We start from the raw sequence: 55,871 nt of genomic DNA, 5'->3' as shown, positions 1-55,871 counted from the left end.
AGTACATGAACATCGACGCGACATCGAGCGAGAAGCGGGTCGCGAACGGGAAGTAGCCGCCGAAGACGGAGATGTCGACCGGCGAGGCCATGGTGGCGTCGTCGGACTGCACCGCGTCGATGGTGCCGTTCTGCATGGCGCGGAACAGCTCGCCGGTGGGGACGAGCTGGTCGGCGTAGTAGAGCTCGATCTCCATCTCGCCATTGGCGGCTGCGTTGAACGCCTCGATCTGCGGCTTGATCACGTGCGCGCCGAGCGGGGCGCCGGAGTAGGTCTGCAAGCGCCACTTGATGGGGGCCTGCGCCTTGACGACGGCCGGCGCGGCGAGGGTGGACGCCCCCAGCGCGACACCGCCGAGGCCGGCCTTCTTCATGAAGGACCGGCGGCTGGCGAGGATCTTCTCGGACGGGCTCTGCGGTTGGTCAGTCATTCACCTTCTCCTCACTTGTGGTCGGCCCAGCGGCCGCTTCTGTCCGGCCCGTGGGGGGCCATGTGGGTCCGCGTCAGTAGCCGCGGACGGTTTGCGGGAGCCACAGCGCGATCTGCGGGAACGCCATGACGAGCGCGATGACGAGGCCGATCATGATGACGAAGGGCCAGATCGACCGGTAGATGTCCGGCAACGTGATCTCCTTGGGGGCGAGTGCCCGCATGAGGAAGAGATTGTAGCCGAACGGCGGCGTGATGTAGGCGATCTGGCAGGTCATCGTGTAGAGGACGCCGAACCAGATCAGGTCGAACTCCAGAATTCGCACCAACGGGATGTAGAGCGGCGCGACGATGACCAGCATCGCCGTGTCGTCGAGGAACATCCCCATGATGATGAACGAGATCTGCATCATGATGATCACCTGCCAGGGCGAGAGGTCCCAGTTGGTGATGAAGAGGTTCTCGATGGCGCGCACGGCGCCCAGCCCGTCGAACACGGCGCCGAAGGCGAGCGCGGCGAGGATCAGCCACAGGAAGAGCGCCGAGACCGACATGGTCTTGCGCGCCGTGGTGTGGATCATCCGGAAGGACAGGCGGCCCTTGAGGGCAGCGGCGAGCGTCGCCGCCGTGGCGCCGACGGCCGAGCTTTCGACGAGGCTGATGTAGCCCATCACGAAGAGCCCGGTCATCAGAAAGAAGATCGCGAACGGGATGATGCCGGCGCGCAGCAGCTTCAGCTTCTCGCCGAGCGGCATCGCCAGCTCTTCCTCAGTCAGCTTGGGCGCCAGGGCCGGGTTGGCCTTGGCCCGCAGCCAGACGTAGAGCCCGAACATCACCGCCATGATGAGGCCGGGGAAGACGCCCGCCAGCCACAGCTGCGAGACCGGCTGCCGCGCGATCATGCCGTAGAGCACCATCACGACCGACGGCGGCACGAGGATGCCGAGGGACGAGCCGCCCTGCACGACGCCGGTGATCAGCACCTTGTCGTAGCCGCGGCGCAGCATCTCGGGCAGCGCGATGGTGGCGCCGATCGCCATGCCGGCGACCGACAGGCCGTTGATGGCCGAGATGATGACGCACAGCAGGATGGTACCGATGGCGAGCCCGCCGGCCATCTTGCCGAACCACACGTGCATCATCCGGTAGAGGTCTTCGGCGATGCCCGACTCGGAGAGGACGTAGCCCATGTAGATGAACAGGGGCAGCGTCAGCATCGGGTACCAGTTGAAGAGCTTGAACGCCGCCGTGAACGGGATCTCGACCCCGCCCGTGCCGTAGAGCAGCAGCACCGCCGCCGAGGCGACGAAGCCGATCGCCGCGAACACCCGCTGCCCGGTCGCCACGAGCAGCAGCATCGAGGCGAACATCAAGATTGCGATGAGTTCGTTGGTCATTGCGCGGCCGGCTCACGCAGGATGGTCAGGTCCTTGATGATCAGCGCGACGGACTGCAGCAGCATCAAAACGATGCAGCAGCACATCAGCACCTTGATTGGAATCATCGACGGATTCCACATCGAGAACCGCGTCTCCCCGGTCTGAATCGCGTACTGGGTGGACGAGACCGCGCCGATCAGGAGCACCACCAGGTAGAAGATGAGACAGGCCGAGGTGACGAGGTCGAGCCAGGCTTTGCCGCGCACCGAGAGGCGCTCGTAGAAGAGGTCCATGCGGGCGTGGTCGTCGTCGCGCAGGGTCATCGCGCCGCCGGTGAAGTAGTAGGCCGCGAGGGTGAACTGCGCCGCCTCGATGCACCAGTGCAGCGGAATGTCGATCACGTTTCGCGTGATGGCATCGAGCAGAAGAATGCCGATCATCGCAAAGATCAGATACATGGCCACCACGCCGACCGCGCCCGAGAGGCGGCCCACTATGGTCACGTATCCGTTCAGCCACCGCTGCATCGTCGTCCTTTCGTCTCAGGCCGGCTGCGCGATCCGCGGCGCCGGCGGGGTTTCGTCGCGGCCCGCAGCAGGCGCGGGTGCGACCAGAACCGATCCGCCCGCGGCATGCATGTCCATGGCCAAGTCGGACTCGGGCCGGCGATCGGTGATGAGGAGGTCGATCTCGGCCGTGCGGCACACCTGGAAGGCGGCGCGGCGGGCGAATTTCGCGGCCGTTGCCAGCACCACGGTCTGGCGTGCATGGGCGATCATCGCACGGGCGACCTGCGCCTCGTCGAAGTCGGCATCGGCGGCACCGGCCTCGCGGCCGATGGCGGCGACGGTGAGGACGGCGCGGTCGGCCTGGAAGCGGGCGAGGTCCTCGATGGCGATCGGACCGACGGTCTGCCGGTTGTCGGCCCGGTAGCGGCCGCCGACGCAGTAGACGTGGGCGCGCGCGTCGAACGCGGCGGCGACGGCATGGGCGTTGGTGACGATGGTGAGCCCCGGGATCGCCGCCAGTGCGCGCGCGGCGGCGAGCGTGGTGGACCCGGTATCGACGAACAGCGTCTCGCCGGGGTGGACGATCTGTGCCAGGCGCTGGGCGATGGCGGCCTTGGCGGGCGCGTCTTCGGCGACACGCTCGTCGAAGCTGCCCTCGGCGTGGAGGGGGGCCTGCTGGACGCCGCCGTGAACCTTTCGGACGCGGCCCTCTTCGGACAGGCGGGCGAGGTCGCGCCGGATGGTCTCGGCCGAGACGCCGAACGTGTCGGCCAGATGATCGACCGACTGGCGGCCGCGCGCCATCACCAGCTCAGCGATGCTGGCGCGTCGTTCGTCGGGGGTCACATCGCCGTCCTCATAAGCTGCGGAGGCTAGTCATCGAAGCATGCCCGCGTCAACGTATCATCGCCTAACAATGTGGCACTTATCGCCCATTTGGTCATACACATTGACGAAACGGGCACCGAAGGCCACAAAAACCCTATGACCACGCCTGAAGCCACCGCCGAGCACTACGATGTCGCCGTCATCGGCGCCGGGGTGGTCGGCTGCGCCATCGCGCGGCGGTTCACGCTCGACGGGGCGCGGGTGGTGGTCCTGGAGAAGGCCGCCGAGGTGCTGGACGGCGCCTCCAAGGCCAACAGCGCCATCCTGCACACCGGGTTCGATGCGCCCGTCGGCACTCTCGAGGCGGACTGTATCCGCGCCGGCCACGCCGAATATCGCGAGATTCGCGACCGTCTGGGCCTGCCGCTGATCGAGTGCGGGGCGCTGGTCGTCGCCTGGACCGCGCAAGAGGCGGCGCGGCTGCCGGCCCTGATCGAGACGGCCCACGCCAACGGCGTCACCGACGTCGCCCCCTTGTCCGCGGCGCAGGCGCGCGCCCTGGAGCCAGCGCTGGGCCCCGGCGTGGCGGCGGCCTTCCGGGTGCCGGGCGAATCGCTGATCGACCCGTGGTCCGCCCCGCACGGCTACCTCGCCCAGGCCCTCCTCAACGGCGCCACGCTGCGTTGCGAGGCGGAGGTGCACGGCGGCGTGCGCAACGGCGAGAGCTGGCGGCTGGAGACAGCGGCCGGGCCGGTCTCGGCGCGTCTCGTCGTCAACGCGGCGGGGCTCTTCGGGGATATGGTCGAGACACGGCTCCTCGGCGCGGCGACGTTTCGGATCCGTCCGCGCAAGGGCCAGTTCGTCGTCTTCGACAAGACGGCCGCGGCGCTCGCCGGCCACATCCTCCTGCCGGTGCCGACGGCGACCACCAAGGGCATCGTCGTGTGTCGCACGGCCTGGGGCAACCTCCTCGTCGGCCCCACCGCCGAAGAACAGGAGGACCGCACCACCGCCACGCTCGACGGGCCTACTCTCGCCCGCCTGCGCGCGCGGGCCGAGGAGATCCTCCCCGCGCTCGCCGGGCACGAGATCACCGCCGTCTACGCCGGCCTGCGTCCGGCCACAGAGGAGAAGGGGTTCCGCGTGCGGGCCGAGCCGGCGGCGGGTTACATCGCGGTCGGCGGGATCCGCTCCACCGGCCTCAGCGCCGCACTGGGCCTCGCCGCGCACGTCCGCGCCCTCTGGGATGCGCCGCTCCGCCCCATAGCCGACCCCGTGTGGCCGGCGATGCCCAATCTCGCCGAGACGGCGGAGCGCGACTGGCAGCGCCCCGGCAACGGCGGCATCGTGTGCCACTGCGAGCGCGTCACCCGGCGCGAGGTGGAGGCGGCGCTGACCGGCCCTCTTGCGGCGCGAACCTTCGCCGGGCTGAAGCGGCGGACACGCGTGACGATGGGTCGGTGCCAGGGCTTCGGATGTGGCGCCGAGATCGCCGGGATCACGGCCGGCCGCCTCGCCGTCCCGATGCTGCCGCGAGACGGCGATGAGTGAGCCGCCGCCCCGCCCGGCGCCCCCCACTCCGCACGCGCCGCCCCTCGCCGAGACCGCCGCGCCTCCCGCGCAGGCCGCCGTCGGGGCGGGAGCGGTGCGTGGGTGTGCGACGCCGACGCACGACCTCGCCATCATCGGCGGCGGTCCGGCCGGGCTCGGAGCGGCGCTGGAAGCGCGCCGGCTGGGGCTTCGCGTCGTGGTGCTGGAGCGCGAGGCCGAGGCCGGCGGGATCCCGCGTCACTGCGGCCACCCACCGTTCGGCCTGCGCGAGTTCGGCCTTCCGCTCACCGGCCCGGCCTATGCCCGCCGGCTCGTCGCGGCGACGCGCGCTGCCGGCGCCGAGATCCGCACGCACACCGCCGTCGTTGCGATCGAACCCGGCCCGCGCCTCGTCCTGGCGACGCCGCACGGGGTCGACGCGGTCGACGCCCGGCGCGTCCTCATCGCGACCGGCGTGCGTGAGACCACCCGCGCCGGGCGGCTCATCGGCGGCACCAAGCCCGGCGGGGTGATGAACACCGCCACCTTGCAGGGGCTCGTCTACCTCAATCGCCAGCGGCCGTTCGTGCGGCCGATCATCGTCGGCACCGAGCTGGTCGCCTTCTCGGCGATCCTCACGCTGCGCCATGCCGGCATCCGCCCGCTGGCGATGGTCGAGCCGACGGCCCACGTCACCGCCCGCTGGCCGTCGGCGCTGTTGCCGCGCCTCCTCGGCATCCCCCTGTGGAGAGGCACCGAGCTCGTCGCCATCGAGGGCACGGAGCGCGTCACGGGCGTCACGCTACGCAGTGCGTCGGGGACGCGCCATGTGGCGACCGATGGCGTCGTCCTGACCGGCGGCTTCCGGCCCGAGGCAACGCTGGTGCGTCAAAGCCACCTGACGCTCGACCCCGCCACCGGCGGCCCCGAGATCGACCAGTTCGGCCGCACCTGCGACCCGGCGATCTTCGCCGCCGGCAACATGCTGCACCCGGTGGAGACCGCCGGCTGGTGCCACCGCGAGGGCCGCGCCATCGCCGCCCGCATCGCCGAAAGCCTCGCCGGCGCCCTCCCCCCGCCCGAGCCGGCGCTGCGCCTGCGCCCGGCGGACGGCGTGCTCTACGCGGTACCGCAGCGCATCGTGCCGGACGCGCGAACCACGGGCGCCATCCAGCTGCGCGCCGCCGCGCCGGTGCGTGGCCGGGTCGTCGTGCGCACCTCGGCGTCGGTGCGCGGCCCCGCGGTCGACACCGTGCCCGAGCGGCGCATCCTGATGCCCCTCGCCACGATCCCGCCGGACGCGGCCGGCGAGGCCGAGATCGCCATCGAGCCGGACGGGAGACACCGATGACCGCCGTTTCGTGCCCTGCCCCGCCACCCCCCGGCAAACCCGCACGGGGCTGCGCCGGCCTTGCACGCACCCGACGCATGGCGGGCGCCGGGCGTGACCCCTCCGCGAGGGGCCTGTGACCGGCCCCGTCCTCGCGATCGACCAGGGGACCACCAGCACCCGCGCCGTGCTCGCCTATGCCGATGGTCGGACGGTGCCGCTATTGTCGCGCGAGCATCGCCAGTCCTACCCGCGGCCCGGCTGGGTGGAGCACGACGCGGACGAGCTTCTCGCCGATATCGCCGCCTGCCTCGACGCGGCGGCCGCGTACGACGTCGCCGCCGTCGGCCTCGACAATCAGGGAGAGAGCTGCCTCGCCTGGGACGCCGAGACCGGACGCCCGGTCGGCCCCGTCATCGTCTGGCAGGACGACCGCACCAGCGCCGTCACGGAACGACTGCGCGGCGAGGGGGCCGAGCCGCTCGTCACCGGCCGGACCGGGTTGCCGCTCGATCCCTATTTCTCCGCCTCCAAACTCGGCTGGATCGTGCGTGAGGTGCCCGAGGCGCGGCGGCTGGCCCGCGCCGGGCGCCTGCGACTGGGCACCACCGACGCCTACTTCCGCGACCGCCTGACCGGACGCTTCGAGACCGACGTCGCCACCGCCTCGCGAACCTCGCTCATGGCGCTCGACACGCTCGCCTGGGACGCGGACCTCGCGGCCCTCTTCGGCGTGCCGCTGGCGGCACTGCCGGCGATCGGCCCCACCTCGGGCGAGCTGGGCCATGTGCGCTGCGGCGCACGCACGGTGCCCTTCACGGCGAGCATCGTCGACCAGCAGGCCGCTCTCTACGGCCACGGCTGCACGCGGCCGGGCGAGGCGAAGATCACCTGCGGCACGGGCGCCTTCGTCCTCGCCGTCACCGGGGCACGGCCGCCCGCCGGCTCCGGCGCCCTCCCCACCGTCTTGTGGCAGCGGGCCGGCGAGGCGGCGGTCTTCGGTCTCGACGGCGGGGTGTACGCGGCGGCGGCGGCGGTCAACTGGGCACGGCGCATCGGCCTCTTCGCCGAGTTCGCCGAGATCGACCGCTTCGACACACCGCGCGCCATCACACGCGGCCTCGCCTTCGTGCCGGCGCTCTCCGGCCTCGCCGCTCCGCACTGGGAGCGCGGCGCGCGCGGCAGCTTCGTCGGCCTGTCGCTGGAGACCTCCCGGAGCGACATGATGCAGGCACTGCTGGAGGGCGTGGCGCTGCGCATCGCCGAGGTGACCCGCGCGATCGCCGCCGTCACTGCGCTGTCCGGCCCGCTCCCGGTCGACGGCGGGCTCTCCGCCAATCCCTACTTCACCCAGATGCTGGCCGACGCGGTCGGACTGGACCTCAACATCGCGGCGATGCCCGACGTCACCGCGCGCGGCACCGCCCGCCTCGCCGCCGAAGCGATCGGCATGGCCGTCGCGCCGCCCGCACCGGGTGGGCGCGTCACCGCCGCACCGCTGCCGGCCGGCGCCGCGACGCGCTTCGCCGCCGCCGTCTCCGCGACGCGCCGGCTCGCCGACAGCTGGCACGACACCGACCGCTGAACCGCACCGCTCTCCCAAGTCCCTACAACACGCAACGGCACAGTGATCATCGGACTGTTATCTTCGTCACATACTTCGGCTCCACTCCCGAATGGAGACCGATGAACACCATCATCTGACAGAAGCCGCGAGCAATCGCGCTTATTTTTTGCAATGAATTCTTGGGGCCGTCCTGATCGACGACAGCGGCTTCAACCGTTTCGCGGCGCGTGCGCCCCTCGTCGCCACCACCGAGCGGTTCGGGATCGCGGGGGACGACGCGCGGCAAAATGCTGCCGGTGGGGTGACCGGCGTTTTCCGATTGTTCTATACTCGCGCGCATGCGAATCGGATCGATGTCATGAGTGAGACCGTCCGCCGGAGCGCGCCTGCCGCCACGTTCCCGGCGCGCGGGACCCCGTCCGAGAGTGGTGCGGCGCCTGAGCGCGTGTCCATATCGGAGCGTGCCGCACGGGCTTCGCGCCCGGCCCCCGCGTATCTGGAGGCTCTCAACCCCGAGCAGCGCCGCGCCGTGGAAGCGGTCGACGGGCCGGTCCTGGTGCTCGCCGGCGCCGGCACCGGCAAGACGCGGGTGCTGACGACGCGGATCGCCCACATCCTGGCCCTCGGCCGCGCCCGCCCGTCCGAAATCCTCGCCGTGACCTTCACCAACAAGGCCGCGCGGGAGATGAAGGAGCGCATCGCCAAGGTGGTGGGACCGCAGGCGGAGGGGATGCCCTGGCTCGGCACCTTCCACTCCATCGGAACGCGGATCCTGCGCCGCCATGCCGAGCTGGTCGACCTCCACCCCGACTTCACGATCCTCGACATCGACGACCAGATCCGCCTCGCCAAGCAGATCCTGTCGGCGGAGAACATCGACGAGAAGCGCTGGCCGCCCCGGCAGATGCTGGGCATGATCGACGGGTGGAAGAACCGAGGCCTCATCCCGGAGGAGGTCCCCAAGGGCGAGGGCCAGTGGTTCGCGAACGGCAAGGGCCTCACCCTCTACAAGCTCTATCGCGATCGGCTGAAGGCCTTGAACGCGGCCGACTTCGGCGACCTCCTGCTCGAACCGATCCGCCTCTTCCGCGCCAATCCCGACATTCTGGACGGCTACCAGCGGCGCTGGCGCTACATGCTGGTCGACGAGTATCAGGACACCAACGTCGCCCAGTATCTGTGGCTGCGGCTCCTGGCGCAGAACAACAAGAACCTCTGCGTGGTGGGCGACGACGACCAGTCGATCTACGGCTGGCGCGGCGCCGAGGTCGACAACATCCTGCGCTTCGAGACCGACTTTCCGGGCGCCACCGTGGTCCGGCTCGAACGCAACTACCGCTCCACCAGCCACATCCTCGCCGCCGCCTCACACCTGATCGCCCATAACGAAGGGCGCCTCGGCAAGACTCTCTTCACCGACTTCGTCGATCCCGACGCCGTGCCCGTCACCGTCGCATCGTCGTGGGATTCGGAGGAGGAGGCGCGGGCGATCAACGGCGAGATCGAAAGCCTGCACAAGAGCGGGACCACGCTCGACGAGATGGCGATCCTGGTTCGCACCACCGCACAGATGCGTGCGTTCGAGGACCGCTTCGTCACCGCCGGCACGCCCTACCGGGTGATCGGCGGGCCAAAGTTCTACGAGCGCAAGGAGATCCGCGACGCGCTCGCCTACTTCCGCTGCACCGTGCAGCCGAGCTTCGACCTGGCGTTCGAGCGGATCGTCAACGTGCCCACCCGCGGCGTCGGCCAGCAGACCGTCTCGCGCATCATGCAGACAGCGCGCGACCGCGAAGTGCCGCTGATGGTCGCCGTCGCCGACATGCTGACGACGGACGAACTGAAGGGCAAGGCGCGCACCGGCCTCGTCCAGCTGATCGCCTCGTTCGCCCGCTGGCGCGAGCAGCTCGCCCGCCTCCCCCACACCGAGCTCGCCGAGATCATCCTCGAAGAATCCGGCTACACCGACATGCTGAAGGCCGACCGCTCGGCCGACGCGCCGGGGCGGCTGGAAAACCTCAAGGAGCTGATCCGCTCCATGGAGGACTTCGACGACCTGCCCGCCTTCCTGGAGCACGTCTCCCTGGTGACGGACGCGCAAGGCGAGACACAGGGCGAGGCCGTCACGCTGATGACCCTCCACGCCGCCAAGGGGCTGGAGTTCGACGTCGTCTTTCTCCCCGGCTGGGAGGAGGGCCTCTTCCCCTCGATGCGCGCGATGGACGAGAACGGCCAGGCCGGGCTCGAGGAGGAGCGGCGGCTCGCCTACGTCGGCATCACGCGGGCACGCAAGCAGTGCTTCGTATGGTTCGCGCTCAACCGGCGGATCCACGGCATGTGGCAGGCCGGCGCCGCCTCCCGCTTCATCGACGAGTTGCCGGCCGAGAACGTCGCGGTGCGCGAGGAGGCCGGCTACGGCGGCATCGGCGGCTACGGCGCCTCCCGGTTCGACAAGGTCGAGACCTTCTCCTCCACCTACCACACCCCCGGCTGGGAACGCGCCCAGCGCCGGCGCGAGGACGTCTCCCGCCGCGAACGCCACCTGCCGCTGACGATCGAGGGCGAACTCGTCGCCAAGTCGGTGTCGGACGGCCCGTCGGCCTATTCGGTGGGCGACCGCGTGTTCCACCAGAAGTTCGGCAACGGCGACGTCGCCCAGGTCGAGGGCAACAAGCTGACGGTCGACTTCGACAAGGCGGGCCAGAAACGGGTGATCGATTCGTTCGTCACCCGCGCCTAGGACGATGCCGGGCGACACGATTGCCGACGAGTGTGGCCGGGCGGACGTTGCGGGAGCGCCCGCCGGTGATGCAAATGTCATCCTGGATGCGCTCAAGCGAGACGGGGCGCCGCCGCAGGATCCCCACGGGGCGAGAAATCGCGCAGCGAGGGTGGGCCTCGGCGCCCGTCGGCGATACGAACGAAGAATGACACGAGGATCCACCGTCCGCTGCCCCCTTCGCGCCGGCCCCGCTGCGAGCCGGGCGCCCGGCGCCGTCACGCCCGCCCCTTCGACACCCGGCTCCGGCCGGCGGCTCGCATGAAGGCGGACGACGTCGCCCGGACGGCGAGCGGCCAGGATGACCCGCAGATCTTCCAGCGCATCCTCGAATCGATGCGCGACGGGGTCATCTCGATCGACCTCGAGGGCCAGATCATCACCTTCAACGACGCCGCGGGCCGCATCTTCGGCAAGCTCCCCTCGGAGGTGCTGGGCCAGTCCTTCGCCGAGGTCTTCCTGCTGGACGAAGAGTTCGACGCCTTCAACGAGGTGGTGTTCAAGGCCGTCTACGAGTCCGAGCTGACCCATTCGGTCGAAGTCACGCTGGAGCGGGACGGGGCGACGCTCGACCTGATGGTCTCGTCGAGCCGGCTCACCAAGGAGGAGGCGGACGGCGAGGCGAAGCGTCTCGGCGTGGTGGTGGTGGTCAGCGACATCACCGAGGAGCGCAAGCGGCGCAAGATCAAGCGCCTGTTCGGCGCCTACGTCGACCCGCGGATCGTCGACCGCATCCTCTCCAGCACCGAGACCGAGCGCTCGCGGCGCGGCGCCATGACGATCTCGTTCGTCGACATGCGCGACTTCACCGGCTGGTCGGAACGCCTCGCGCCGCGCCAGCTGGTCGACATGCTGAACCGCTTCCTCGGCGCTGTGACGCAGCCCGTCGCCGACGCCGGCGGCATCACCGACAAGTATATCGGCGATTCGGCGATGGCCGTCTGGGGCCCGCCCTTCACCGATCCGGCGACGCAGGCGCACGACGCGTGCGTCGCCGCCCTCGGCCAGATCGCCGCCCTCGGCCCCCTGCGCAACGCACTCGAGGTCGACGGCATCGCCGAAGCGCAGCGGCTCGACGCGGTGGTCGGCATCGCGACGGGGGACGTCCTGTCGGGCGACATCGGGCCGCTGGCGAGCCGCAACTACACGGTCATCGGCAACACGGTGAACCTCGCCGCGCGCCTCCAGGAGGCGGCGAAGGTCTACGGCCAGGCGATCCTCCTGACGGCCGAGACCGCCGCCCTCGCAGGCTCCGGGATGGTGACGCGCGAGATCGACCTCATCACCGTGCGCGGCAGCGAGCTGCCGGTGGTGGTGCACGCGCTGCTCGGCCGGGCGGGAGACGTGCCGCCGGCCACGGCCGATTTCGCCGAGCGCTACCGCCACGCCCTCGTCGCGATGCGCCAGCGCGACTGGGACACGGCCGAACGGACGTTCTCCGCCCTCACGGCCGAGGCACCGGCGGACGTCCCCACCCGGATGATGCTGGAACGCCTCGCCCGCTACCGCGCCGACCCGCCGGCGGCCGACTGGGACGGCGTCTGGCGCGGAACTGCCCGCGCCACCTTCACCGCCCCCCCCAAGCGCTGACCCCGCCCCTCTCCGCCGCGCGATCAGGGCACGGCGCCGGGCTGTTTTCCGGTGGGGTCCGAGCGGCGCCGGCGCCTCGTCCCAGTGGCGACGCCGTCGTCAGGACGGGTCGTTGCGCAGCGACGGGTGGATGTGGAGCGTGACGCAGGTGAGGTCGTCGGCCCGTTCGGCGCCGCCTTCGAAGGCGATCACGGCGTTGTGGACGACCTGGTTGAGGTCCGCCTCGTCCTCGTCGGCGGCGCGCACGACGGCCTGGAGGCGGGCGTCGCCGAAGGCCTCTTCGCCGGCGTTGAACGCCTCGGTCACGCCGTCGGTGAACATGAAGAGGCGGATGCCCGGCTCCAGCTGGACCACCATCTCCTCGAACTCGAGCCCCTCGACCACCGCCAGTGCGGGGTCGCGAGCGGACGGAAGCTCGGTCACCACACCGTTGGCGAGGTCCGTCAGCAGCGGCGGATTGTGGCCGGCATTGGCGTAGCGCATCGTGCGGGTCGGCAGGTCGATGACGCCGTGGAAGAGGGTCACGAACATCATCTGATCGTTGTCCTCGGCAAGGAAGTCGTTGACGTCCTTCAGCGTCTCGGCGGGCGAGGAGCCCGTCATCGCCGTCGCCTTGATCAACGTCCGAGTGATCGCCATGAACAGCGCGGCGGCGACGCCCTTGCCGGACACGTCCGCGACGACGACGCCCAACCGCCGCTCGTCGATCATGAAATAGTCGAAGAAGTCGCCGCCGACCTCCTTGGCGGTTTCCATGAAGCCGTCGACGGTGAAGGCCGGGTGCGGCGGCAGCGGCTTGGGCAGGAAGGAGAGCTGCAGCTCGCGCGCGATCTCCAGCTCCTGCTCCAGTCCGGCGAGGCGGGCGCGGGTGATGATCGCGGCCTGCAACTCGGCGATCAGCTCGGTCAGGCGGCGATGCTGGGCGGAGATGCGCTGCGACATGCGCTGCAACACCTCGGTCAGCATCGCCAGCTCCTCGTTGGGGCGGGCGGCCTGGCCGGCGGCGGGGACGGGCTCGGCGGAGCCGGTGCCGTCCGGGTCCGAGAGGATGGCCCGCAGGTCCGCCTGGATCGCCTCCTGCCCTTCCGGATCGAGCGTGCCGGCGAGACGCTCCAGCTGGCGCTTGATGACGCGCTCCTGGCGCCGGCGCTGGCGCGCGATCCGCTCTTCCTGCTCGACGAGGCGCAGCGCGTTGCGGCGGAAGACCAGCAGCGCCTCGCCGATGCGGCGGATCTCGCCCGATCCGCCGATCGTTGGCAGCTCGTTGAGGTCGCCCTTGGACAGCGCGCTGAGGGTGCCGATGGACGCCTCCAGCGGCGCGAAGGCCCGGCGCAGGAAGACGTAGAGCGCGACGATCAGCACGAGGCTGGCGACGGAGATGCCGATGACCCCGGTGCGCTCCAGCTGGCGGCTCGCCGAGAGGCTGTCGGTCGCATCGCGCAAGGTGACGAGCTGCCCGGCGGGCGGGCCCATCAGGTCCGGGACGGGCACTCCCGCCGCGAAGAAGAGCCGATCGTCGACGGAGATGATCTGCGCGTCGGCGGTCCGATGCGGCAGCTGCGGCGCGACGAGCGAAAAGAGCGCCGGGTCGGTCCCCGCCACCATGCGGCCGCGCAGCGAGACGAGGTAGCTCGGCTCGCCCAGCCGTTCCGAAAGCTCGGTGAGGATGCTCAGTGCGTCGACCATCAGCACCACGACGATCGGCGGCCCGTTGCGCCGCACCGCGACGCTGGCACCGGCGACGACATAGCGCGACGGCGTCTCCTGGCGCAGCCCGCCCGGCGCCTGGTGGCCGTCGAGCAGCCGCGCCAGCGCCGGAGGGCCGAGGATCGGGCGGGTGCGGAAGGTCGGCGCGTTGGAGGCGAGGATCTCGCCGCCGGTGCTGAGGAGCTGGACGGTCAGCCCATCGGCCAGGAGGTCGGCCGAGTTGTCGATCAGCGCCTCGAGGGTGTTCTCGTCGGATGCGGGGGCGTTGGTGACGCGGAAGGAGAAGCGGTCGGCCATGTCGATCAGGTCTTCCGCCTGGTCGGACACGAGGCTCTCCCAGAGCGATTGCTGGCCGGCGATGGCGATGTCGGCCAGCTGCGCCTCGGAGAGGCGGGCGCGCACGAAGCCGAGGCCGATGAGCGCGAAGATCATGAAGATCAGCGCCAGCGAGAGGAGCAGCGTGATGCGGGTGCGCAGCAGCATCAGCGGTACCACCCCAAGGCGCGGGTGATCGTGGCGAGGATCGCTAGCCCAGCCAGCGCCGCGGCCGCGATCGCCGACAGCGCGAAGCCGGCGCCCGGCACCACCAAGGCGGCCGCCTGGGGCGCACCGGCGACGATGCCGCCGATGCCGATCGCCACCGCCGCGGACGGCACGAAGGCGCGCGCCCCCAGCGCGTAGGTGACCATTCCGAAGCCGAGCCCGGCGAGCGTGCTGGTCGCGAGGAAGCGCATGTCCGGCCCCGGCAGATCGAGGTACGGCAACGCCACGACGCCGCCGCCGACCAGCACCGCGGCGGCGGCGAGCACCGCGCCCGCCGCCGCCGGCACACGCACCCGCGTCAGATAGGGCACGAACGCCGCCACGCCGCAGACCCCGAAGTTGAGCCCCAGCATCGCATAGCGCTCGCGCAGGACCCAGCCGGCGAGGTTGACGTCGATCCAGGCGAAGACCGCGAGGCTGACGGCGGCGAGGGCCATCGCCTCGGCGCCCGTCAGCGCGGGCGGGCGTGTCGCCTGGCGCAGGCGCGGCGCGCCGGTGGTGGAGAGGACCGCGAGCACCGCCGCCAGCGCACCCAGCGTCGCGAAGGCGGCACGGCGGCCTTCGGCTTCGGCGAGCAGCGCGCCCAGGATCGGCCCGATCGCCGCCGCGGCCAGCAGGATCAGCCCGCCCCGCCACGGCAGACGCCGGCCCGCGCCGGTCGCCTGCAACACAGTCCACACCGCCAGCCACCCGGTAAAGTTCGCGAAGGCGGCGAGCGCGATGAACGTCCTGTAGTCGCGCACGAAGTAGACGGCGGCGAACGCCACGGCGGAGGCCACCATCGCCGCGAAGGTCACCGGCTTGGACAGCCGGCCGCCGACCGCGAGCGCCACCAGGACGCCCAGGATTGCCCCCACCGCCCCCGCGGTCACGGCCAGCGCCACGGAGACGGCGGCATAGGGGTCGTCGCCGATGCGGTCGTAGGCGAAGTTGGCGACGAGGGGGCGCGTGCCCATCAGCACCGTCAGCGCGGCGGCCGGCCACCACACGAAGCCGATCGTGCGCATCCGCCCCCGCCGCCGTTCCAGCGACAGGTCCTGCATCGCCGCGGTCGCCTCGGCGGCGCGCTGGCGCACCGCGGCCGACCCGTCGACGGCGCGGATCTCGTCGGCCAGCGTCTGGATGCGGCGGTGGGTCAGCTGGATCGGCGTCACCGCCCGCGCCAGTGCGTCGACCAGCGGGGTCAGGAGGCCGGAGGGCGTGAGGCCGCGCTCGATGAAATGGCCGCGGCCGGCGCTGCGCAGAGTCGCGGCGGTCCGCACCGTGGGCAGGTCGAGCCGCTCCAGGCGCACGATGCGCAGCCAGACCGCCACGACGAGCCCGCTGAGCAGCGCGACCAGGACCGAAACCACCAGCACTCCGCGCGCCACCGCTCGCCCGGTCTCGGTCGAGGCGTGGACGATCACCGTGCCGATCACCGTCTCGCTCGCGGGGTCGAGCACGGGCGCGCGCACGTGCGGCCCGTCGAGCACCGAATCCGGCGCCGGGTCGGACGAGAAGAGGAGCCGCTCCTGCCGGTCGAGGATCGCGATCTCCTCCACCTCGGGCGCGAAGCCGAGCACCTCGGCGAGGTAGTCGTGCACGCCGCGCATCTCTTCGATCGGGATGCCGAGGGAGACGGCGGAGCGGATGTCCGCGCCCACCGACTGCGCCACCGTGTTCGCCACCGCCAGCGAGTTCTGCTCCACGTCGTCCAACGCCGGGGGCATGGCGAGGAGGATCGCGCCATAGGTGCCGAGGCCGACGACCAACGCCGCCAGCGCGCCGACGAAGGCGCACAGCCAGTCGGACGCGACCGAGCCGCTGACGTATCCCCTAGATCTCCGCATCGAGCCGCCGCAGGTCCCTTTGCACGCGTTCGACGCGCTCTTCGGCGTCCTTCAGGCCGTGGACGGCGGCGTTGGCCGCGTCCTCCAGCAGCGTCAGCGGGTGGACCACCGGCTCGCGGCCGCGCAGGTGCTTGGCGACCCGGTCGACCCGCCGCGCCGACCGCATCGCCACCAGCGTCCCGAAGAGGACCGCCAGCAGCATCGCCGCGCCGATCGCCGGCGCCGCGGCGACGAACAGCCCTTGCGTGCGCGACAGGGGCGGGGTCAGCCGGTCGGCGTCGACGATGATCGCGACCCAGCCTTCTAGTTGCCCGAAATCGTTCATGATCGGCTGGCCGAGGGTGACCGTCTCCCGTTCGCGCGCCTTCCAGGCGCCTCGCCCGTCGGCCATCGCGGCGGCCCAGGCGCGCGGCACCGGCTCACCCACCGCACCGCGGTCGGTGGAGAAGAGGGTGACGCCGTTCCGGCCGATGACGTCGGCCGCCAGCACGTCGGGCGTCGATGCGACGGCGTTCTCGAGGATGGTGTCGACCTGTTGCAGCTCGACCAGCGGCAGGCCGAGTTGCAGGTTCAGCTCCACCGTGCGCGCCGCGCCCGACAGCAGGAATTGCAGCCCCGCCGCGCCCAGCGCCGCGTCGCTCCGCTCGATCACACGCGCGGCCACGACCACGAACCCGGCCAGCGCCAGGATCGGCACGAGCGCACAGAGGAAGAAGCCGCTGGTCCGCCCCATCGGCGCTAGCGGGCGGTGCGCGGCGGGACGGGGGACGCCACCCTGGAAGACCTCCAGCCTGCCAAGTTCAGACTATTCATGCGTTCCTTAAACATTGACAGTTATCGGTCCTTCAACGATCCCCTTGGATCACTTCGACCATTCGATTGCGCAGGACGACATGCGAAAGCTAAGTCTGACGTTGCTGGCGGCCCTGATCCCTCTGGTGGCGGCGTCGCTCGCGCTCGGAAGCTACCTGAACTATGCTGGGGTCCGCCACAACTACCTTGAGCTGGTCTGGGCACGCATGTCCACTGTCGCACAGCGCATCGCCAACGACGGTGAGGTCGCCATGTCGATGGGCGTCCCGCTGGTGAGCCAGGACGTCATGAACCTGACCCTGGAGCGCGAAGCCGCGGCCGACCCGATGATGCTCTCCGCCGACGTCGTCTCCGACGGGGGCACGATCCTGTTCTCCAGCGACCCCGCCCGCCGCGGCGCCCAGGATGCCGGCGACACCGCCATCGCCTGGCGCCGCACCGCGCCGATCAGTACCGCCTTCGGAACATCTGAAGGCGAAGTCGTGGTGCGCGCGTCCCGCCAGGCCATCAACGACAATCTCGCCGACCTCGGCCGCAGTGTGCTGTGGACTTCGGTGGCGGCGATCCTGGCGTGCATCGCGGCGGTCTGCGGCGTGGTGCTCTTCAGCGTTCGGGGCTTGTGGCGGCGGCTGACGGAGCGCGCGCCGACCGCTTCCGGCGCGATGGTGCTGGTCGAGGTCGGCCCGTCCATCGCCGCCATCGACGACGAGCACCGCCGCGTGGCCGAGCGCCTGGGCCTCCCCGTCCCCATGACCGAGACGGGAGTCTGACGCGATGCGCCGCTTCGATGGCATCCTCCTCGCCTGCGTCACGGCGATCCTCGTCGCCGGCCTCGCCGTCATCTCGTGGCAGACCGTCACCGCGGCCGAGCGGCTGCTGCTGCCGGCGCTGGACCAGAAGGCCCGCACCGTCGCACGCTCGATCTCGGGCCTCGTCGGCCAGGCCGGCGAGTACGGCATCGGCCTCGACAAGCTGGTGCGGGCCGAAGACGTGCTGCAAGCCGCCGTCGAGGAGAACGGCGAGTTCGCCTTCGTGCGCATCGTCCGCCCCGACGGGAGCGTCGTCGCCCAGGCCGACAGCCACGACTTCGAACCCGAAGCGCTCGACGACAGCGAGGGCATGCAGACCGCCAGCGCGCCGATCGTGGTCGGCGGCGCCAGCGTCGGCGACGTCGTCGTCGGCACGCCCGACAGCGTCGCCCGCGTCCTGGTGCGCGAGTTGTGGCTCGACGTGGCCGTGCTGTTGATCGTCTCGGTTCTGGTGGCGCTGGAGCTGGTCTCGTTCGCCTTCACGCGCGCCTCGGCGGTGCTGCTGCGCGGTCTGGCGCAGCGCCTGTCCTCGCTGTGGCGGGGCGACTTCCGGCCCTATCTGCCGCTCGCCGGCACCGGCGACATCGCCGAGGAGGTCAAGGCGGTCGACGGCGAGGTCGCCCGCGTCCACCGCGAACATGCCGAGCTGCGCGCCGCGGCGGTGGAAAAAGGCGACGCCGGTGCGGTCGCCGCGCTCGACAAGATCGCCGCCAGCCACAAGCTCACCGCCAAGCGCTACGAGACTCCGGCGACGCTGGCCGCCGTGCGCGCCCCGGTCTTCCTCTTCTACTTCGCCGAGGAGCTGACGCGCGCCTTCCTGCCAAGCTACATCGAGAGCATGGCCGAGCCGATCGCCGGCCTCTCGGTCGAGTTCGTAATCGCGCTGCCGATCATCATCTTCATGGCGATCATGGCGCTCGGCCAGCCGGTCCTCAACGTGTGGACCGAGACGTTCGGTCGCTCCCGCTCGGTCCGCCTCGGCGCGATGGCGGCGGTGCTGGGCTTCCTCGGCACCGCGATGGCGGGCTCCATGGGGCCGCTGATCGCTGCCCGCGCCGTCACCGCGGTGGGTTTCGCCATCGTCTTCGTCGCCGCGCAAGGCTACATCGTCGACCGCACGGGGGCGGCCAACCGGGCGCGCGGGATGAGCCTCTTCGTCTCGGCGATCATGGCGGCGATGCTGTGCGGCCCGCCGATCGGCGGCATCATCGCCGACCGTCTCGGCCCCAATCCGACCTTCCTCATCTCCGCGGCGATGGCGCTGGTGGCCTACATCTGCGCCCTCGTCGCGCTGCCGAACGACGAGCGCGGCGGCGTCGCCAAACCGACGGCCAAACTCGCCGATTCCATCATCGTCCTGAAGAAGCCGGCTATCTTCCTGCTGATGCTCGCCTGCGCCTTCCCGGCGAAAATGATCCTGATCGGCATCGCCTTCTACTACATCCCCCTCGATCTCGCGGTGCGCTTCGACCAGTCGACCATCGGCCGCGTCCTCATGCTCTACGGCCTCGTCATGCTGGTCGTGGTGCCGGCGATCTCGACCTTCTCGGACCACAACGCCAAGCGTGTTCCTTATGTGGTGCTGGGCGGGGTGCTCTCGGGCCTCGCCGTCGCGCACCTCTTCCTGTGGCCGCAGCCCTGGGGGGCGGCGCTCTTCGTGGTTCAGGTGGGCATCGCGCAGGGTTTGTCGACGACCCCGCAGACCGCGCTCGTCGGCGAACTCGGACGGCGCTATTTCCCCTCCCTCTCCGAAGGGGGCGTCTACGGCGTCTTCCGGCTGATCGAGCGGTCAGGCAACGCGGCGGGGCCGGCGGTCTTCGCCGCGGTCTGGGCCGCCACCTCGGCCGAGGTCGCCATCCTCTTCATGGGCTTCGTCCTCATCGCCGGGGCGCTCCTCTTCGGCATCGCCATGATGCTGGCCGAGCGTGAGCCGGTCCCCGTTCCCAGCGAGTAGCAAGATATGCTGACACGTCGTAAGGCCCTCGCCCTCGGAGCCGGTCTCCTCGCCACTCCCTACGTCACCCGCGCGCGGGCGCAGTCGCCCTACCGCATCGCGCAGATCCTCTATCGCGGCCAGACCGAGGTGGAGGCCGGCTTCAGCGATTATCTCGCCCAGCGCGGCGTGCCGGTGGATCTGATCGAGTTCAACGCCAACCTCGACCCCAGCCGCGTTCCGGATATCGTCAAGGAGGTCAAGGCGCTGAAGCCGGATCTCGTCTACTCCTGGGGCACACCCAACACGATCGCCACCTTCGGCCGCTACGACGACGTCGACCCGGACAAGAACATCACCGAGCTGCCGGGCGTCTTCACCATGGTCTCGGCGCCGGTCGCCTCCGGTCTGGTGCCGACGCGCGAATCCTCCGGCCGCAACATCACCGGCACGTCGCACGTCGTCCCGGCCGAGCCGCAGCTGCGCGCGATGCAGACCTACAAGCCGTTCGAGCGGCTGGGCGTGCTCTACACCTCCAACGAGCCCAACTCGCTCGCCATCGTCGCCAACGTGAAGGAGCTGGGGGACGAGATGGGCTTCACCGTCGTGGAGCGCACCTTTCCCCTCGGCGCCGACGGCAAGCCCGACGGGACGGCCGCCAAGCGTCTGGTTGAGGAGCTGGCCGGCGAGGGCGCCCAGTGGCTCTACTACCTGCCCGACACCTTCCTCAGCCGCCAGATGGCCGACGTGACGCCGACCGCGACCGCGCTCGGCGTGCCCGGCTTCTCGGCGGCGGAGGCGATGCAGGGGGATGCCCTGGTCAGCCTCATCAGCCGCTATTATTCGGTGGGCCAGCTCACCGGCTACAAGGCCGAGCAGATCCTGGTGGACGGCATCGCCCCGGCCGCGATCCCGATCGAGACGCTGAAGCGTTTCGCGCTCGTCATCAACATGAAGATGGCGCGCGAGCTGGCCCTCTATCCGCCCCTCGCGATGCTCAACTACGCCAACATCCTGAGGGACGAATGAGGCTCGGCGTCAAACTCCCGTCGGCCGCCCCGCGCGACATCGCCGTCACCATGCTGGTGCGCGAGGACGTTCCCGCGGTCTACGAGGTGCACAGCCGCACGTTGGACGCGCTGCCGGCCAGCAACCTGGTGCGCCGCGACGAGCCGGACGACTTCTACGCCATGTTCGACCAGGGGGGCGCCATCATCGGCCTCACCGAGTCGGGGCGGCTCGTCGGCTACGGCATGGTGCGGCCGGAGGAACCCGGCAGCGACGACCGCAAGGGCGTCGAGGACTACGTGACGGCGCGGGAATCGGTCTTCGTGCTCGACGGGTCGGCGGTGCTGCCGACCTACTGGTCGCGCGGCCTTCAGCGCACGTTGATCGACGCGCGGCTCGACTTTGCGGTGGAGCGAGGGGCGGAGCACGCGGTGTGCACCGCGGCGCCCAACAACGTTCCCTCCATGCGCAACCTCACCAAGCAGGGGTTCCGGATCGTGCGTGCGGCGCAGAAGACCTACGGCATGCGCTACCTGCTCTGGCGCCCGGCCGCACAGGCGATGCCGCGCCCGGGCGAGGCCGAGAGCGACTGGCGTGCCGCCGAGGACATCGCCGGCGCCAACGCCCTGTTTGACCGCGGCTGCTTCGCCTACGACGCGATCCGCGGCGATTGCGGGCAGCCCTTCCTGCACTTCGTCCTGCCGACCGCCGTCGCGGGCGAAACGCGCGACGACGCCGCCCCCGCCGCCGAGGCACTGGCGACATTCACGGGCGCGCCGGTGCCGGAGGCTATTGCGCCGCGCTGACGGCCTCGTCGCGCGTATCGCTCACCTCGAACAGGCGCAGGAACCCCGTCACCTCGAACACCTCGCGCACGGAGGGCTGCATGCCGCACAGCACGAAATTCCCACTGGCGGCCTTGATCTGCTTGCCGGCCATCAGGATCACGCGCAGGCCGGCGCTCGAGATGTAGTTGGTGTGGGTGAGGTCCATCACGACCCGGTGCGCCCCGTCCTGGATCTTCCCGATGACGGTCGATTGCAGGGTCTTGGCGGTGTTCGAATCGACGCGGCCGTTGCAGATGAAGACGACCACCTCGCCCGTGGTTTCGAGTTCGACGACTAGCTCGCTCACACCGTCAGCCTTCTTGAACAGATAGTTGGAATTTGAGGACGTTCTCCGCCCCCTCGCGTTGATAGTCCAGGTTGTGCGCCATCTCGCGCACGATGTAGAGGCCGAGGCCGCCGATGGGGCGCTCCTCGATCGGCGCCTCGGTGTCCGGCATGCGGGCGGTGAGCGGGTTGAAGGCGATGCCGTTGTCACGCACGCAGCCGTAGACGCGCGCGTCGCGCAGCTCGGCCCAGACGTCGACCACCGCGCCGTTCGGCCCGGCGCCGTAGTGGATCGCGTTGGTGACGAGTTCCTCCAGCACGAGGTTCAACGTCATCACGGTCTTCACCGGCAGGTCCTGCGCCTCGCCGAACGCCTCGACGGCGTCGAGCAGGGCGGTCAGCTCGTCGGTAGTGGTCAGCCTGAATTCGATGGCGGCGCTCATCGCCGAACCCTTCGCTTGACGAACAGGTCGCTGGGAGTGCGCCCCACATCGCCAGTCAAAGCAAGACCTATTTCGCGCGGCACACCGGCGGGACGACCGGGTGAGGGTCGCCGGCACGGCGCGGAACGGAAGCGGGCGGGAGGCGCCACGCGGCGGGGGTGCGGCCGGCGGCGGGGACGGCGACGCCGCGCATGGCCACGCGCTGATCGATGGCCCAGGCGGCCGACACGGCAACCGGATCACTCGTCACGCGGGGTCTCGTCCTGGCCGCCGTCTTCCTCGATCACGGGGACGCGGTACTGGCCGCCGAGCCAGCGGTGAAGGTCGACGTCGGCGCACCGCTTGGAGCAGAACGGCCGCGTCTCGCGCTGGGATTCCTTGCCGCACACGGGGCACGGGCGCGCCGGGGGCGGGACAGCGGGATCGTGCGCGTTCACACCGGCACCTCGTCGGCGATCGTCTCGCCGGTGCGGGTGAAGCCCATGCCGCCGAGGAGTTGCGCGCTTTCGTAGAGCGGCAGGCCGACGACGGACGAATAGGAGCCGACGATGCGGGCCACGAAGGCGCCGGCACGGCCCTGGATGGCGTATCCGCCCGCCTTGCCGTCCCACTCGCCGCTCGACAGGTAGTCGACGACCTCGCGATCGGACAGCCGCTTCATCTTCACGCGCGTCTCGACCAGACGGTCGCGCGTGCGCCCGCGCGGGCCGATCACCACGACCGCGGTGTAGACGGTGTGGTTGCGCCCCGACAGCGCCTTCAAGCACGCCTGGGCGACATCGTAGGACTCGGCCTTGGGCATGATCCGCCGCCCCACGGCGACGACCGTGTCGGCCGCCAGCACGTAGGTGTCGCGCGCGTTGAGCATCGCCTTGGCGCGATCGGCCGCGACTTCGGCCTTCTCGCGCGCCAGGCGCATCGCATAGGCGCTGGGGCGTTCCTTGCGCTCGGGCGTCTCGTCGACGTCGGCCGGCGAGATGTGATCGGGGACGATGCCGATCTGCTCCAGGAGCGCCAACCGTCGGGGTGAGCCCGATGCCAGGATCAGGACGGAGTTGCGCACTCGCGCCATCAGATCACTTGTAGCGGTATGTAATGCGACCCTTGGTCAGGTCGTACGGAGTCATTTCGACCAACACGCGGTCGCCTGCGAGAACACGGATACGGTTCTTGCGCATCCGCCCGGCAGTATGCGCAATAATCTCATGCTCGTTCTCGAGCTTGACGCGGAACGTCGCGTTGGGGAGGAGCTCGGTCACCTGACCCGGAAACTCCAACACTTCCTCTTTCGCCATTGAGGCCCTTTTACGTTGTTTCAGCAGGGTGCGGCGCTATAGCGCCTCACCGTCACTAGGTGGTGATACAGGTATTTCGTTCCAATGTCCCCCGGCAACGGGGTCAAGATTGAGCAAACAGCTCTTCGACCTGCCGGCCGAGCGCGTCGCGCACCTGCCGGTAGCTCTCCAGGATCTGCTCGCGCGAGCCCTGCGCGCCGGAGGGGTCGAGCGTCGGCCAGTATACGACGTCGAAGCTCTGCGTGCGCGCCAGATCGAGCACGTGGTGGTGCGCCTCCGGCGCCAGCGTCACCACGAGGTCGAACGAGGTGTCGTTGAGCTCCTCCAGCGAGCGGGGCCTGCGCTTGGAGATATCGAGCCCCTTCTCGGCCATGACGCTGACGGCGAAGGGGTCCGGCTGGCCCGTTTCCAGGCCGGCCGACCGGATATATGTGGTCGGCGCGGCGTGGCGTGCAAGCGCGGCGGCCATGGGCGAGCGAATCGCGTTGTGTCGGCAGACGAAGAGGACGGAGGTCGGCGTGCGGCCCACGCTCATCCCTTGAAATGCAGGGCACAGATCAGCGTGAAGAGCCGCCGCGCCGTGGCGTGGTCGACCTCGATCTTGCCCTCCAGCCGCTCGGCCAGCAGCCGCGATCCCTCGTCGTGCACGCCGCGCCGGCCCATGTCGATCGCCTCGATCTGCGCCGGGGCCGCGCTGCGGATCGCCGAGAAGTAGCTCTCGCAGATGAGGAAGTAGTCCTTCACCACCTTCCGCAGCGGCGTCAGCGACAGCATGTGCGCCACGAGGTGCTCGCCGGCCTCGCTCCGAATGGTGAAGACCAGCCGGTTCTCCTGGATCGACAGGATCAGCCGGTACGGCCCCGGCCCCACCCCGACCGGACGGAAGACGTTCTCCTCCAGGAGGTCGTACACCGCCACCGCGCGCTCGTGCTCGACGTCGGGCGTACCGCGGTCGATCGACGCCTCGTCCAGCGTGACGGCGATGAGGCGGGCGCTGTCCTCGTCACTCATGACGCCCTCGTCACGAGGATGAGAGACGGCGCGCGATCGACAGGCGGTGCGCGTCGAGCCCTTCGGATGCGGCGAGGGTCATGGCCGGGCCCGCCAGTGCCTCCAGCGCGGCACGGTCGAGGCTGAGCATGGTGGTGCGCTTCAGGAAGTCGAACGAGGAGAGGCCGGAGGAGAAACGCGCCGAGCGGCTCGTCGGCAGCACGTGGTTGGGGCCGGCCACATAGTCGCCGATGGCCTCCGGCGTCATCATGCCGAGGAAGATCGCGCCGGCCTGGCTGACCTTTGCGGCGAGCGCCTCCGGGTCGGCGACGGCGAGCTCCAGGTGCTCGGGCGCCAGCCGGTCCACCAGCGCGGCCGCCTCGTCGAGGTCGGCGACGAGGATGATGGCGCCGTGGTCGCGCCAGCTCGCCTCCGCGACGGCGCGGCGCGGCAACACCTCCAGCTGCTCGGCGACGGCGGCGTCCACCTCCCCCGCCAGCTCCGGGCTCGTGGTGATCAGGATCGACTGCGCCACCTCGTCGTGCTCGGCCTGCGCCAGCAGGTCGGCGGCGACGATGTCGGCCCGCGCGGTCTCGTCGGCGACGACGACGACCTCGGACGGGCCGGCGACCATGTCGATTCCGACGGTGCCGAACACCTGCCGCTTGGCAGCCGCCACATAGGCGTTGCCGGGGCCGACGATCTTGTCCACCGGGGCGATCGTCGCGGTGCCGTAGGCGAGTGCGGCGATCGCCTGTGCGCCGCCGATCCGGTAGATCTCGGTCACGCCGGCGATCTCCGCGGCGGCCAGCACGACCGGCTCCAGATGCCCGCCGGGCGCCGGCACGGTCATCACGAGGCGCTTCACGCCGGCGACCTTGGCCGGGACGGCGTTCATCAGCAGCGAGCTGGGATAGGCCGCCTGCCCGCCCGGGACGTAGAGGCCGACCGAGGCGAGCGGCGTCCAGCGCCAGCCGAGCACCGCGCCGACCGGGTCGGTAAAGCGTGCGTCGGCGGGTATCTGCTTCTCGTGGAAGACGGCGATACGGTCGCGCGCGAAGATCAGCGCGTCGATCACCTCGTCCGGCACGGCGGCGCGGGCGGCGGCGATCTCCTCCGGCGTGACGGCCATCGGCGTCACCGCGAAGTCCACCCGGTCGAACCGCTGCGTATATTCGGCGACGGCGGCGTCGCCGCGGGCGCGCACGTCCTGCAACACGGTGTCGACGATGGAGGTCACGTCGGCCGAGAACTCGCGCTGGTCGGCGAGGAGGGCGGCGAACGCCTGCGCGAAGCCGGGGTCCCGGCTGTCCAGCCGGCGCATCAGCGGCCGACCACGTGCTTGGGGCGCATCGACGCGCTCCACGCCCCGCCCATGTCGGCCAGCTGCGCCTCGATGCACTCGACCTCGAGGCGAATCATCACGTCGCCGGAGCAGACCACGGTGACGACGCCGGCGGGCGCGTCCGTGGCTGTGAAGAGGACGGCGAGGACGGACAGCACCGCGTCCTGCGCGCCGGGGGCGATGCCGGTGACCTGCGCCCGCGTCACGCGCGCGAAGGAGAGCACGGCGCGGCGCCGCTGGTCGCCCTTGCGGCGCGTCTTGCGGTCGGCCGTCAGCTCCCAGGCGAAGCGGTTCATCGGAATGGCGAAGTGCCCGTCGGCCGGGGACCACCGGATGTCCGCCACCTTGGCCACCGCGTCCTGCACGTGGGCGGACACGACGGCGAGGTCGTCTTCGTCGAGCGCGAACATCTTCACGGGGAGAGGGGACGACGTCATCAAAAATGTCTTCGGGTTCGGGGCCTCGAAGCCCCCTAATAACCGCCTTCGCGCGCCTGCGCGACTCCCGCGGCGCGAGGCCGCGCTCACCGCCCCCGCCGTTGTCGCGAAATCGTGCCGGTTTTCGTGACGCGGGGCGAGACTAGCCGGAGACGCGCTCGATCTGGGCGCCGCAGCGCGACAGCTTCTGCTCCAGCCGCTCGAAGCCGCGGTCGAGGTGGTAGATGCGCGAGACCTCCGTTTCGCCCTCGGCCGCGAGGCCGGCGATCACCAGCGACACCGAGGCGCGCAGGTCCGTCGCCATCACCGGCGCGCCCTTCAGCCGATCGACGCCCTTGATGGTCGCGGTCTGGCCGTTGAGCGAAATGTCGGCGCCGAGCCGGGCCAGCTCCTGCACGTGCATGAAGCGGTTCTCGAAGATCGTCTCGGTGACATGGCTGGTGCCCTTGCCGGCGCACATCACCGCCATGAACTGGGCCTGCAGATCGGTCGGGAAGCCGGGATAGGGCTCGGTCTCGGCGTCGACCGCGACGATGCCGTGGCCGTTGCGGCGCACGCGCAGGCCGCGGTTGGTGACGTCGATCTCCGCCCCGGCGGCGCGCATCAGCTCGATCGGCCGCTCCAGATGGTCGGCCGAGGCGCCCTCCAGCGTCACGTCGCCGCCGGCCATCGCCGTCGCCAGCGCGTAGGTGCCGGTCTCGATCCGGTCGGGCAGGACCTTGTGGCGGGCACCGTAGAGGCGCGGCACGCCCTCGATGGTGATGGAGCTCGTCCCCTGCCCCTCGATCTTGGCGCCCATCTGGATCAGGCACTCGGCGAGGTCGACGATCTCCGGCTCGCGGGCGGCGTTCTCGATCACCGTCTCGCCGCGGGCGAGCGTCGCGGCCATCAGCAGCGTGTGCGTCGCGCCGACCGACGGCTTGGGCAGCCGCACGCGGTTGCCGATCAGACCGCCCTTGGTCTTGGCGACGACGTAGCCGCGCTCGATGTCGATGTCGGCGCCGAGGCCCTTCAGCCCCTCGATGAAGAAGTCCACCGGGCGGGTGCCGATGGCGCAGCCGCCGGGGAGCGACACGCGCGCCTCGCCCATGCGGGCCAGCAGCGGGCCGATCACCCAGAACGAGGCGCGCATGGTCGAGACCAGCTCGTAGGGGGCGGTGGTGTCGACGATGGCGCGGGCGGTGAGGTTCACCGTCTGCCCGGCCAGCTCGTCCTCACCGGAGCGCTTGCCCTGGAAGGCGGTGTCGACGCCGTGGTTGGCGAGGATGTGGAACAGCTTCTGCACGTCGGCGAGGCGCGGGACGTTTTGCAGCGTCAGCGTCTCGTCGGTCAGCAGGGAGGCGATCATCAGCGGCAGCGCGGCGTTCTTCGCGCCGGAGATCGGGATGGACCCCTCGAGCGGTGCGCCACCGGTAATGCGGATGCGGTCCATACGTCACTCCCCTACACCACGCCGATCGGATCACAAGGACACGCTGTCCAATCGATGATCCTCACGGCTACGGGAGGCTGGGGAGCCGATCAATCCGCGCATTAACGACACTTGCAAGTGCCTCGCCGATCGCGCTCCGCTTGCGACATTTGCGCCACAAGCCTCGGCCCGGCACCCGCACGGCACGGTGCGGTGCGGTGCGGTGCGGTGCGGTGCGGCGGTCAGTTGAGGAGGCTGGGCCGGACCATCGGGATGTCATCCGGGACGGTGCGCCGGGCGACGGTGGAGTTGCGGATATATTGCAGCACCGCCTCCAGCGACATCGGCCGGCCGCACAGGTAGCCTTGCAGCTCGTCATAGCCGGCCTGGCAGGCGAAGGTCCGCTGCACCTCGGTCTCGATCCCCTCGGCGACGACGCGCAGGTTCATCGCCCCGCTCATCGCGCTGATCGTACGCAGAACCTCGCCGACGCTCTCCGACTCGTCGAGCGACTTGAAGCAGGATCGGTCGACCTTCAGTTTGTCGAATGGGAACTTCCACAGGTAGCTGAGGCTCGAGTAGCCGGTGCCGAAGTCGTCCATCACCACTCGCACGCCCAACGCCTTGATCCGCCGCAGCTGCTCGACGACCTGGTCGGGTTCGGCGATGAACAGCGTCTCGGTGATTTCCAGCTCGAGCCGGCTCGCCTCCAGGCCCGAGAGCGCCAACGCACTCTCGACCACCGTGGCGAGGTCCTCGCGGAACTGCTGCACCGACAGGTTCACCGCGATCGACAGCTCCGCCGGCCAGCACGCCGCGGTCCGGCACGCCTCGTTCAGCACCCACTGACCGATGCGCGGGGTGAGGCCCATGTCCTCGGCGATGGGGATGAACTTGGCCGGCGAGATGTTGCCGCCGTCGCCGTCGTGCAGGCGCAGCAGCGCCTCGAAGCCGAGGAGCGAGTTGGTGTGCGCTTCGTGGATCGGCTGGTAGTGAAGCTCGAAGGAATCGGTCTCCAGCGCGCGGCGCAGCATCACGCGCAGGGTGTTGCGGGTCTTCAGCTCCCCGTCCATGCCGACCTCGAAGACGACGGCCTGATTACGCCCCTCGCGCTTGGCCCGGTAGACGGCCGCGTCGGCGCACTTCTGCAATTCGGAGGAGAGGGTCGCGTGCTCCGGCGCCAACGCGACGCCGATGCTGAGCGAGGCGCTCACCGGGACGCCGTCCAGATCACGGATCGCGCGGGCGGCCTCCAGCATCCGTTCGGCCAGCTCCAGCGCGCTCTGCCGCGTCGCATGGCGCTGCACCACGGCGAACTCGTCGCCGCCGAGGCGGGAGACGAGGTCGCCCTCGCCCGCACAGTCGAGCAGCCGGGCGGCGACGACCCGCAGCAACTGGTCGCCGATGTCGTGCCCCAGCGAGTCGTTGACGCCCTTGAACCCGTCGACGTCGATCACGTGGACGGCGACGCCACCCTCCCGCAGCTTGGCCGGCAGCATCGCGCGGTCGAGCGTGGCGAGGAAGCGGTTGCGATTGGCGACGCCGGTCAGCGCGTCGTGGTGGGCGAGGTGGTAGATCTCGTCCGAATGGCGGCGCTGCCGGGCGATCAGGACCGCGTTGGCGACCGTCGCGACGACGCCGACCAGCCCCAGCAGCGTGAAGCCGACGACGGCGAAGGCGATCGCGGTGACGTATTGCGCGTGCGCCTCGCTGACGTGGATGCGCATGCCGAGGGCGCCGACGGTCGCGCCGTCCCGGCGGATCGGCATCAGCAGGTCGGCATAGTGGCGGGTCTCCCCTTCGCCGTAGGGCGTGGGGTAGATGCGGAGCGACCATTCGTCGGCCCGCAGCGCCTCGATCACCTTGGGGGCCAGCGGGCGCGCCGTGTCCTCGTCGCCGGGCGCGGCCCACGCCGGCTTGCCGTCGAGGCCGTAGACGCGCACCCGGTCGATCCCATGGTCGTTGAACGACTTGAAGACCGTGGCGACGACGTCGGCCGGCGGTTCGTTCCCGCTGAGCGCGACGTCGAAGAAGGGGGCCTCGCTCATCGGGGCGACCCAGCGCCGTGCGCCCTTCTCCAGGATCGTGGCCAGTCCGTGATCGAGGAAGTCGAGCACCCGGAAGGCGCCGATCCCGAACGTCGTCGCGATGATGAGCCCCGCGACGATATTCAGGATGAAGATCTTGCGGAATCCCCGCTCGTTTCGCAGCGAAGTCGCGGAGACCGCCATGGACGCCTCGTGTTCAATCCTTCGATCTCCAGAGAACGGGATGAGGCTGGGGCCACGCTTGCGGCGCCGCTGCGGCCCTCGCGCCGGCCGGCCCGGCGCCAGCCCCGCCATACCGGGACGGACGAGTCCCGATCAGGCGGCGGCGCGGCCGGCGAGAATGTCGGCCAGGAGGGTGGGGTCGAGGTCGCCCAGCGGGGTGGCCGGCGGCGGCGCGGCGCCCAGCTCGCGCAGCGGACGCGCCCAGCGGCCGACGTCCCACCACCGGCCGAGCTTGAAGCCCGCGGCCGGGTCGGTCCCCGTGTGGCGGAAGCCGAGCCGCTCGTGCAGGGCGACGCTGCCGGCGTTGGGGAGGGTGATCCCGGCGAAGGCGGCGCGGTAGCCCTGCGCGATGAGCAGCGGCAGCAGGCGCCCATAGAGCGCGGTGCCGGCGCCACCGCCCCGGACCGCCGCGTCGACATAGACCGTCACCTCCACCGACCAGCGGTAGGCCGCGCGCGGGCGATAGGCCGAGGCGTAGGCGTAGCCGGCGACCGCGCCGTCCCGCTCGGCGACGAGGTAGGGCCACGGGCCGAGGGTGGCGGCGATGCGGCGGGCGATCTCCTCGGCGTCCGGCACGACCTCCTCGAACGAGATTGCCGTGGTCTCGACGACGGGCGCGTAGATCGCGGCGATGGCGGGCGCATCGGCGAGCGTGGCGAGACGGATGGTCCACGACGCGGCGGCGCGCACTAGTCGCGTTCTCCGAACCCGTCGTTGACGAGGTTGGTGAGGGCGGCGGCCGCTGCGGCCGCCTCCGGTCCGGTGATCGACAGCGCGATCGACTGGCCGCACGGGACACCCAGCATCAGGAGGCCCATGATGGAGCGGCCGTCCACCGTCTGCCCGTCGCGCGAGACGGCGACGTCGGCCCGGAAGAACTCCAGCTCGCGCACGAAGCGGGCGGCGGCGCGCGCGTGCAGGCCGCGCCGGTTCACCAGCGTCAACGTCAGCTCGGTCGCCTGGCTGCCCGGCTCGTCCGTTCCGCTCATTTTCCCGACAGGACGTGCGACGCGACGCTGATGTACTTGATCCCGGCGTCCTTCGCGGCGGCGACGGCCTGAGTCAGCGGCATCGTCGCCCGCGCGGAGGAGAGCTTGACCAGCATCGGCAGGTTCACCCCGGCGATGACCTCGATGTTGCCCTGGGGCATGACCGAGATGGCGAGGTTGGAGGGCGTGCCGCCGAACATGTCGGTCAGGATGACGACGCCCTGGCCGCGGTCGACCCGGCCGACGGCCTCGACGATGTCGGCACGGCGCTGCTCGATATCGTCGTCGGGCTCGATGGAGATGGGTTCGACCGCTTCCTGCGCGCCGACCACATGCTCCAGCGCCGAGCGCAGCTCCTGTGCCAACCGTCCGTGCGTGACGAGCACCAATCCGATCAAGACGCCCCCTCCTCCGCCACGACGTGCGGCAAGGCCTTCTACGTCGCCGGACGTTGTGTCTGCGGCGTGGCTGTCGTCAACCCGTCCGAGCCGAGAACCGCGGCTACGGCGAGCACGGATGCCGGCACGCTATGGTGGGAAAGGCACAGTGCGGCCACCGCCACCCCGGCCAGAAGCACCGTCGCGCCCTCTTCCTCCGGGTAGCGCGGCGCGTCCGGCACCAGCGACACGACGAGGCTGAGGCGCACGGCGGCGAGGTGGCGCACCGGCACGATCCCCACCCCGCGCACCTCGACGAGGCCGGCAAGGCGTGGCGGCACGCGGGCGATGAGGCGCTCGCCGCGCGGATCGAGCGCCACCCGGTCGTCGGCGACGAGGCGGGCGAAGCGGCCCCGGGCGGCGAAATCCGCCACCAGCGCCCGCGCCAGCGTGGATTTTCCGGCGCCCGAGGTCCCCCGGATGAGGACACCGGCCCCGTCGAGCGCGACGGCACTGGCGTGCACGGTGCCGCTCACGCCGCCCCTCCGCTCGCGGCTCGCCTCACGAGACGATCGGCAGGCGCACGGTGAAGCGCGCCCCCTCGGTGACGCGGCTGGGGCTGAGCGTCGTCTGGTAGCGGTTCTCGGCGAAGATCTCGCCGCCGTGCGCCTCGACGATCTGCCGGCAGATCGCCAGCCCGAGGCCGGAATTGTTGCCGAAGCCCTTGTCCGCCGGGCGGTCGGTATAGAAGCGCTCGAAGATCCGCTCGATGGCCGCCTCCTCGATACCGGGTCCCTCGTCCTCGACCATGATCTCGGCAAAATCGGAGAAGTTGCGCGCGGTGACGATGACGATCCCCCCCTCCGGCGAGAAGGAGCGCGCATTCTCGATGAGGTTGGTGAAGACCTGCCCCAGGCGGATGTCGTTGCCGTTGATGAAGACGTCCGCGGTCTTGCTCACCCAGTTGAGCTTCACCGTCATGTCCTGCGCCGCGGCGAGTTCGTTCTGGGTATCGACGATGGTGCGCAGGAGCTGGTGCAAATCGACCAGCTCGAAGCGGTAGCGGTTCAGCTCGGAGTCGAGCTTGGAGGCGGCGGAAATGTCGCTGATGAGGCGGTCCAGCCGGTTGACGTCGTGGGCGATCACCTCGAGCAGGCGCTCGCGCGAGGCCTCGGTCCTGGCCCGCGGCAGGACCTCGACGGCACCGCGCAGCGAGGTGAGCGGGTTCTTCAGCTCGTGCGCCACCTCGGCGGCGAAGGCGTCGATCGCATCGATGCGGGTGTAGAGAGCGACCGTCATCTCGTGCAGCACGCGCGACAGGTCGCCGATTTCGCCCGACGCGTTGAGGGCCGGGATCGGCGTGTTGACGCTGCCGCGCTTGATCCGCTCGGCCGCGCGCGCCAGCCGCACCAGCGGACGCGAGATCGTCGCCGCGAGGACCAGCGCCATGAGGACCGCCAGGAGCGCGGCGACGATGAAGCCCTGGATGATCGCCGCTTCCTGTTCGCGCACGGGGCCGACGATCTGCCCCGGCGCACTGACGAGGCGCAGGGCGCCGATGACGCGCCCGTCGTCGGCGAGGATGGGCGCCGCGACCGCGACCACCGCATCCCCGTCGCCGCGCTCGCCGTAGCGCACCGTCTTCACCCCTCCGAGCGCGGCGAGCACTTCGCGCAGCGGCGCCTGGCTGCTGGGCGAGGCGTTGCGCGTGGCGGTCCCGGCGAAGAAGTCGCGCCACTGCGTCGCGAAGTCCGACGGCGGCTCCTGGATGGCGGCGAGATTGGCGGCGCGCGGATCGTCGCTGGCCCGTTCCACACGGGCGCTGTCGGCCAGCAGCATGCCGTTGATGCCGAACAGCTGGGCCCGCGAGGGTGCGCCCTGCATCGTGCCGGCAAGGAAGCCGTCGAGGTCGGGCGTGGCGGCGGACGGCTGGGGCGTGCCGTCGGCGTCGCGGGGGGTGAAGCCGGTGAGCACCGGGGCGAGGCTGTCCAGCGAGCGCTCGATGGTGCCCATGACGCTGTCGGTCTCGACGAGCAGACCGTCGAGCACGGCGCCGGCGATCTTGCCGGAGATGTCCGCCTGATTCAGCGTGACGAACAGCAGGATCGTCAACCCGAGTACCTTGAGGACGGCGACCCGCAGCGCCAGCCGCGTCATGCCGAACGTCTGCCACGGGAAGGAACGCGGCCTCAGGGCAGAATAGCCGTCCTGCCCGGCGCTGTTGAACCTCTCGCTGACGTTCATCGGTCCCTCGGCTGCGGATGCGACCGACGCTTACCCCGAATCGCCGGCGTATCCTGCGCTACTCGTCCTTCAGCCGGTAGCCCGCGCCATAGAGCGTCTCGATCCGATCGAAGTGGTCGTCGACCTGCCGGAACTTCTTGCGCAGCCGCTTGATGTGGCTGTCGATCGTCCGATCGTCGACATAGACGTGGTCGCCGTAGGCCGCGTCCATCAACGCGTTGCGGCTCTTGACCACGCCGGGGCGCTGCGCCAGCGACAGGAGGATCATGAACTCCGTCACCGTCAGCACGATGGGCTGGCCGCGCCAGGTCGTCGTGTGGCGCTCGGTGTCCATCACCAGCGGACCACGCTCGAGCACCGTGTGAGCGGTGCGGTCGGCATCGCTGCGCATCGCGTTGGAGCGGCGCAGAACGGCGCGGATCCGCTCCACCAGGAGGCGCTGCGAGAACGGCTTGGTGATGAAGTCGTCGGCCCCCATGCGCAGGCCGAAAAGTTCGTCGATTTCGTCGTCTTTCGACGTCAGGATTATGACGGGAAGGTCGGATTCGCGGCGCAGGCACCGCAGAAGCTCCAATCCGTCGAGCCGCGGCATCTTCACGTCCAGGACCGCGAGGTCCGGCGGCGCCTTGGTCAGTCCGTCGAGCCCACTGGCCCCGTCGGTATAGGTCGTGACGTCAAATCCTTCGCTTTCCAAAGCGATGGACACGCTGGTGAGGATGTTGCGATCATCGTCGATCAGGGCGATCTGCGTCATACTAGGCCGTACTGGTTGCGTGCCACCATGCTGGCGGTTCGTGCTTAACGCAACTTGCGAGGGAATTGTGGCAACATTGGTGTGATTGACGAAAGTTTGAGGACGAAGTGCCCCCACGCAACCGAAGATAGTTCGACACCATGAACAATTCCGCCTCCGACGCACGCCTAGCGCGAAATCTGGTGCACTGCTGCCGGGACGCCGCGCTCGCGACGCTCGGCCCATCCGGGAATCCCCACGCCTCCCACGTCGCCGTGGCCACATTGATCGACGGTTCTCCCGTCATGCTGGTATCCAACCTCGCCGTCCATACCCGGAATATGGCACGAGATCGGCGCGCTTCGCTGCTGTTCGTCGCCTCCGACCGGGGTGGCGACACCAACACGCGGGCCCGCGTCACGGTGTCCGGCACGCTGGAACCGGTGAACGACGCCGAGGTCGCGAAGGGCCGCTTCCTGCGCCGCCATCCGGACGCCGGCCTGTACGCCGATTTCGCCGACTTCTCGTTCTGGCGCCTCGTACCGGAGAGCGCGCACCTCGTCGCCGGCTTCGGCCGCATCAGCGACCTCACCGCCGGCGACCTCCTGGCACCGGGTGCCGAGGCGCTCGTCGCCATGGACCCCGGCGCCTGCCGGCACATGAACGAGGACCACCTCGATGCACTGAAGCTGATCGCCGAGGTGCTCGGCGAGGCGCCCGAGGGCGACTGGCACGCCGTCGCCATCGACCCGCTCGGCATCGACATGGTCTGCGCCGCCGGTGCGGGCGAGATCGCCTCGCGGGTGGAGTACGACGCGCCCACCACGGACGGGACCGGCGTGCGCATGGCCCTCGTCGCCCTCACCAAGCGGGCCCGCGCCATGCGGGAGGCGGCCGCCGCCGCGCCCTGAGCCGGCCCTCAGAAGGGCCAGGCGAACACCGCGACCACCAGACCGAAGACGCCGACGGCGATGCCGGCGGCGATCAGAAGCCCGTCACGCACCGAGAGGCCGAGGCCGATCACCAGCAGCGACAGGCCCGCCGGGAAGGCGCCGAAGGGCACCACCGCCAGCGGGTACATCGACAGCGAGACGACGACCCCGGTCAGCGCCACCATCTGGTGAAAAGGCGGGTGCAGGAAGAAGCTCATCCGCGGGCCGATGAAGCGGCTGACCCACTCGGCCCGCGGGCGCATCTTGTCGAGCGAGGAGACCAGCTTCTCGCGCGGCATTGTGCGTTCGGCGATGAAATCGGGCATCCAGATGCGGTCCGAGCCGAACAGGAGCTGGATCGACAGGATGAGCATGATCGTGCCGGTCAGGATGCTCATGCCGGGGATCATGCCGGTGGGCAGGACGGCGATCAGCGAGGTGATGATGAAGAGCGGGCCGAAGGCACGCCGCCCCACCGCCTCGACGAGATCGTCGACCGAGACCTCATCGCCGTCGGTCTTGTCCTTGATCCGGTCGATGAGAGCGACGAGATCTTCGGTGGTATCCTGCTTCGCCATGGGTGCCTGAAATGTTGCAATGGTGAGCCGCAACACCATAACCGGCGAACGCGGGTCACGGTTGCGGTGACCGAAGGAGAATCACGATGATCGAGGATCCGATGGACGTGGCCGAGCGCTGGGCGCGCGAGGGACGGCGTGTCGCGCTGGCGACCGTGGTCGACACGTGGGGCTCCGCACCGCGCCCCGTGGGCAGTCACCTGGTGATCGACGGCGAGGGCGCGTTCGAGGGGTCCGTCTCCGGCGGCTGCGTCGAAGGGGCGGTGATCGCCGAGGCGGTGGACATCGCCGCGGGCGCGCCGGCCAAGCTGCTGGAATTCGGCGTCGCCGACGAGACCGCCTGGGAGGTGGGCCTCTCCTGCGGCGGCACCATCCGCATCTACGTCGAGCCGCTGGAGGCGAACGCGTGAAGCTCTCCGACCTGAAGGCCGTCAACGCGGCGCGTGCCGAGCGGCGCCTGTGCGCAGTGGTCACGCCACTGGACGGCTCGCCGAGCCGCGTCGTCTTCGCCGCGGAGGCGGCGGCCGATCCGCTGGCCGCGGTGCTGGCGCGCCGCTTCGCCTCCGGCACCTCGGGGCGGGAGGCGGAGGCGGGCGTGTTCGTGCGCGTCCACCGGCCGCCGCCGCGGCTCGTGGTGATCGGCGCCGTCCACGTCACGCAGACGCTGGCGCCGATGGCCGAAGCGGTCGGCTTCGAGGTGAGGATCATCGACCCGCGCGGCGCCTTCGCCACCGAGGAGCGCTTCGGCGCCTTCGACCTCGTCGCCGAATGGCCGGACGCGGGGTCGATGACGCTGGACGCCGAGACCGCCGTCACCACGCTGACGCACGACCCGAAGATCGACGATCCGGCGATCATCGCGGCCCTCGAGGCCGACTGCTTCTACATCGGCGCGCTGGGGAGCCGGAAGACCCACGCCAAGCGGGTCGACCGGTTGACCGCGGCGGGCTTCACGGCCGACGCCATCGGCCGCATCCACGCGCCGATCGGCCTTCCCATCGGCGCCGCCTCGCCGCCGGAGATCGCCGTCGCGGTTCTGGCGGAGGTGATCGCGGCGCTGCGGGGGGCCGAGCACAAGGTCGCGCCGGAGCGCAAGGCAGCGTGAGGTTCGGGCCGGTCCCGGTCGGCGAGGCGGCGGGGGCCATCCTCGCCCATTCGCAGCGCCTCGCCGACCGCACGCTGAAGAAGGGCCACCACCTGACCGCGGCCGACGCCGCGGCCTTGCAGGCGTCCGGCCTCACCGAGGTCACGGTGGCGCGGCTCGCCGCGGACGACGTCCACGAGGACGAGGCGGCGAGCGCCCTGGCGCAGACCGTCGGCGGCGCGGGCGTGCGCGTCGCCAAGGCCGACACCGGGCGCGCCAACCTTTTCGCCGAGGTGGACGGGCTCGTCACCGTGGACGCCGCCGCGGTCGACGCGCTGAACGCCGTCGACCCGGCGCTGACCCTGGCGACGCTGGCGGCCTACAAGCGCGTCGCCGTCGGCCGCATGGTCGGCACCGTGAAGGTGATCCCGTTCGCGGTGCGGCGTGCGAGCCTCGACGGAGCGCTCGGCCGTGTGCCGCGCCCGATCCTGGCGGTCGCGCCGTGGACGGTGACGCGCGTCGCGGCGCTCTCCACCATGCTGCCGACGCTGAAGGACAGCGTCGCCACGAAGACGATCCGCACGTTCGCCGCCCGCCTCGCCGACACCGGCGCCGAGATCGTCCACGACAGCCGGGTCGCGCACGAGGCGCCGGCGCTCGCCCGGTCGCTCGCCGAGGCGCTGCGCACGAGCGAGCTGGCCGTGGTCTTCGCGGCATCCGCGGTGGTCGACGAGGACGACGTGATCCCGGAGGCGATCCGCCTCGCCGGCGGGCGCGTCGAGCGGTTCGGCATGCCCGTCGACCCCGGCAACCTCCTGGTGCTGGGCGAGGTGGACGGCAAGCCGGTGATCGGCGCGCCCGGGTGCGCCCGTTCGCCCAAGGAAAACGGGTTCGACTGGGTGCTCGACCGCCTGCTCGCCGGAATCGCGGTGACGGGGGCGGAGATCGCCGGCATGGGAGTCGGAGGGTTGCTGATGGAGACCGCGGCACGGCCGCATCCGCGGCGCGGCAAGGGGCGCGCGGGCAAGACCGCCGCCGTCGTCATGGCCGCGGGCCGGTCCTCGCGCATGGGCGCCAACAAGCTCGTGGCCGAAGTCGCCGGCAAGCCGATGGTGCGCCACGTCGCCGAGGCGGCCCTCGCCTCGCGCGCCGACGCGGTGGTCGTCGTCACCGGACACGAGCCGGAACGCGTCGAGGCGGCGCTCGAGGGGCTCGACGTCCGCTACGTCCACAATCCGCACTACGCCGACGGATTGTCCACCTCCCTGCGGGCCGGCCTCACGGCGATCCCCGAGGACGCCGAGGCGGCGCTCATCCTGCTGGGCGACATGCCGCTGGTGACGAGCGAGGATTGCGACAAGGTGCTCGCCGGCCTCGCCGAGCCGGACACGCTGGTCGCCATCGCCGCGATGGACGGGGCGCGGGGCAACCCGGTCGCCTGGTCGCGCCGGCTCTTCCCGGAACTGAAGGCGACCGAGGGCGACGCCGGCGGCCGGGCGCTGCTGTCGCGCTATGGCGACCATGTGACGATGGTGGAGATCGGCCGCGCCGCGGCGATGGACGCCGATACGCCCGAGGCGCTGAGCGCGATCCGCAGCGCGGCGGACATCGCCGCGCAAGACTGACACGCGGCGGACATCGTTGCGCAGGGGCGACGCGCGGCAGACATCGTTGCGCAGGGGCGACGTGCGGTCCGGGCGCGACCGGCGCGTTCACCACGTCCCCGGAGTTCGCGTTGAATCGCCGCGCCGGATCGGACACGGTGCTTTCGACAATTTTGAGAGCTACGGGTGCCCCAAGCATGGAACCAGTCAAGACCGCCGACGCGACCTCGCGCGCCTCCCGTCTGAGGCGCGACCTCGTCGTCGGCGAGCTGCCCTATCTCGCGATCCTGGTCGTGACCCTCGCCGGCGTAGCCTACGCGGCGATGACCGACACGCCGATGCGGGTGTTCTGGGAGCTGGTCGCCGTGTTCAACTGCGCCGCGGCGATCTTCGCCGGCTGGCACTACGCCCGCGACAAGAAAGCGCGCTGGCGGCTGGTGTGGACCCAGCTGCTGCACTGGGCTGCCTTCATCGCGGTGATGAGCGTGATCTTCCTGCCCAGCGTTCAGGCGATCGAAGACGCCGACACGACGAGCTTCCTGATGATGCTGCTGCTGGCGCTGGGCACCTTCGTGGCCGGCGTCCACACGATGTCCTGGCGGCTGGCGCTGAACGGCGTCGTCATCGCCCTCTTCGTGCCGGCGATGGCCTGGCTCGACCAGTCGGCGCTGCTCCTGTCGATCCTGGGCATCGTCCTGGTGGTCGTGGCGGCGTTCGTCGTCATCCGCGTGCGCTCGCGCTGACACCGGCGCGCCGACGGGCCGCCGCGGCCCGTCAATCCCGCGGCGGGGGCGCCGGCTCGATCCCGCCGCGATATTGCAGCCAGCGCGCCACGGCCCAGCAGCCGAGTGCCCAGGCCGCGCCCGCCGTCCACCCGGCCGCGACGTCGGTCGGCCAGTGGACGCCCAGATAGACCCGGCTGACCCCCACCGCGACCGTCACCAGCACCGCCCACGCGATGAGGTAGATCTTCACCGAGCGCCGCGCCTCGACGCTGGCGAACAGCGTCGCCAGCGTGAGGTAGGTGACCGCCGACAGCATCGAGTGGCCGCTGGGGAAGCTCGCCGAATGCACCATCACGTCGTGCGGGACGAGGTCCGGACGAGGCCGGTCGAACATGTGCTTGAAGCCGGTGGAGAGCACCGCCCCGCCGATCACCGCCACGGCGACGAAGAGCATCGTGCGCACCTTGCCCAGCAGCGCCAGCAGGCCGCACACCGCGAAGGTCACGCCCGTGACCACGGTGATGCCGCCGAAGGCGGTGATGTCGCGCGCCATCTCCTCGACCGCCGGGCCGCCGACGGGGTCGCTGAGATCGTCCGGGTTGCGCAGGGCGAGGAGCAGCGCGGAGTCGAACGCATGGGTCTCGCCCTCCAACACTTCGTCGACCAGGCCGAAGAAGGCCCACAGGCACGCCCCGACCACGAGCGCCACCGCCAGCACCTTCAGCTCCACGAACCGCCTCACCCGATCCAGCACGCCGCCCCCCCTCGCCCGGTTTTCAGATGTCATAGGTTAGGGTTGGCACGCGCGCGGGAACAGGGGACGAAGGTGAGCCCGGCGAATGCCTCACCTTTCAAACCGCGGGGTGGCCCTATATATAGAGTGTTCCCCTCGGTGAGTGTGTGCGCCCACACGGCGGCGCACGGCAGTTCTTCGGATCAGCATGCAAGACGTCCCTTCTGCCCAGCCTTCTGACGAGTACGGCGCGGGTTCCATCAAGGTCCTGAAAGGCCTGGAGGCGGTCCGTAAGCGACCCGGAATGTACATCGGCGATACCGACGATGGCTCCGGCCTCCACCACATGGTGTACGAGGTCGTCGACAACGCGATCGACGAAGCGCTCGCCGGCTACAACGATTCCGTCACCGTGAGCCTGAATTCCGACGGGTCGGTCACCGTGCGCGACAACGGCCGCGGCATCCCGACCGACATTCACCCGGAAGAGGGCGTCTCGGCGGCCGAGGTCATCATGACCCAGCTGCACGCCGGCGGAAAGTTCGACCAGAACTCCTACAAGGTCTCCGGCGGCCTGCACGGCGTGGGCGTTTCGGTCGTCAACGCCCTGTCGTCCGAGCTGGACCTCACCATCTGGCGCGGCGGCAAGAAGCACTTCATGCGCTTCCACGACGGTGTGGCCGCCAGCCCGCTCGAGGCCGTGGGCGACGCCGAGGGCGGGCACGGCACGCAGGTCCGCTTCCTGCCGTCCACCGCGACCTTCACCCAGGTCGAGTTCGACTTCGCGATCCTCGAGAAGCGCCTGCGCGAGCTGGCCTTCCTCAACTCCGGCGTGACCATCCGCCTGATCGACGACCGGGGCGTCGAGCGCCGCGAGGAGACGATGCTCTACGACGGCGGCCTCGAGGCCTTCGTCCAGTATCTCGACCGCCAGAAGACCGCCCTGTTCGACAAGCCGATCACCTTCACCGACGAACGCGACGGCGTCACCGTCGAGGTCGCGATGTGGTGGAACGACACGTACCACGAGAACGTGCTCTGCTTCACCAACAACATCCCGCAGCGCGACGGCGGCACGCACCTCGCCGGCTTCCGGGCCGCGCTGACGCGGCAGATCACGTCCTATGCGGACCGCAACGGCACCACCAAGAAGGAAAAGGTCACCCCCACCGGCGACGACTGCCGCGAGGGTCTGACCTGCGTCCTTTCGGTGAAGGTGCCGGACCCGAAGTTCTCCTCGCAGACCAAGGACAAGCTGGTCTCCTCGGAGGTGCGCCCGGTGGTGGAGAGCCTCGTCAACGCGGGCCTCTCCACCTGGCTGGAGGAGCACCAGGCCGAAGCGCGGACGATCGTCGCCAAGGTGATCGAGGCGGCGTCCGCGCGCGAGGCCGCCCGCAAGGCGCGCGAGCTGACGCGGCGCAAGGGCGCGCTCGACATCGCCTCACTCCCCGGCAAGCTCGCCGACTGCCAGGAGCGGGACCCGGCCAAGTCCGAACTCTTCCTGGTCGAGGGTGACTCGGCCGGCGGCTCGGCCAAGCAGGGGCGCCACCGCGCCAACCAGGCCGTGCTCCCGCTGCGCGGCAAGATCCTCAACGTGGAGCGCGCCCGCTTCGACCGGATGCTCTCGTCCAACGAAATCGGCACGCTGATCACCGCGCTCGGCACCGGCATCGGCAAGGACGAGTTCAACCCCGAGAAGCTGCGCTACCACAAGATCATCATCATGACGGACGCCGACGTCGACGGCGCCCACATCCGCACCCTGCTGCTCACCTTCTTCTACCGGCAGATGCCGGAGCTGATCGAGCGCGGCAACCTCTTCATCGCCCAGCCCCCGCTCTACAAGGTGCGTCGCGGCCAGTCCGAGCAGTACCTGCACGACGACGCCGCGCTGGAGGACTACCTCACCGCCTCCGGCCTGGAGGAAACCAGCCTCACGCTCACCTCGGGCGAAGTGGTGGTCGGGCACGACCTCGCCGACATCGTTGTGAAGGCACGCGCCATTTCGCACCTCCTCGCTGGGCTGCACTCGCGCTACAGCCGCTCCGTGATCGAGCAGGCGGCGATCGCCGGCGCACTCGATGCGGAGGCGCTGGCCGATCCGGCGCGGGCCGAGGCCATCGCCCAGCGCGTCGCCGAGCGGCTCGACGCCATCGCCGAGGACTACGAGGCGGGCTGGACGGGCTGGCCCACCGAGGACGGCGGCGTCGCCTTCGAGCGCACGGTCCGCGGCGTGAAGGAGTTCGCGCAGATCGACGTGGCGCTGCTCGCTTCCTCCGACGCCAAGCGGCTGGCCGCCTACGGGCCGCATTTGGAGGAGATCTACGGCGGGTCGGCGAGCCTGCGCCGCAAGGAGAAGGACACCGCCATCCACGGGCCGACCGCGTTGGCCGACAACGTCTTCGCCGCCGGGCGCCGCGGCATCTCGATCCAGCGCTACAAGGGACTGGGCGAGATGAACGCCGACCAGCTCTGGGAGACTACGCTGGATCCCAACGCCCGCACCCTGCTGCAAGTGCGCATCTCCGAGGCGGACGACGCCGACGGGGTCTTCACCCGCCTGATGGGCGACGCGGTGGATCCCCGCCGCGAGTTCATCCAGGACAACGCGCTGCAAGTGGAGAATCTTGACGTTTAAGTGAACGGATCGTGTCCGACGATCATTTGCGATAGCCGAAATCGTTCAACACGCGTTCAGAACGGTTGTTATAGGTCTATGGCATCAGGTGCCGGCCCGGTTTTGTTGACCGTCCCGGACAAGCACTCAGGAGGGAGTCGGATGATCCTTCATAAGTTACAACGGACCGGCGCGATTGCTGGACTGTGCGCGGCGATGGCCATGGTCGCGCCCGTGGGCGCCATGGCGGCGACGATGCCCAGCGCGCCCACCCCTGCGGTCTCCGTGCCGGCGCTCAACGCCCCGGCGAGCACCGCCGCCGTCACGTTCGACGACGGCGGTATCGAGCTGGCGCAGAACCGCGCGCAGCTGGAGCGCCGCAATCAGGCCCTGCGGTACAACAACCGCAACCTGCGCGATCGCAATCGCCGGCTGGCGCACCGCCCCGCCCAGCGCGTCTACCGCAACAACCGCTGGTACTATTATCGCGACGACGGCCGCTATTACGACAACAGCGGTGCCGTTCTCGCCGGTGCGCTCATCGCCGGCACGGCGGGTCTGATCGCGGGCAGCGCCATCGCCAACTCGAATCGCACTGTGGTTGTGCAACAGCCGGCCTACGGGGCTCCGGCACCGTACTCGGCAGAGTGGTATCGCCAGTGCGACCTTAAGTACAATTCGTTCCGCGCCAGCGACGGAACCTACCTCGGTTACGACGGATATCGGCACACCTGCCGCATCCCGTAATCCGACTTTTTTCGGGGGTTTAGGCCGGCTTTCGAGCCGGCCTTTTTTTTATTTCTGTCTCTCTTCAGTAATTTCTGGAAAATGATATATCCCCGCATCTGCCGATTCTCCATCAACTAACCATTGAAACCCGAGCTCAATCAAGCTATGGAGAAAACAATCAAAAGTGGATCAGACCCATTGCGCGGTAACCTTGCATATACTAAAACGTGCATACCGCAACCGAGACGCGAGGATGAAGTTGCAATGTCTGGTAACAATGAACTGCTGGCCGTATTCGCCGCCCTTTCCGACGAGACCCGTTTCGCCATCGTCAATCGCCTGCTCGACGACGGCGAGCTTCCCGTCGGCGCCATCGCCGCGCCCTTCAGCGTGACCCCGCCCGCCATTTCGCGGCACCTGCGCGTGCTGGAGACCGCCGGTCTGGTCGAGCGCCGGATCGACCGTCAGCGCCGGATGATCCGCGTGCGCCCCGAAGCGCTCGACATCATCGGCGACTGGCTGGGCCAGCGCATCACCATTCTGCCCGAGCGGCCGGCCGCTCAGACCCGTCCATTGGCGATGCACGCGTAAGATCTCCAGGGGAGCCCGCGGCCCGTCGGTTTCACGCCGTCCCGCCACCATCCCCGCCGCGTCATCGAGGACAATGAACGACCGTGTCGACGATGCGACCGCACATGAGAGGTGCCGGTTCGTGTCACCACCAGTATCGATGGGCCAGGCCCATCCCAGTGCGACTGCTGCCCCTCGGGCCATGCATCCGGATACCCCCGCATTCGGATCCGCCCGAGTGGCAGCCCCCTACGAAGAGCGTCACCCTTCCCTAGGGTGAGAGCCACGCATCGGCGCGGAGCTGCCCTTCCGTCGCCACCGCACCCGCCACGCGTGCCGAGCGAGTCGCTCGCCCGCCCCGAACGCGAGTGCCCCAGCCTTCCCCCCGCGCCACCGCCGCCCACCGCGACGTCGGCATTCGATCACGACGATCGACGCGCACGGTTCGACGTTCGTCTGAACCGTCGAACAGAACGTCGGCGCGCCGCAGATCACGCCGCCTCGAGACGGGACCGCTGTCGTCCACCGATTTGACGGTCGGATGGGAGCAGCTCGCGAGCGCGGACACTTCAACCACGCGTCTTCGGCGCATGAAGACGGGGCGCAGACGCACGGGGTTCGTCGAACACCCCGTGGATCGCCGGCCCGAGGGGCGGCAGACCGCGCCGACCAATCCCGACTCTCGCCGCAGAACTCGGCACGAGGCAGCGACACGCTGCCGCAGAAGCGACCGATGGCCGACACCGTTGCGGACGTGACGCCGCTCGCCTGCCGCGCGGCAGCGTTCAGGGCGGAGGCCCCCCGCCACGTTGTAGCCTCGGAGCCGAGCCCCCAACGCATCGGCGACTTCGGTCGCCGTATTCCGCCGCATCGACGGCTCGGCGAGGTGGCGCCCCGCGCCATCGGCGCCGGCGGGATGGCCGCGCCGCCGCGGCCTCCTCCTCACGTCGGCGGCGTCAGAGGATCGACTGGCCGGTCGCCTTCCAGTCGGCCAGGAACTGCTCCAGGCCCTTGTCCGTCAGCGGGTGATGGATCAGCTTCGACAGGATCGCCGGCGGGATCGTCGCCACGTCCGCCCCCGCGATCGCCGCCTGCTGCACATGGTTCGTGGTCCGGATCGAGGCGGCCAGGATCTCCGTCGAGAGGTCCTCGTAATTGTCGTAGATGGCGCGGATCTCCTCGATCAACTTCATCCCGTCGAGGCCCATGTCGTCCAGCCGGCCGATGAATGGGGAGATGAACGTCGCCCCCGCCTTCGCCGCCAGCAGCGCCTGCGCCGAGGAGAAGCACAGCGTCACGTTGACCATGTGACCGTCCGCGGTCAGCGCGCGGCACGCCTTCAACCCGTCCCACGTCAGCGGCAGCTTGATCGCCACGTTGGGCGCAATTTCGGCCAGCTTGCGCCCCTCGGCGATCATCTGATCCTTCTCGATCGCCGTCACCTCGGCGCTCACCGGCCCGTCGACCATGTGGCAGATCTCGCCGATCACCTCGGCCATCGGCCGTCCGGCCTTCTTGATCAGCGAGGGGTTGGTCGTCACGCCGTCCAGCATGCCGGTCTCGGCGAGGGTCTTGATCTCGCTCACGTCGGCCGTGTCGACAAAGAATTGCATCTGCGCCTCTCCCAGTGCACTTGTGTCGCCTCTCCTACAGGATCGCGCCCGCAATGACAGCCGCGCGTCTCTCCGTGCTGCTCCCCCACCGCCTCGGTCTGTTGACCTATGTTGCAACCACGCCCGTGTCGCCGGGCGACGTGGTAGCCGTGCCGCTCGGCGCACGCACGGTAGTGGGCGTGGTGTGGGACGACCCGCCGGACGAGGCGCTGGACGCCGCGCGCCTCAAGCCGATCCGTGGCCTCGCCAGCCACATCCGCCTGCCGCGGGAGCTGCGCGCCTTCGTCGACTTCCTCGCCCGTTACACGATGAGCGAGCGCGGCGCGGTGCTCAAGATGGTGCTGCGGGGCGGCGAGGGTCTCGTCGACCCGCCGCCGCGCACCGCGCTCGCCCTCACCGGCACCCAGCCGGAACGCTGGACCCCCGCCCGCACCGCGGTGCGCGAGGCGCTCGCCGCCGGCCCCCTCGCCCGCCGCGACCTGACGGCGGCCTCCGGCGTCTCGCCCGCGGTCATCACCGGGCTCCTCAAGGCGGGCGTCCTAAACGAGGTCGCGATCGACGAGCCGCCCCGCCCGCAACCGACGCCCACGCCGACCGACCTCTCGCCCGATCAGGCGGAGGCCGCCCGCGCGTTGCGGCGGACGGGCTTTCACGTCTCGCTCCTGGAGGGCGTCACCGGCTCGGGCAAGACGGAGGTCTATTTCGAGGCGATCGCGGCGGCGCTGGACGCCGGACGTCAGGCTCTCGTCCTGATGCCGGAGATCGCGTTGACGCCGATGGTCACCGCCCGCCTCCTCCGCCGCTTCGGGGAGACACCGGAAGAGTGGCACTCCGAGCGCACCCCCGCCGCCCGCGTGGCGCTCTGGCGCGCGGCGGCACGGGGCGAGGCGCGCATTGTCGTCGGCGCTCGCTCGGCGCTCTTCCTGCCGTTCGCCGACCTCGGCGTCATCGTGGTCGACGAAGAGCACGACGCCAGCTTCAAGCAGGAGGACGGCGTCATCTACAACGCGCGCGACATGGCGGTGGTGCGGGCGCGGGCGGCGGATATTCCGGTGGTGCTCGCCTCGGCGACGCCCTCGGTCGAGAGCCGCATCAACGCCGACACCGGACGCTACCACCGGGTCGTCCTTCCCTCGCGCCACAGCGGCACCGCGCTGCCGACGATCCGCGCCGTGGACCTGCGCCGCAACGCTCCGCCGCGGGGCGAGTGGCTGTCGCCGCCGGTGCGCCGCGCCGTGACCGAGGCGCTAGAGGCCGGCGAGCAGGCGCTCCTCTTCCTCAACCGCCGCGGCTATGCACCGCTCACCGTGTGCCGGCGCTGCGGTCACCGCTTCCATTGCCCCAACTGCGCCGCCTCGCTGGTGGACCACCGCTTCCGCGCGCAACTGATGTGCCATCACTGCGGCCACGAGGAGCCGCGGCCGCGCGCCTGCCCGAGCTGCGAGGCGAGCGACAGCCTGGTCCCCTGCGGCCCGGGAGTCGAGCGCGTCGAGGAGGAGGCGCGGATGCTGTGGCCGCAGGCGCGCTGCGAGGTGCTGTCGTCCGACCTCGGCGGCGGCCCGCGCGCGCTCGCCGAGGCGCTGGACCGCGTCGAGCGGGGCGAGCGGGACATCATCGTCGGCACGCAGCTGGTGGCGAAGGGCTTCACCTTCCCGCGGCTGCAGTTCGTCGCCGTGGTGGATGCCGACCTCGGCCTCGAGAACGGCGACCCGCGCGCCGCCGAGCGCACCTTCCAGATGTTGACCCAGGTGACGGGCCGCGCCGGGCGCGTCCACGCCGGCGGCCGTGCCCTGCTGCAAACCCACGCGCCCGACCATCCAGTGATCCGGGCGATGGTCTCGGGCGACGGTGAGGCGTTCTACCAGGAGGAGACCGAGGCGCGGCGCGACGGCGGCTTGCCCCCCTTCCAGCGCCTCGCCTCGGTGATCGTCTCGGCGCCGGACCGGGCGGAGGCGCACGCCCACGCCGTGGCCCTCGCCCGCACCGCGCCGATGGACGGGGTGGAGGTGCTCGGCCCGGCGGAGGCGCCGTTGGCGGTGCTGCGCGGGCGCCACCGCTTTCGCCTGCTGGTGCGCGCCCCACGGTCCACGCCGCTCCAGACGATCATGGCGACGTGGTTGGCGCAGGTCCCGGTCGAGGGCGCGATCCGCCGCGCCGTCGACATCGACCCGCAGTCGTTCCTCTAGACTGGATACCGACGCGGCGAGAGCGGCGAGGACGGGCCCCGCCGCCCGATGCATAGCGCCGCTCAGGTGAGCGGGGTCAGCACCGGCTTGCCGTCGAACCAGGCCTTCAGGTTGCGGGTGACGAGGTCGCCCATCATCCAGCGCGTCTTCTCGGTGGCCGAGCCCTGGTGGGGCGACAGGACCACGTTGTCGAGTTCGCGCAGGCCCGCGGGGACACCCGGTTCCTTCTCGAACACGTCGAGCGCGGCACCGGCGATGCGCTTGGCCTTCAGCGCCTCGATCAGGGCCGCCTCGTCCGCCGTCGCGCCACGGCCGACGTTGACGAAGTAGCCCTCTGGCCCCAGCGCGTCGAAGATCTCGGCATCGAACATCTTCGCCGTCGCCGCACCGCCCGGCATCACGTTGACCAGCCAGTCGACGTCGCGCGCCATCTGCTTCAGGTCACTGTAGTGCGGGTAGGGGACGAAATCCTGCTTGGTGCGGCCGAAATAGACCACCTGCATCTTGAACGCCTGCGCGCGCAGGGCGATCTCCTTGCCGACGCGGCCGAGGCCGGCGATGCCGACGGTCTTGCCCGTCAGCTCCGCGGTCAGCCCGAAGGGGCCGTTCGTCTCCCACTTGTTCTCGCGGGTGTACCGGTCGGCCTGCGGCAACTGGCGGGCCATCGCGATCATCAGGCCCAGCGTGATCTCCGCCATCGCGTCGTTGAGGACGTTGGGCGTGTACGTGACCTTGATGCCGCGCGCCTTGCAGTACTCGATGTCGAGCCCGTCGTAGCCGACGCCGAAGGACGAGATCATCTCGAGCTTCGGCAGCGCGTCGAGCACGGCGATGTCGACGCCGTGGCCGCCGTTGGCGATCGCGCCGCGGACCGTCGGCCCGACCTTCGCGAGCAGCGCCGCCTTGTCGGGCGCGTCGTGCAGGGTGTGCACGATGAAGCCGTCACGCAGCGCCTCGTGGACCGAGGGCTGCATCGGCGAGAGGATGAGGATATCCGGCTTCACGCCGCGACCACCGTCTGCTTCTGCTCGCCGAGACCGGCGATGCCGAGGGTCATCACGTCGCCCGGCTTCAGCCACTGCGGCGGCTTCATGCCCATCGCGACGCCCGGAGGGGTGCCGGTCGAGATGATGTCGCCCGGCTTCAGCGTCATGAAGCGGGACAGGTAGGAGATGACGTGCGGGACGTTGAAGATCAGCGTGTTGGTGTTGCCGGTCTGACGGCGCTCCCCGTTCACGTCGAGCCACATGTCGAGGTTGTGGGGGTCGGGCATCTCGTCGGTGGTGACGAGCCAGGGACCGATGGGACCGAACGTGTCGTGGCTCTTGCCCTTCGTCCACTGCCCTTCCAGCTTGGTCTGGAAGGTGCGCTCGGAGACGTCGTTCATGATGGCGTAGCCGGCGACGTACTTCAGCGCGTCCTCTTCGGAGACGTACTTGGCCGTGTCGCCGATGACGACCGCGAGCTCCACCTCCCAGTCGAGCGCGTCGGAGCCGCGGGGCATCTCGACGTCGTCGTAGGGGCCGCACACGGCGGTCACCGCCTTGGCGAAGACGATCGGCTGGCCGGGTGCCGCCGCGCCCGTCTCGGCCGCATGGTCGGAGTAGTTGAGGCCGATGCAGATGCACTTGCCGGGATGGCCGACGCACGCGCCGATGCGGCCCGGCTTCTCGACCATCGGCAAGCCCTCGATGTCGAGGCCGCGCACCTGATCCAGCATCTCCGGCGAAAGCGTCGCGGCGGACACGTCGGCAATGTGATCCGACAGGTCTCGCACGGTGCCGTCGGTGTGCATCAGGCCGGGCTTTTCATAACCCGGCAGTCCATAACGCAGTAGTTTCAAGGACGCGTCCTCCTCCGAAGCGAACGGCGCGCTCGAAGCGGCACGCCTTGCCTGCGGTCTTAACGTGGGATCGCGAAAAATGACAGAGATTGCGCTGCACGCCGGCGCCGCCGCCCACCCGCCGCCGCACCCCGTCGATTCCGCCAAATCTCCTATCGCGCCCATGACGATACCGCGTCCGATCGGCCGGCCTAGTTGGTGGAATGCAGAGGGTCGGAAGGAGAGGCGACATGCCGCGATGTGCCGATAGCGAGCTCGTACGAGATCTGGTCTCGGCGTCGGTCTTCTCGGCGGCGACGAACGTTGTCCAGCATCTGCTTCGCGTCGTGCGCACGCACCTCGGCCTCGACGTCGCCTTCGTCTCCCGCCTCGACGGCGACGTGATGACCGTCTACGACGTCGACGCGCCGGGGCGGGACGGGATCTTCGGCGAGCCGGGCAAGAGGACGCCGGCCTCGCAGACCTATTGCGGCCTGGTGCGTGACGGGAAGCTGCCCGAGCTGATCAACGACACGGGCCTCTACCCGTTGGCGTGCGCGCTTCCCGCCACCGACGCGCTCGGCATCCGCGCCAACCTCACCGTGCCGATCTATCTCTCCGACGGGGCGTTGTTCGGGATGTTCTGCGGCTTCGCGACGTCGCCGGATCCGACGCTGAACCGGCGTGACATCAACATGATGCGGGCGTTCGCGCAGATCGCCGCGGTCGCCATCGAGGGCGAGCTCGCGACCGAGCGCGAGGCGCAGCGCAAGCGCGACCGCCTCGCCCCCCTGCTGGCCGACCGCGCGGGGCTCGACATCGTCCTTCAGCCGATCTGGGACCTCGAGGCGGCGACGCCGTTCGGCGCGGAGGCGCTGAGCCGCTTCGCCATCGAGCCGCGCCGCACGCCGGACGTGTGGTTCCGCGAGGCCGACGAGGTGGGCCTGGGCAGCGACCTCGAGATCACCGCGATCCGGGCCGCGATCGACGCCCTCTCCCATCTGCCGCCCGACACGTCGCTCTTCGTCAACAGCTCGCCGGCGACGGTGACCGCCCCCGAGTTCGCGGCCGCGCTGCACGGCGTGCCGCTGAACCGCCTCGTCATCGAGATCACCGAGCATTCCAGCGTGGCGCAGTACGAGCCGCTCGAACGCGCGCTGTTGCCGCTGCGGCGCGACGGGCTGCGCATCGCGGTCGACGACGCGGGCGGCGGCTACTCAAGCTTCAAGCACATCATCCGCCTGCGACCGGACATCATCAAGGCCGACACCTCGATCGTGCGCAACGTGCACAACTGCCCCTCGCGCCGGGCGATGATCCAGGCCATCGGCCTCTTCGCGCAGGAGACGGACACGCTGTTCCTCGGCGAAGGCGCGGAGACGGCGGACGAACTCCGCGCGCTGATCGAGCTGGGGGTCGACCTGGCGCAGGGCTACTTCCTCGGCCGGCCGACCGCGCCGGTGCACCTGGGCGAGCCGCTGGCGGCCGCGGTGCCGGCGCTGGCGCACGCCAAGATCGCCGCGCAGGCAGCCCGCGCCTCACGCAGGATGGGCGCCACGGCGGCGATCCGCATCGCCGCCGCATAAACAGCGTGGCGATCCGCATCGCCGCCGCGTAAACGGCGTGGCGATCCGCATCGCCGCCGCGTAAACGGCGTGGCGCTCCGTGTCGCCTGGGCGGGCCCCGCGCCGGACCCACGCGCGCGTTGCCGTCAGGAGACGGTCCAGCCGCCGTCGATGATCATTGCCTGACCCGTGACGAAGGCCGATTCGTCCGACGCGAGGTAGAGGGCCATGGCGGCGATCTCCTCGGCGCGGGCGATGCGGCCCATCGGCTGGCGGGCGATGAACGACGTCATCGCCCCCTCGTAGTCGCCCGTGGCGCGCAGCCGCTCGTGCAGCGAGGGCGAATCCACCGTACCGGGGCAGATCGCGTTCACGCGCACGCCCTTCGTCACGTAGTCGACCGCGACGGACTTGGTGAGGCCGATGATCCCCGCCTTGGACGCGCCGTAGACGCAGCGGTTGGGCACGCCGATGATGGACGACGCCGCCGAGGCGATGTTGACGATCGACCCGCCGCCGCGCTCGACCATGCCGGGGATCGCCGCGCGCATCGCCCGGAAGATCGACTTCACGTTCAGCTCGAAGGCGAAGTCGAAGTCGTCGTCGGTGGCGTCGGTGATGGTGCCGGCGTGGACGACACCGGCGCAGTTGAACAGAACGTCCGGCTTCACCCGGTCGATCGCCTCTTCCAACTGGGCGCGGTCGGTCACGTCGAGCGCGAAGGTCTCGACGCCGTCGGGCAGGCCTTTCAGGCCGTCGGCGTTGCGGTCGGTGGCGAACACGGTCGCGCCCTCTCGGGCGAAGGCTTCGACCGTCGCGCGGCCGATGCCCTGGGCCGAAGCCGTGCACAGGCAGCGTTTTCCGGAAAGACGCATGGGGTTCCCTAGAGTGTCTTGTGTTGGGACTATGCCGGGTCCGGCAGATAGTCCGGATTGGTCCAGAAGATCAGGCGGTTGCCGGCCGGGTCGGTGATCGAGAGCTGCAGGTAGCCCCACGGCATCATCTCCGGCGGGCCGGGGCGGGCGAAGCGGTAGGGCTTGCCGGCGAGCTCGGCCTGCAGCGCGCGCACGTCCTCGGCGCGGAAGCGGACCTGCGCCCCCGGCGTCGCGTCGCCGTGGTGCTGCGAGAGGTGGATCACCGTGCCGGTGCCGCGCGACAGGCCCATGTAGAGCGGCGCGGCGTCGTCGTGGCGGTGCTCGAACATCACCTCGAAGCCCAGCCAGTCGACGTAGAAGGCGCGCGTCGCCGCCTCGTCGTAAAAGCGCAGGACCGGTGTCGGCTCGTAGAGTCCCGTGGTCATTCCGGCGGCCTCGCGAATGAGAAGTCGATCATCACGTGTTCGGCGTAGGTCGGCCGCTCGGTGAGGCGCTGGTAGTAGGCGGCGACGTTCGGCAGGTCCGGCCGCTCGATCTCCATCTCGTAGTAGCGATAGAGCAGCAGGCCGAAGTTGATGTCGGCGATCGTCAGGTGGTCGGTCGCCAGAAAGGCGCGCTCGGCGAGGATCGGCTCGGCCGCGGCGAGGCCCTTGTGGATCGCCATGCCGTGCTGGTGGATGCGGCTCCAGTCCCGGTCGGCCGAACGCACCCGTACCAGCGAGATGAAGAGCTGCGTGACGTGCGCCTCGACATTGCGGGCAGCCCATTCGGCCCACATGTCGGCCGACAGCTCGTCCTGCCCGCCCGCCGGCCACAGCCGCCGCTCCGGGTCCTGATGCAGCGCCAGCCAGCGCACGATCGCCGCCGATTCCCACATCACGCGGCCGTCGTCGAACTCCACGGTCGGCACCAGGCCGTGCGGGTTCTTGGCGAGATAATCGGGCGTATCGTTGCCGCCGAACGTGCCGCCGACGTCGACCCGCGGGCAGTCGAGCCCCAGCTCCGCCAGTGTCCACATCACCCGTTGTACGTTGGATGACGTGGCCCGTCCCAGTACCCTCAGCATCGGCGTTTCCCTTCGTTCCACCGAGTGTTATGGCGCGGCTCTGCGCGAGGCGCCAGCGTGGTTTACGCTGCCGCGAAGCACGCGTCACCCACGGCGGGGCAACCGAGACCGACCCAACCGCGTTCACTTGGTGCAACCGGACACAACGATGCGCACGCTGATCTTTCGCAACCTTGCCGAGCTGCGCCAGAACTATTGGTTCTGGCCCTCGCTGCTCACCGCCGTCGCCTTCTTCCTGGGCCTCCTCCTCCCCTTTCTCGACGAGGCGCTGGGAGCGGAGTGGATGGAGGCCGTGCCGTTCCTGCGGCCGACCGGCGTCGACGGGGCGCGGGCGATCCTCACGACACTCGCCGGAGCGACCTTGGGTGTCGCCGGCGTCGCCTTTTCGATCACGATCGTGGCGGTGAACTTCGCCAGCTCCAACTACGGGCCGCGGCTGATCGGCAACTTCATGGGCGACCGGATGAACCAGATCGTTCTGGGCATCCTGGTCTCCACCTTCGTCTACTGCATCACCGTGCTCTCCACCGTGCATGCGCAGAACCAGGTCCTCGAGGCCGAGATGGGGGCCTTCGTGCCGCAGCTCTCGGTGCTCTTCTCGCTGGTGCTGACGCTGGTCTCGGTGGGGTCGCTGATCGGCTACATCCACCACGTGCCGGAAAGCATCAACATCATGAACCTGGTGGCGCAGATCGGCACCAAGCTGCGCGCCAGCATCCTGCGCACGCTGGACGAGGAGGCGGAGCGGCGACGCGACAGCGTGACGGTCGACGTCTCGGCATGGCGCACGCGGCCACTGGACGCCGGCTCCACCTTGCGCGCCGCCGGCCCCGGCTATCTCCAGCAGATCGACGTCTCGGGGCTGGAGGGGCTGGCGGGCGAGATGGACGGGCGCATCGTCATCCACCGCACCCCCGGCGACTTCCTGACGCGCGGCGAGCCGATCCTCACCGCGCATCCGCAAGTCGAGGAGAAGATGGTGGAGCGGCTGCGCGCCCACGTCACGCAAGGCACCAACCGGACCGAGATGCAGGACATCCTCTTCCTGTCCGACCAGCTCGTCGAGGTGCTGACGCGGGCGCTGTCGCCGGGCGTGAACGACCCCAACACCGCCATCCTGTGCCTCGACTGGCTGCGGGCGGGACTGTCGGCCTTCGCGCTGGGCGAGGGGCAGGCGCCGCCGGAGCCGGAGGGCCGGGTGCTCTATGCGCGGGTGACCTTCGCGGCGATGCTGACGCGCAGCTTCGGCAACATGCGCCAGCACGTGGCGGCGGATCGGTCGGTGACTCTGCACGCGATCGCGGTGCTGACGGACCTTGCCGTGGTGGCGACAAACGAGACGATGGTGCGGGCGATCCGGGGCGAATTGGACCGCCTGGGTGCCGCTGCGGCCGACCGCCTGCCCGACCGCGTCGGCCGTGCCGAGGCGGAAGCAGCCCTGATCGAGGCTCATCGGCGCATCGCCGGTAGGGCCGACGAGGAGATCGGCGCCAGCACCGTGCGTGAGCCGGAATGAGCCGCCCGCGCGCCGGCCTAGTCTAACCGCCGCCGACGAGGGTGCCGCCGCGACGCAGGATCGCCTCCGCCTCGGCCACCGTGCGGCGCACGATCTCGGCCGCGGGCGGAGCGTCGTTGATCAGCCCCGCCGCCTCGCCGACGAACACGCCGACATTGTCCGGGTCGCCGGCCGCGACGGCCGCGGCGTACGCCTCTCGCTCGGCATCGGCGGCGGCGCGGTGGGCCGCCGGATCGCCCTCCCAGCGTGCGACGAAGGCGTTGTCGAGAACGCGCGCGGTGTAGCCGTCCGGCCAGTCGTAGCCGCGGGCGATGTCGGTCGCGCTCTGGCGGACGGTGGCGTCGCCGCTGGCCGCGACCGCCGCCGCCCGGTGGCGCGGGTGCGACAGCGCCTCGGCGCTCGCCCAGAAGCGCGAGCCCATCAGCACTCCGTCCGCCCCCAGCGCCAGCGCCGCGGCGAGGCCCCGTCCATCGGCGATCCCGCCGGCGGCGAGCAGGAGCGCATCCGCTCCCAGCGCGTCGCGCACCTCCGGCACCAGCGTCATCGTCGCGCGAACCGCGCCGTGGCCGCCCGCCTCCGCGCCTTGCGCGACGACGATGTCCGCCCCCGCCTCGACCGCGAGTCGCGCACCCGCGAGGGTCTGCACCTGGCAGATCAGCACCGCGCCCGCCTCTCGCACCGCTTCGGCATAGGGACGCGGATCGCCGAACGAGAGCATCATCGCGGCCGGCCGATGGGCGAGCGCAGCGTGCAGCGCAGCCTCGTTGCCGGCGAGCCGCCAGGTGATGAAGCCGCAGCCGACGCGGGCGTTGCCGGCGGCCCGGAACTCGGCCTCCACGAAGGCCGGGTCGGCATATCCGCCGCCGATCAGGCCGAGGCCGCCGGCCCCGGTCACCGCGGCCGCCAGCGCGCCGCCGGTGGCGAAGGCCATCGGCGCGCACAGAATCGGCGCCTCGATACCGAGGCGCTCGGTCAGTCTGGTCCTGATCACGGTCGTGTCAGCCGGCGTAGCCCTGGCGACCGGCATTGGCTTCGGCGTCGCCGCGGGTCTTGAAGCCGCTCGGGGCGGCGCCGACGATCTGCCCGTTCGAGGCCATCCGGCGCCAGCGCCACGCGCCCTTCTTGTCCTCGTAGAATTCCCATTTGTCCTTGGCGTTCTTGCCGCGCTTGGCGTTCTTCTCGCAATCGGCCTTGTCTTTGTAGCCTTCGCTCGCCGCGCCGATCACCGTGCCGTCCGCATCGACCATGCGCCAACGCCATTCGCCGGCTTTGTCCTCGTAATACTGGATCTGGTCTTTCTTGGTCGCCATGGCCGCCCCCACCTATCGTGCCGCATGTCGCGACCCTATTGTTCCGTTTCTTCATCGCAGCATCAATAGAACGAAGAGTCGAATCGATTCAGCGGGCGATTCCGATGCGCGCGAAGA

Annotated in this window: 56 protein-coding genes (2 of these 56 only partly in view); 20 read left to right on the top strand and 36 right to left on the bottom strand. The window is 70.2% G+C overall.

Annotation, left to right across the window (positions count from 1 at the left end; genetic code table 11):
* The 4 genes from MRB58_RS13660 to MRB58_RS13645 form a co-directional block, all read right to left on the bottom strand.
* Positions 1–430 carry the 5' portion of a twin-arginine translocation signal domain-containing protein gene (locus tag MRB58_RS13660; RefSeq protein ID WP_244777683.1) on the bottom strand. Its footprint begins 656 nt before the window's first position, so the window shows 430 of its 1,086 coding nt (coding positions 1–430); its start codon is at positions 428–430; the stop codon falls past the left edge of the window.
* A gap of 73 nt (positions 431–503) precedes the next feature.
* On the bottom strand, positions 504–1,826 hold the full coding sequence (locus MRB58_RS13655; RefSeq protein ID WP_244777682.1) for a TRAP transporter large permease subunit: 1,323 nt from the start codon (positions 1,824–1,826) through the stop codon (positions 504–506).
* Positions 1,823–2,335 carry a TRAP transporter small permease subunit gene (locus MRB58_RS13650; RefSeq protein WP_244777681.1) on the bottom strand — a complete coding sequence of 171 codons (513 nt, stop codon included), beginning with the start codon at positions 2,333–2,335 and terminating at the stop codon, positions 1,823–1,825. The genes MRB58_RS13655 and MRB58_RS13650 overlap by 4 nt, the downstream gene beginning before the upstream one ends.
* Positions 2,336–2,350: 15 nt before the next feature.
* Entirely contained in the window at positions 2,351–3,163 is an 813-nt protein-coding gene (locus MRB58_RS13645; RefSeq protein WP_244777680.1) for a DeoR/GlpR family DNA-binding transcription regulator, read from the bottom strand.
* A gap of 138 nt (positions 3,164–3,301) precedes the next feature.
* Here MRB58_RS13645 and MRB58_RS13640 point away from each other — a divergent pair, with 138 nt between their 5' ends.
* The 3 genes from MRB58_RS13640 to MRB58_RS13630 all read left to right on the top strand — a co-directional run bounded on the left by MRB58_RS13640 (position 3,302) and on the right by MRB58_RS13630 (position 7,590).
* Positions 3,302–4,696, top strand: a complete 1,395-nt coding sequence (locus tag MRB58_RS13640) for an NAD(P)/FAD-dependent oxidoreductase (protein WP_244777679.1) — start codon at positions 3,302–3,304, stop codon at positions 4,694–4,696.
* Positions 4,689–6,026, top strand: coding sequence for an NAD(P)/FAD-dependent oxidoreductase (locus tag MRB58_RS13635; protein ID WP_244777678.1), 1,338 nt, complete (start codon positions 4,689–4,691; stop codon positions 6,024–6,026). The genes MRB58_RS13640 and MRB58_RS13635 overlap by 8 nt, the downstream gene beginning before the upstream one ends.
* A gap of 115 nt (positions 6,027–6,141) precedes the next feature.
* Entirely contained in the window at positions 6,142–7,590 is a 1,449-nt protein-coding gene (locus MRB58_RS13630; RefSeq protein WP_244777677.1) for an FGGY family carbohydrate kinase, read from the top strand.
* A 46-nt stretch (positions 7,591–7,636) separates the two neighbouring features.
* Here MRB58_RS13630 and MRB58_RS13625 read toward each other — a convergent pair whose 3' ends face one another.
* Complete coding sequence (locus MRB58_RS13625) at positions 7,637–7,912, bottom strand: hypothetical protein (protein WP_244777676.1); 276 nt, start codon at positions 7,910–7,912, stop codon at positions 7,637–7,639.
* 18 nt (positions 7,913–7,930) lie between these two features.
* Here MRB58_RS13625 and MRB58_RS13620 point away from each other — a divergent pair, with 18 nt between their 5' ends.
* Together MRB58_RS13620 and MRB58_RS13615 are read left to right on the top strand one after the other, a co-directional pair.
* A complete protein-coding gene (locus MRB58_RS13620) occupies positions 7,931–10,312 on the top strand; it encodes an ATP-dependent helicase (RefSeq protein ID WP_244777675.1) in 2,382 nt (793 codons plus the stop codon).
* Positions 10,313–10,612: 300 nt separating this feature from the next.
* Positions 10,613–11,941, top strand: a complete 1,329-nt coding sequence (locus MRB58_RS13615) for an adenylate/guanylate cyclase domain-containing protein (protein ID WP_244777674.1) — start codon at positions 10,613–10,615, stop codon at positions 11,939–11,941.
* 99 nt (positions 11,942–12,040) lie between these two features.
* Here MRB58_RS13615 and MRB58_RS13610 read toward each other — a convergent pair whose 3' ends face one another.
* Genes MRB58_RS13610 through MRB58_RS13600 form a run of 3 tightly spaced genes read right to left on the bottom strand, consistent with a single transcriptional unit; the run spans position 12,041 to position 16,753 of the window.
* Positions 12,041–14,131 (bottom strand): PP2C family protein-serine/threonine phosphatase, encoded by a 2,091-nt coding sequence (locus MRB58_RS13610; protein WP_244777673.1) that lies wholly within the window; start codon positions 14,129–14,131, stop codon positions 12,041–12,043.
* A complete protein-coding gene (locus MRB58_RS13605; RefSeq protein ID WP_244777672.1) occupies positions 14,131–16,020 on the bottom strand; it encodes a hypothetical protein in 1,890 nt (629 codons plus the stop codon). Before MRB58_RS13605 ends, MRB58_RS13610 begins: the two co-directional genes overlap by 1 nt.
* Positions 16,007–16,753, bottom strand: a complete 747-nt coding sequence (locus MRB58_RS13600; protein ID WP_244777671.1) for a PDC sensor domain-containing protein — start codon at positions 16,751–16,753, stop codon at positions 16,007–16,009. Before MRB58_RS13600 ends, MRB58_RS13605 begins: the two co-directional genes overlap by 14 nt.
* A gap of 124 nt (positions 16,754–16,877) precedes the next feature.
* On the opposite strand from MRB58_RS13600, the gene MRB58_RS13595 reads away from it, so the two are divergent.
* The 4 genes from MRB58_RS13595 to MRB58_RS13580 are packed head-to-tail and all read left to right on the top strand — an operon-like array spanning position 16,878 to position 21,389.
* Complete coding sequence (locus tag MRB58_RS13595) at positions 16,878–17,603, top strand: hypothetical protein (RefSeq protein ID WP_244777670.1); 726 nt, start codon at positions 16,878–16,880, stop codon at positions 17,601–17,603.
* Positions 17,604–17,607: 4 nt separating this feature from the next.
* Entirely contained in the window at positions 17,608–19,596 is a 1,989-nt protein-coding gene (locus MRB58_RS13590) for an MFS transporter (RefSeq protein ID WP_244777669.1), read from the top strand.
* 6 nt (positions 19,597–19,602) lie between these two features.
* Positions 19,603–20,604, top strand: a complete 1,002-nt coding sequence (locus MRB58_RS13585) for an ABC transporter substrate-binding protein (RefSeq protein WP_244777668.1) — start codon at positions 19,603–19,605, stop codon at positions 20,602–20,604.
* Positions 20,601–21,389, top strand: a complete 789-nt coding sequence (locus tag MRB58_RS13580) for a GNAT family N-acetyltransferase (protein WP_244777667.1) — start codon at positions 20,601–20,603, stop codon at positions 21,387–21,389. The genes MRB58_RS13585 and MRB58_RS13580 overlap by 4 nt, the downstream gene beginning before the upstream one ends.
* On the opposite strand, the gene MRB58_RS13575 is transcribed toward MRB58_RS13580, so the two are convergent.
* The 17 genes from MRB58_RS13575 to MRB58_RS13495 all read right to left on the bottom strand — a co-directional run bounded on the left by MRB58_RS13575 (position 21,373) and on the right by MRB58_RS13495 (position 34,250).
* On the bottom strand, positions 21,373–21,717 hold the full coding sequence (locus MRB58_RS13575; RefSeq protein ID WP_244777666.1) for an STAS domain-containing protein: 345 nt from the start codon (positions 21,715–21,717) through the stop codon (positions 21,373–21,375). The genes MRB58_RS13580 and MRB58_RS13575 overlap by 17 nt on opposite strands.
* A gap of 4 nt (positions 21,718–21,721) precedes the next feature.
* A complete protein-coding gene (locus MRB58_RS13570; RefSeq protein WP_244777665.1) occupies positions 21,722–22,138 on the bottom strand; it encodes an ATP-binding protein in 417 nt (138 codons plus the stop codon).
* Positions 22,139–22,377: 239 nt separating this feature from the next.
* Positions 22,378–22,575, bottom strand: a complete 198-nt coding sequence (yacG, locus tag MRB58_RS13565; RefSeq protein ID WP_244777664.1) for a DNA gyrase inhibitor YacG — start codon at positions 22,573–22,575, stop codon at positions 22,378–22,380.
* Positions 22,572–23,210, bottom strand: a complete 639-nt coding sequence (locus MRB58_RS13560) for a Maf family nucleotide pyrophosphatase (protein WP_244777663.1) — start codon at positions 23,208–23,210, stop codon at positions 22,572–22,574. The genes yacG and MRB58_RS13560 overlap by 4 nt, the downstream gene beginning before the upstream one ends.
* A gap of 4 nt (positions 23,211–23,214) precedes the next feature.
* Entirely contained in the window at positions 23,215–23,433 is a 219-nt protein-coding gene (infA, locus tag MRB58_RS13555) for a translation initiation factor IF-1 (RefSeq protein ID WP_244777662.1), read from the bottom strand.
* A gap of 103 nt (positions 23,434–23,536) precedes the next feature.
* Positions 23,537–23,968 carry a low molecular weight phosphatase family protein gene (locus MRB58_RS13550; protein WP_244777661.1) on the bottom strand — a complete coding sequence of 144 codons (432 nt, stop codon included), beginning with the start codon at positions 23,966–23,968 and terminating at the stop codon, positions 23,537–23,539.
* Positions 23,965–24,444 (bottom strand): UPF0262 family protein, encoded by a 480-nt coding sequence (locus tag MRB58_RS13545; protein ID WP_244777660.1) that lies wholly within the window; start codon positions 24,442–24,444, stop codon positions 23,965–23,967. Before MRB58_RS13545 ends, MRB58_RS13550 begins: the two co-directional genes overlap by 4 nt.
* A gap of 10 nt (positions 24,445–24,454) precedes the next feature.
* Complete coding sequence (hisD, locus tag MRB58_RS13540; RefSeq protein ID WP_244777659.1) at positions 24,455–25,747, bottom strand: histidinol dehydrogenase; 1,293 nt, start codon at positions 25,745–25,747, stop codon at positions 24,455–24,457.
* Positions 25,747–26,205, bottom strand: coding sequence for a DUF2948 family protein (locus MRB58_RS13535; RefSeq protein WP_244777658.1), 459 nt, complete (start codon positions 26,203–26,205; stop codon positions 25,747–25,749). The genes hisD and MRB58_RS13535 overlap by 1 nt, the downstream gene beginning before the upstream one ends.
* Positions 26,206–26,347: 142 nt before the next feature.
* Complete coding sequence (gene murA / locus MRB58_RS13530; protein WP_244777657.1) at positions 26,348–27,637, bottom strand: UDP-N-acetylglucosamine 1-carboxyvinyltransferase; 1,290 nt, start codon at positions 27,635–27,637, stop codon at positions 26,348–26,350.
* Between the two features lie 221 nt (positions 27,638–27,858).
* Positions 27,859–29,847, bottom strand: coding sequence for a bifunctional diguanylate cyclase/phosphodiesterase (locus tag MRB58_RS13525; RefSeq protein ID WP_244777656.1), 1,989 nt, complete (start codon positions 29,845–29,847; stop codon positions 27,859–27,861).
* A 132-nt stretch (positions 29,848–29,979) separates the two neighbouring features.
* Positions 29,980–30,576 (bottom strand): arsinothricin resistance N-acetyltransferase ArsN1 family B, encoded by a 597-nt coding sequence (locus tag MRB58_RS13520; protein WP_244777655.1) that lies wholly within the window; start codon positions 30,574–30,576, stop codon positions 29,980–29,982.
* The gene (locus MRB58_RS13515) at positions 30,576–30,875 is read right to left on the bottom strand and encodes an HPr family phosphocarrier protein (RefSeq protein ID WP_244777654.1); all 300 of its coding nucleotides are present in this window, start codon (positions 30,873–30,875) and stop codon (positions 30,576–30,578) included. Before MRB58_RS13515 ends, MRB58_RS13520 begins: the two co-directional genes overlap by 1 nt.
* Positions 30,872–31,273, bottom strand: a complete 402-nt coding sequence (locus MRB58_RS13510; protein WP_244777653.1) for a PTS sugar transporter subunit IIA — start codon at positions 31,271–31,273, stop codon at positions 30,872–30,874. Before MRB58_RS13510 ends, MRB58_RS13515 begins: the two co-directional genes overlap by 4 nt.
* 38 nt (positions 31,274–31,311) lie before the next feature.
* Positions 31,312–31,788, bottom strand: a complete 477-nt coding sequence (locus tag MRB58_RS13505; RefSeq protein WP_244777652.1) for an HPr kinase/phosphorylase — start codon at positions 31,786–31,788, stop codon at positions 31,312–31,314.
* Positions 31,789–31,813: 25 nt separating this feature from the next.
* Positions 31,814–33,496, bottom strand: a complete 1,683-nt coding sequence (locus tag MRB58_RS13500; protein WP_244777651.1) for a cell wall metabolism sensor histidine kinase WalK — start codon at positions 33,494–33,496, stop codon at positions 31,814–31,816.
* Positions 33,497–33,554: 58 nt separating this feature from the next.
* Positions 33,555–34,250, bottom strand: a complete 696-nt coding sequence (locus MRB58_RS13495; RefSeq protein ID WP_244777650.1) for a response regulator transcription factor — start codon at positions 34,248–34,250, stop codon at positions 33,555–33,557.
* 140 nt (positions 34,251–34,390) lie between these two features.
* Here MRB58_RS13495 and MRB58_RS13490 point away from each other — a divergent pair, with 140 nt between their 5' ends.
* Positions 34,391–35,140 (top strand): HugZ family protein, encoded by a 750-nt coding sequence (locus MRB58_RS13490; protein WP_244777649.1) that lies wholly within the window; start codon positions 34,391–34,393, stop codon positions 35,138–35,140.
* 8 nt (positions 35,141–35,148) lie between these two features.
* On the opposite strand, the gene MRB58_RS13485 is transcribed toward MRB58_RS13490, so the two are convergent.
* Positions 35,149–35,739 (bottom strand): exopolysaccharide biosynthesis protein, encoded by a 591-nt coding sequence (locus MRB58_RS13485; RefSeq protein WP_244777648.1) that lies wholly within the window; start codon positions 35,737–35,739, stop codon positions 35,149–35,151.
* A gap of 86 nt (positions 35,740–35,825) precedes the next feature.
* Between MRB58_RS13485 and MRB58_RS13480 the strand changes: the two genes are divergently transcribed.
* The 4 genes from MRB58_RS13480 to MRB58_RS13465 all read left to right on the top strand — a co-directional run bounded on the left by MRB58_RS13480 (position 35,826) and on the right by MRB58_RS13465 (position 39,170).
* The gene (locus MRB58_RS13480) at positions 35,826–36,149 is read left to right on the top strand and encodes an XdhC family protein (protein ID WP_244777647.1); all 324 of its coding nucleotides are present in this window, start codon (positions 35,826–35,828) and stop codon (positions 36,147–36,149) included.
* On the top strand, positions 36,146–36,844 hold the full coding sequence (locus MRB58_RS13475; RefSeq protein WP_244777646.1) for an XdhC family protein: 699 nt from the start codon (positions 36,146–36,148) through the stop codon (positions 36,842–36,844). Before MRB58_RS13480 ends, MRB58_RS13475 begins: the two co-directional genes overlap by 4 nt.
* On the top strand, positions 36,841–38,448 hold the full coding sequence (locus tag MRB58_RS13470; protein ID WP_244777645.1) for an NTP transferase domain-containing protein: 1,608 nt from the start codon (positions 36,841–36,843) through the stop codon (positions 38,446–38,448). The genes MRB58_RS13475 and MRB58_RS13470 overlap by 4 nt, the downstream gene beginning before the upstream one ends.
* Positions 38,449–38,624: 176 nt before the next feature.
* Entirely contained in the window at positions 38,625–39,170 is a 546-nt protein-coding gene (locus MRB58_RS13465) for a hypothetical protein (protein WP_244777644.1), read from the top strand.
* Positions 39,171–39,201: 31 nt separating this feature from the next.
* On the opposite strand, the gene MRB58_RS13460 is transcribed toward MRB58_RS13465, so the two are convergent.
* Positions 39,202–39,906, bottom strand: coding sequence for a phosphatase PAP2 family protein (locus MRB58_RS13460; protein ID WP_244777643.1), 705 nt, complete (start codon positions 39,904–39,906; stop codon positions 39,202–39,204).
* Positions 39,907–40,093: 187 nt separating this feature from the next.
* On the opposite strand from MRB58_RS13460, the gene gyrB reads away from it, so the two are divergent.
* The 3 genes from gyrB to MRB58_RS13445 all read left to right on the top strand — a co-directional run bounded on the left by gyrB (position 40,094) and on the right by MRB58_RS13445 (position 43,822).
* Positions 40,094–42,523 (top strand): DNA topoisomerase (ATP-hydrolyzing) subunit B, encoded by a 2,430-nt coding sequence (gene gyrB, locus MRB58_RS13455; RefSeq protein ID WP_244777642.1) that lies wholly within the window; start codon positions 40,094–40,096, stop codon positions 42,521–42,523.
* A 141-nt stretch (positions 42,524–42,664) separates the two neighbouring features.
* Positions 42,665–43,249 (top strand): BA14K family protein, encoded by a 585-nt coding sequence (locus tag MRB58_RS13450; RefSeq protein WP_244777641.1) that lies wholly within the window; start codon positions 42,665–42,667, stop codon positions 43,247–43,249.
* Between the two features lie 246 nt (positions 43,250–43,495).
* The gene (locus tag MRB58_RS13445) at positions 43,496–43,822 is read left to right on the top strand and encodes a helix-turn-helix transcriptional regulator (protein WP_244777640.1); all 327 of its coding nucleotides are present in this window, start codon (positions 43,496–43,498) and stop codon (positions 43,820–43,822) included.
* A gap of 935 nt (positions 43,823–44,757) precedes the next feature.
* Here the strand turns inward: MRB58_RS13445 and fsa are convergent.
* Entirely contained in the window at positions 44,758–45,414 is a 657-nt protein-coding gene (gene fsa / locus MRB58_RS13440) for a fructose-6-phosphate aldolase (protein ID WP_244777639.1), read from the bottom strand.
* Positions 45,415–45,467: 53 nt separating this feature from the next.
* Between fsa and MRB58_RS13435 the strand changes: the two genes are divergently transcribed.
* The gene (locus MRB58_RS13435) at positions 45,468–47,600 is read left to right on the top strand and encodes a primosomal protein N' (protein ID WP_244777638.1); all 2,133 of its coding nucleotides are present in this window, start codon (positions 45,468–45,470) and stop codon (positions 47,598–47,600) included.
* Between the two features lie 62 nt (positions 47,601–47,662).
* Here the strand turns inward: MRB58_RS13435 and MRB58_RS13430 are convergent, their stop codons facing one another.
* Together MRB58_RS13430 and MRB58_RS13425 are read right to left on the bottom strand one after the other, a co-directional pair.
* Positions 47,663–48,604: a 2-hydroxyacid dehydrogenase gene (locus MRB58_RS13430; RefSeq protein WP_244777637.1), complete on the bottom strand. Its 942-nt coding sequence runs from the start codon at positions 48,602–48,604 to the stop codon at positions 47,663–47,665.
* Positions 48,601–49,443 carry a fumarylacetoacetate hydrolase family protein gene (locus MRB58_RS13425; protein WP_244777636.1) on the bottom strand — a complete coding sequence of 281 codons (843 nt, stop codon included), beginning with the start codon at positions 49,441–49,443 and terminating at the stop codon, positions 48,601–48,603. Before MRB58_RS13425 ends, MRB58_RS13430 begins: the two co-directional genes overlap by 4 nt.
* A gap of 230 nt (positions 49,444–49,673) precedes the next feature.
* Between MRB58_RS13425 and MRB58_RS13420 the strand changes: the two genes are divergently transcribed.
* Positions 49,674–51,008: an EAL domain-containing protein gene (locus tag MRB58_RS13420; protein ID WP_244777635.1), complete on the top strand. Its 1,335-nt coding sequence runs from the start codon at positions 49,674–49,676 to the stop codon at positions 51,006–51,008.
* Positions 51,009–51,133: 125 nt separating this feature from the next.
* Here MRB58_RS13420 and MRB58_RS13415 read toward each other — a convergent pair whose 3' ends face one another.
* Genes MRB58_RS13415 through MRB58_RS13405 form a run of 3 tightly spaced genes read right to left on the bottom strand, consistent with a single transcriptional unit; the run spans position 51,134 to position 52,928 of the window.
* Positions 51,134–51,862 (bottom strand): SDR family oxidoreductase, encoded by a 729-nt coding sequence (locus MRB58_RS13415; RefSeq protein WP_244777634.1) that lies wholly within the window; start codon positions 51,860–51,862, stop codon positions 51,134–51,136.
* 29 nt (positions 51,863–51,891) lie between these two features.
* The gene (locus tag MRB58_RS13410) at positions 51,892–52,287 is read right to left on the bottom strand and encodes a glyoxalase superfamily protein (protein ID WP_244777633.1); all 396 of its coding nucleotides are present in this window, start codon (positions 52,285–52,287) and stop codon (positions 51,892–51,894) included.
* On the bottom strand, positions 52,284–52,928 hold the full coding sequence (locus MRB58_RS13405; RefSeq protein WP_244777632.1) for a glutathione S-transferase family protein: 645 nt from the start codon (positions 52,926–52,928) through the stop codon (positions 52,284–52,286). Before MRB58_RS13405 ends, MRB58_RS13410 begins: the two co-directional genes overlap by 4 nt.
* Positions 52,929–53,076: 148 nt before the next feature.
* Here MRB58_RS13405 and MRB58_RS13400 point away from each other — a divergent pair, with 148 nt between their 5' ends.
* The gene (locus tag MRB58_RS13400) at positions 53,077–54,444 is read left to right on the top strand and encodes a DUF2254 domain-containing protein (RefSeq protein ID WP_244777631.1); all 1,368 of its coding nucleotides are present in this window, start codon (positions 53,077–53,079) and stop codon (positions 54,442–54,444) included.
* Between the two features lie 22 nt (positions 54,445–54,466).
* On the opposite strand, the gene MRB58_RS13395 is transcribed toward MRB58_RS13400, so the two are convergent.
* The 3 genes from MRB58_RS13395 to MRB58_RS13385 form a co-directional block, all read right to left on the bottom strand.
* Entirely contained in the window at positions 54,467–55,435 is a 969-nt protein-coding gene (locus MRB58_RS13395) for a nitronate monooxygenase family protein (RefSeq protein WP_244777630.1), read from the bottom strand.
* Between the two features lie 7 nt (positions 55,436–55,442).
* The gene (locus MRB58_RS13390; protein ID WP_244777629.1) at positions 55,443–55,754 is read right to left on the bottom strand and encodes a YegP family protein; all 312 of its coding nucleotides are present in this window, start codon (positions 55,752–55,754) and stop codon (positions 55,443–55,445) included.
* A gap of 88 nt (positions 55,755–55,842) precedes the next feature.
* Positions 55,843–55,871, bottom strand: partial view of a hypothetical protein gene (locus MRB58_RS13385; protein WP_244777628.1) — the final stretch only. Its footprint extends 1,084 nt past the window's final position; 29 of the gene's 1,113 nt are visible here — the last part of the coding sequence; the start codon falls outside the window, past its right edge — the gene reads right to left on this strand; its stop codon occupies positions 55,843–55,845.

This window comes from Acuticoccus sp. I52.16.1, from assembly GCF_022865125.1.
GTDB lineage: Bacteria > Pseudomonadota > Alphaproteobacteria > Rhizobiales > Amorphaceae > Acuticoccus.
Note: the sequence above shows the minus strand (reverse complement) of the source record. Positions and strands in the feature narration are given on the sequence as shown.

Bases quoted from the DNA above. Each gene is read 5' to 3' on its own strand.
- MRB58_RS13655 (WP_244777682.1), bottom strand. From the start codon at position 1,826: ATGACCAACGAACTCATCGCAATCTTGATGTTCGCCTCGATGCTGCTG.
- MRB58_RS13650 (WP_244777681.1), bottom strand. From the start codon at position 2,335: ATGCAGCGGTGGCTGAACGGATACGTGACCATAGTGGGCCGCCTCTCG.
- MRB58_RS13640 (WP_244777679.1), top strand. From the start codon at position 3,302: ATGACCACGCCTGAAGCCACCGCCGAGCACTACGATGTCGCCGTCATC.
- MRB58_RS13635 (WP_244777678.1), top strand. From the start codon at position 4,689: ATGAGTGAGCCGCCGCCCCGCCCGGCGCCCCCCACTCCGCACGCGCCG.
- MRB58_RS13625 (WP_244777676.1), bottom strand. From the start codon at position 7,912: ATGCGCGCGAGTATAGAACAATCGGAAAACGCCGGTCACCCCACCGGC.
- MRB58_RS13620 (WP_244777675.1), top strand. From the start codon at position 7,931: ATGAGTGAGACCGTCCGCCGGAGCGCGCCTGCCGCCACGTTCCCGGCG.
- MRB58_RS13615 (WP_244777674.1), top strand. From the start codon at position 10,613: ATGAAGGCGGACGACGTCGCCCGGACGGCGAGCGGCCAGGATGACCCG.
- MRB58_RS13610 (WP_244777673.1), bottom strand. From the start codon at position 14,131: ATGCTGCTGCGCACCCGCATCACGCTGCTCCTCTCGCTGGCGCTGATC.
- MRB58_RS13605 (WP_244777672.1), bottom strand. From the start codon at position 16,020: ATGCGGAGATCTAGGGGATACGTCAGCGGCTCGGTCGCGTCCGACTGG.
- MRB58_RS13600 (WP_244777671.1), bottom strand. From the start codon at position 16,753: ATGGGGCGGACCAGCGGCTTCTTCCTCTGTGCGCTCGTGCCGATCCTG.
- MRB58_RS13590 (WP_244777669.1), top strand. From the start codon at position 17,608: ATGCGCCGCTTCGATGGCATCCTCCTCGCCTGCGTCACGGCGATCCTC.
- MRB58_RS13585 (WP_244777668.1), top strand. From the start codon at position 19,603: ATGCTGACACGTCGTAAGGCCCTCGCCCTCGGAGCCGGTCTCCTCGCC.
- MRB58_RS13580 (WP_244777667.1), top strand. From the start codon at position 20,601: ATGAGGCTCGGCGTCAAACTCCCGTCGGCCGCCCCGCGCGACATCGCC.
- MRB58_RS13570 (WP_244777665.1), bottom strand. From the start codon at position 22,138: ATGAGCGCCGCCATCGAATTCAGGCTGACCACTACCGACGAGCTGACC.
- MRB58_RS13560 (WP_244777663.1), bottom strand. From the start codon at position 23,210: ATGGCGCGAGTGCGCAACTCCGTCCTGATCCTGGCATCGGGCTCACCC.
- infA (WP_244777662.1), bottom strand. From the start codon at position 23,433: ATGGCGAAAGAGGAAGTGTTGGAGTTTCCGGGTCAGGTGACCGAGCTC.
- MRB58_RS13550 (WP_244777661.1), bottom strand. From the start codon at position 23,968: ATGAGCGTGGGCCGCACGCCGACCTCCGTCCTCTTCGTCTGCCGACAC.
- MRB58_RS13545 (WP_244777660.1), bottom strand. From the start codon at position 24,444: ATGAGTGACGAGGACAGCGCCCGCCTCATCGCCGTCACGCTGGACGAG.
- hisD (WP_244777659.1), bottom strand. From the start codon at position 25,747: ATGCGCCGGCTGGACAGCCGGGACCCCGGCTTCGCGCAGGCGTTCGCC.
- MRB58_RS13535 (WP_244777658.1), bottom strand. From the start codon at position 26,205: ATGACGTCGTCCCCTCTCCCCGTGAAGATGTTCGCGCTCGACGAAGAC.
- murA (WP_244777657.1), bottom strand. From the start codon at position 27,637: ATGGACCGCATCCGCATTACCGGTGGCGCACCGCTCGAGGGGTCCATC.
- MRB58_RS13525 (WP_244777656.1), bottom strand. From the start codon at position 29,847: ATGGCGGTCTCCGCGACTTCGCTGCGAAACGAGCGGGGATTCCGCAAG.
- MRB58_RS13515 (WP_244777654.1), bottom strand. From the start codon at position 30,875: ATGAGCGGAACGGACGAGCCGGGCAGCCAGGCGACCGAGCTGACGTTG.
- MRB58_RS13500 (WP_244777651.1), bottom strand. From the start codon at position 33,496: ATGAACGTCAGCGAGAGGTTCAACAGCGCCGGGCAGGACGGCTATTCT.
- MRB58_RS13495 (WP_244777650.1), bottom strand. From the start codon at position 34,250: ATGACGCAGATCGCCCTGATCGACGATGATCGCAACATCCTCACCAGC.
- MRB58_RS13490 (WP_244777649.1), top strand. From the start codon at position 34,391: ATGAACAATTCCGCCTCCGACGCACGCCTAGCGCGAAATCTGGTGCAC.
- MRB58_RS13485 (WP_244777648.1), bottom strand. From the start codon at position 35,739: ATGGCGAAGCAGGATACCACCGAAGATCTCGTCGCTCTCATCGACCGG.
- MRB58_RS13480 (WP_244777647.1), top strand. From the start codon at position 35,826: ATGATCGAGGATCCGATGGACGTGGCCGAGCGCTGGGCGCGCGAGGGA.
- MRB58_RS13465 (WP_244777644.1), top strand. From the start codon at position 38,625: ATGGAACCAGTCAAGACCGCCGACGCGACCTCGCGCGCCTCCCGTCTG.
- gyrB (WP_244777642.1), top strand. From the start codon at position 40,094: ATGCAAGACGTCCCTTCTGCCCAGCCTTCTGACGAGTACGGCGCGGGT.
- MRB58_RS13450 (WP_244777641.1), top strand. From the start codon at position 42,665: ATGATCCTTCATAAGTTACAACGGACCGGCGCGATTGCTGGACTGTGC.
- MRB58_RS13445 (WP_244777640.1), top strand. From the start codon at position 43,496: ATGTCTGGTAACAATGAACTGCTGGCCGTATTCGCCGCCCTTTCCGAC.
- fsa (WP_244777639.1), bottom strand. From the start codon at position 45,414: ATGCAATTCTTTGTCGACACGGCCGACGTGAGCGAGATCAAGACCCTC.
- MRB58_RS13435 (WP_244777638.1), top strand. From the start codon at position 45,468: ATGACAGCCGCGCGTCTCTCCGTGCTGCTCCCCCACCGCCTCGGTCTG.
- MRB58_RS13420 (WP_244777635.1), top strand. From the start codon at position 49,674: ATGCCGCGATGTGCCGATAGCGAGCTCGTACGAGATCTGGTCTCGGCG.
- MRB58_RS13415 (WP_244777634.1), bottom strand. From the start codon at position 51,862: ATGCGTCTTTCCGGAAAACGCTGCCTGTGCACGGCTTCGGCCCAGGGC.
- MRB58_RS13410 (WP_244777633.1), bottom strand. From the start codon at position 52,287: ATGACCACGGGACTCTACGAGCCGACACCGGTCCTGCGCTTTTACGAC.
- MRB58_RS13405 (WP_244777632.1), bottom strand. From the start codon at position 52,928: ATGCTGAGGGTACTGGGACGGGCCACGTCATCCAACGTACAACGGGTG.
- MRB58_RS13400 (WP_244777631.1), top strand. From the start codon at position 53,077: ATGCGCACGCTGATCTTTCGCAACCTTGCCGAGCTGCGCCAGAACTAT.
- MRB58_RS13390 (WP_244777629.1), bottom strand. From the start codon at position 55,754: ATGGCGACCAAGAAAGACCAGATCCAGTATTACGAGGACAAAGCCGGC.